A 55,374-nucleotide genomic window follows, 5' to 3' on the forward strand; every position below is an offset into this window, starting at 1 on the left:
GATTCCGCAACCCCGAAAACCAGCGGCTACGCACCCGCACCGCCACCACCCGCCGACACCGCGGACACCTCAACCCCGCTTAACTTCGAAGAGCCCGTACGGCGAGGTTCCACTGGACGACCCTCGGCTCGTGGACGGTGGCGCAATGGTCACTCAACCAGGCGGTGTTTCTGGACGGCAGGCCGATCGGCTGGCAACTCCTGCGAGCCGATGACTACGCCGCCCGTCGCGAGGTCGTGACCGGCTCCTGGCTGCGGCCGGACAACCGGGGCGACGGAATCGGCACCGAGATGCGAACCGCGGTGCTGCACCTGGCTTTCCACCATCTCGAAGCCAGGTATGCGACGTCGCGGGCCACCCTCGACAACCGCGCCTCCCTCGGGGTGTCGAAAAGGCTCGGATACGAGGAGGACGGCATGGATGTGGCGTCGGCCGGGGAGGAAGCCCTCGTGCTGCGCCGGGTCCGGCTCTCGGCAGACCGATGGCGGGCGTCCGACCCCGGACGGAGCGTGACGGTCGACAACTACGAGCAATGTCGCGAGGTCTTCGGCCTGGCCGGCCCATGATCATGTGAATCGGTGGAGCAGAGATGGAAGGAGGGGGCGGACGTGCCGGACGCGACGCCCGGGTGCCCTTGTGCCCGAGTGTCGAAAAGCGAGATCATCACGCATGCTCGACCCCTCGCCCGAGGACGACGGGACCTCACCGATCGTTTCCACGCCGCGTTTCGTCGGTCGCGACCGGGAGCTGGCGGCGCTGCGCGGCGCCCTGGCCCGGCCTCCGGCGATCGTGCTGGTGGAGGGCGAGGCGGGGATCGGCAAGAGCCGGCTGCTGCGCGAATGGCTGGCCGCTCCGGAGCAGACCTCCCTGGTCTCGGTGTGCCCGCCGCTTCGTGAGTCGCTGACGCTCGGGCCGATCGTCGACGCGTTCCACGGGATCGAGCCCTCGGTCCCGCGGCTGGGGCTCACCGAGCTCGCGGGCGCGTTGCGGCCCCTGTTCCCGGAATGGTCCTCGCACCTGCCGCCCGCCCTGCCGCCCATGGACGATGCCAAGGCGGCCCGGCATCGTCTGTTCCGTGCCCTGGACGAGTTGCTGCGGGCGCTGCGGGTCGACGTTCTCGTGCTCGAGGACGCGCACTGGGCCGACGAGGTGACGCTGGAGTTCCTGCTGTTCGTCATCTCCCGGCAGCAGTCGGACGGGCCCAGCCTCGTGGTCTCGTACCGGCCGGAGGAGGTGGACGACGGATCGCTGTTGCTGCGGCTGACGTCCCGGTTGCCCGCCGGCGTGACCCAGCTGAGGATCGCCCTGGCGCCCGTACGGCCGGGCGACACGGCGGCGCTGGTGTCGTCGATGCTGGACGGCAACCCGATCTCGCAGGAGTTCACCACGTTCATGCACGAGCGGACCGGCGGCGTGCCCCTCGCGGTGGAGGAGTCGGTCCGCCTCATGTGCGACCGGGCCGACCTCGTCTTCCGCGGCGGGCAGTGGGTCCGGCTGAAGCTGCGTGAGCTCCAGGTTCCGCCGACCGTGCGCGACTCCACCCGGGAGCGGGTGAGTCGTCTGTCGCCGGCGGCGCAGCAGGCGTTGCGTGCGGCGGCCACCCTGGCCGAACGTTCCTCGGCGGCGACGATCGCGGTGGCCGCCGACCTGTCACCGGCCGCGTGCCGGGATGCCATCGCGGAGGCCGCCGCCGCCGGCGTCCTCGACGGAGACGACCGCGGCCGCTGGCGGTTCCGGCACGTGCTGGCCGCCACCGCCGTCTACGAAGCGATTCCGCTGACCGATCGCCGGCAGTTCCATCTGCTGGCCGGCCGGGCCCTGGAGCGTCTCCACCCGCCGCCCGTGGCGCGTCTCGCCCACCATTTCCGCGAGGCCGGCGAGACGCGGTCCTGGGCGCGCTACGCCGAGCAGGGCGCCGAGCTGGCCATGACCTCGGGTGACCACACCAAGGCGGTCGACCTGCTGGTGGATCTGCTGGCGCGGGCCGTGCTGCCGCCGGAGGACCGAGCCCGGGTGGCGCGCATCGCCGGGGTCGCCGCGCTGAGCCGCCGGGAACCGCTCGACGCGGTCCACCACCGGGTGGTCCGTACCCTGCGCTCGGTGCTGGAGACCCCGGGCCTGTCCGCCCGTCAGCAGGCCGAGATCCGCAACCCCCTGGGCCGGCTCCTGATCATCGGGGGCGAAGCGCAGGCCGCCCTCCACGAGCTGGAGCAGGCGGTGGCGAACCTCGACCACGACCCGGTCGAGGCGGCCCGGGCGATGACCTACCTCGGCTGGGCGTACGCGGGACCGTGGCCGGCCTCGACCCATCGGCGCTGGCTGGACCGCGCCGCCGGGCTGACCGCCCAGATCGACTCCCCGGCGGAGCGGCTGAACCTGGCCGGGAACCGCGCCGCGGCGCTGCTCATGCTGGGCGAGGAGGAGGCCTGGGACGTCATCGCCGGCCTGCCCGTCGACGGCGCGACACCGGCGGAGCGTCTCGATGTGGGCCGCATCCACGCGAATGTCGGTACCGGGGCGCTGATGTGGGGCCGGTACGCCGACGCCGAGGAGCATCTCACCGTGGCCCTGCGCCTCGCCGAGGCCGAGCAGGCGTCCCGGTTGCGGCACAACGTCCGGCTCGAACAGGCGAACCTGGCGTGGAACACCGGCCGGTGGGACGGTCTGGCGGAGACGAGCGCGGCGCTCACCGACGCCGACCGGGACCGGCCGGCGATCTATCTCGGCTGCATCCGCCTCACGGCCCGGCTGGCGGCCGCGGCCGGCCGGCGCCGGGCCGCGGAGGAGCAGTTCCGGCTGGTCCTGGAGGAGTCCGCCCGGCTGGGCGCGGCCGACGACACGATGGAGGCCGCCGCCGCGCTGGCCAGGCTGTGGCTGGCGGACGGGAACAGCCGCCGGGCGCTGCGGGTCACGAACGAGCCGATGGACACCGTACGGCGCAAGGGGATCTGGATCTGGGCGACGGACCTCGTTCCCGCCCGCGTCGAGGCGCTTCTCGCCGGCGGTGACCCGGCGGCCGCGGCGCGCCTGACCGACCAGTTCGCCCGGGGTCTGCGGGGACGTACGGCGCCCGCGCCCCGCGCCGCGCTCACCCTGTGCCGGGCCCTGCTGCTCTCCGCGGCCGGTGACCACTCCCGGGCGGCGACGGCCTACGACCGGGCAGCGCGCGCCTGGAGCGCGTTGCCGCGTCCCTACGAGGCCCTGCGCGCCCGCGAACGCCAGGCCGAGGCGCTCCTGGCCCAGGGCCGGCCCGAGCAGGGCCGAGAGCTGTTGACGGCGCAGTACGAGCAGATGTTCAGGCTGGGCGCCCGCGGCGACGCCGACCGGGTCGCCCAGCGGCTGCGCGAGCACGGCGCCGAGGTCCCGCGGTTGTGGCGCGGCGGCCGGCGCGGGTACGGGGACCAGCTCTCACCGCGCGAGCTCGACGTTGTCCAGCTGGTGGTCGCCGGCAAGACGAACCGGCAGATCAGCCGGATCCTGGCCAAGTCACCGGCCACTGTGGATCAGCAGCTGCGGGCGGCGATGCGCAAGCTGAAGGTGAGCTCCCGGACCGCGCTGGCGGTCAAGGCGGTGGAGGCCGGCGTGTTCGCCGAGGAAGATTGACGTATCCGCCTAATAGCTAAGGCCGCTCGTCCCGCCCGAGCATGACTGCGTGATTCATAGCCCATGGGCGATGTATGCCTGAGCGACCTGTCGTGCGTGACGACTCCACCATCGAGCACCCGCCACCCCTCGAGCCGTCGCGGGAGCCGCACGACAGCGCCCGCGACGCCGACGATGCCGACGGCGCCGAAGACCACACGAGCCACGACCCCTACCAACCCCTGTAGGCGGAAGGGACCCCCATGAGGTTCACAGTCCTCGCGGCCGCGCTGGCCGCAGCGGTCAGTCTGACCGTACTCCCCTCACTACCGGCGGCCGCTGCGGAACCCGAGCCCGGCCCGGCCGCCGGCAAGATCGAGACGACCCTGAAGGACCGCTTCCGTACGCAGCCGGCCACCGACTTCTGGATCAGGTTCCGGACCGGCGCCGACCTCAAGCCGGCGAAGAAGATCGCCGACTGGACCGCCCGTGGCCGGTTCGTCCACGACGCGCTGGCCGCGGCGGCGAAGGACTCCGTGGCCTCCGTCGCCCCGGAGCTCGACCGGGCCGGCGTGAAGTACGCCTCCTACCCGATCGCCAATGCCGTGCTCGTCAGGAACGGCAGCGAGAAGCTCGCCCTCGGCCTGGCGTCGCAGGCGCGGGTCGCCGAGATCCACGCGGCGCCGCAGGCCGCGCTCGTCGACCCGGTAGACGAGAAGGTCCCCGGCGACCGGTCCGCCCGGCCGGCCGCCCCCAAGGCCGCCGGTGAGGACGACGGCGTGACATGGGGCCTGGAGGCCATTCACGCCCCGCAGGCGTGGGCCATGGGCGCCACCGGCGCCGGCATCACCGTGTCCAACATCGACTCGGGCGTGCAGGCCGACCACCCCGCCCTGGTCCGTCAGTACCGCGGCACGAAGCCGGACGGCACCGTCGACCACAACTACAACTGGATGGCCACCCGGGGCCCGTGCGCGGGTGCGCCCTGCGACGACGACGGCCACGGTACGCACACCATGGGCACCATGGTCGGCGACGACGGCACCAACCACATCGGCGTCGCACCGCAGGCGCGGTGGATCGCGACGGACGGCTGCTGCCAGTCCACCGGCGTCGAGTCGCTGCTGAGCTCCGGCTGGTGGCTGCTCGCACCGACCGACGTCCAGGGGAACAACCCCGATCCGTCGAAGCGCCCGCACGTCATCAACAACTCATGGGGTCAGACCGTCGAGCACGACTTCGACGACTTCTTCCAGGCCATCGAGGAGGCGTGGAGCGCCGCGGGCATCTTCAGCGTCTGGTCGTCGGGGAACAGTTCGCCGTACGCGGACTGCGACACCGTCTCCACCCCCGGAGCCGCCGGAAGCGCCTACTCCGTCGGCGCCCTGGCGCCGGACGGCACCCTCGCGTCGTTCTCCCGTAAGGGCGAGGGCGAAGGCGGCCGGATCAAGCCCGACATCTCCGCCCCGGGCGAGGGCGTCCGCTCGTCGTACCCGAACGGCAGCTACGCCGAGATGTCCGGAACGTCGATGGCGGCACCGCACGTCGCCGGCGCCGTCGCGGCGCTCTGGAGCTACGACCCGACGTTGATCGGGCGGGTCGAGGAGACCCGGCGGCTTCTCGGCCAGTCGGCCGTCGACGTCGACGACACCGAGTGCGGCGGCACCGCCGAGCTCAACAACATGTACGGCGAGGGCCGGCTCGACCTCGTCCGCCTGCTGCAGCTCGCGCCCCGCGATGGCGGCACCCTCACCGGCGTCGTCACCCACGACGGCGCCCCGGTTCCCGCCGCGGAGGTGACGATCACCGGTCCGTTCAGCCGGTCGATCGGCACCGACTCCGACGGCCGGTTCACGACGAACCTGCCGGTCGGCGACTACCGGCTCAGCACCAGGGCCTTCGGCTACCTGACCGCGACCGCCGAGGCCACGGTCACCCTCGGCCGGGACACCTCGGTCAAGCTGCCGCTCACGGCCGCCACGAGGCACGACGTCAGCGGCCGGGTCGTCGACGACAAGAAGCAGCCGGTGCCGAACGCCGGCGTCTCCCTCAAGGGCACGCCGCTGAAGCCGGTACGCACGGGCGCCGACGGCGCGTTCACGATCCCCGCTGTCCCCGAGGGCGCGTACAGCCTGGTCGTCGAGCCCAACGCCTGCTTCGCGCCCAGCACCCTCCCGCTGACCGTCGGCGCGGGGAACGAGCCGTCCGAGATCCCGGTCGGGCTCGTCGTCGACAAGGGCGGCTACAGCTGTGCCGTCTCCGAGGGCGAGTACCTGCGCGGCACCGATCCGGTCACCTTCAGCAGCGGTGTGTGGGCCACGGTGAAGCTTCCGTTCCCGATCGCGCTCTACAACGGCAGCCACGACACCCTCGGCGTCGGCCTGCGCGGGGTCATCGCCCCGGACGGCAGCACCGGGCCCGGCTACGGCGGCGCGGGCATCTTCCCCTTCTACGTCGAGAGTCCCGTCGAGTTCGCACCCGGCGGTGGCGTGTTCACGGCGGCCACCAAGGTCAACGGCGAGGACGCGTTCGTCGTCGAATACCGCAGGGCCAAGCTCTGGGCGTATCCGGACCGGTCGGAGTACACGGAGCCGGTCACCTTCTCGGCCACGCTCACCCGCTCGGGCACCGTCATCTTCGGGTACGGCGACGGCGTCGGCACCGACGACCCGGTGACCGCCGGCGCGCTCGCCGTCACCGGCATCCAGGGCTGGGCCGGCGTCGACGGCATCCGCTTCTCGGACAAGGTTCCCGTGCTGCGCGACGGCATGATCGTCACCTACGACCTGCCCGACTTCGGGTACCTCGACGCGACCGTCACCGACCGCAACGACGGCCTGCCGGTCTCCGGCGCCAAGGTGTCGTTCAGCACCGCGGACGGGCTCGTCGAGAGCGTCACCACCGGCGGTACGGGCCTCGTGCACCGACAGCTCCCGGTCGGCGAGTACACCATGACGGTCGAGGCGCCGAACTACACGACCACGGAGTTCCCCTTCACGCTGAAGGAGCTCTACGCCAAGGCCCAGATCGACGCGCGCCTGACCACGGGCGCCGCCGGGCTGAAGGCAGACGGCCTCGAAGCGCTGCTGGGCACCGACCAGAACGGCGTGGGTTCGCTCACGCTGACCAACAACGGCTCCGCTCCCGTCACGTACACCCTGGACGAGACCGCGCGGCACCCCGAGCTCGACGCCGCCGCCGTCACCGCGCGCACCGCCAAGGGTGCGACCAGCACGATCGACCTGGCCAAGTGGAAGGCCGGCGCGAGCGGCATGAAGCCGTCGAACGCCGACGGCAAGGCCACCACGTCGAGCTCCGCCGAGGCGCGGGCGTCCGCCAAGGTCGGCGCGACCTCCGGCGGCGAGGTCATCTCCCGGATCTCCATCCCCGGCACCGTCGCGGAGAAGGAGCCTTCCGGCATCGGGTACGACGGCGACGTGTGGGTCCACGACTACAACGCGCGCACCAACACCGCCTACACGGTGGCGGGCAAGCGGACCGGCAAGGTCTTCGACGCGTCGTGGAACCCGGAGTACCGGGCGTTCGACATGGCCCTGGACACCAGGACCGGCGACATGTGCCAGATGGAGGACAGCCCGGCCAGCTACATCCACTGCTTCGACCGGGAGACCGGGAAGGAGACGCGGCAGGTCAAGGGTGACTGGTCGGTGCTTCAGCTGACCGGTCTGGCCTACAACCCGGCCCGCGACGTCTTCTACGTCGGTGGCCGCGCGAACGGCATGATCGGGACCGTCGCCGGCACGTCGCACGAGAAGCCGGGAACGCTGCTGTCCTTCTGCGCCCCGCCGCTGCCCGAGGTGGCGGGCCTGGCCTACAACCAGTCCTCGGACACGATCTGGTACACCGACCTCACCTACGACCGGCCCTCCCGGCTGTTGCAGGTCGACCCGGACGACTGCTCGCTGGTCAACGCCTGGTGGTTCCCGGGCAGGAAGGCCGGCCAGGGCGGCGGCCTCGAGACCGACGCGACCGGGGCGCTGTGGGCGGCTGACCAGATCGCCGACGACGTCGTGCTCGTGGACGTCGAGGACGACCAGATCACCGACCTGCCGTGGCTGTCGCTCTCCTCGGCCGGTGGCACCCTCGCGCCCGGTCAGTCGGTGACCGTCCAGGTCTCGATCTCCTCGAAGGGCGCCAAGCCCGGTGTCCAGGGCGCGAACATCCTGGTCCGGTCCGACTCCGGACGGCAGCCCAAGGCGTACGTGCCGGTGACGCTCACGACCACGAAGTACCAGGTCGGCGTCAACGCCGGCGGTGCGGCGTTCACCGACGGCTCGGGCTTCACCTGGGCCGCCGACCGGGCCGCCGGCACGTCGTGGGGCTACGAGGGCGAGACCCGGGTCGCCTCCACGCGGGCCCCGATCTCCGGTACGACCGACGACGCGCTCTTCCAGTCGCAGCGCACCACGGCGGACAAGCAGCTGTTCTACCGCTTCCCGGACGCGCCCGAGGGCACGTACGCGATCGACCTCGGGTTCGCCGCGATCGACAAGATCGACCGGGGGAAGCGGGTGTTCGACGTCCTCGTGGACGGCGCGCTCACGGAATACGCGTACGACCCGAGCGCGGTCGCGGGGCCGGAGACGGCCGACTGGCGTAAGGCGGTCGTGCAGCACAAGGGCGGCCCGCTGACCGTGGAGCTGCGGGGCTCGAAGGGCCTGAAGCCCCCGAGCATCGCCGCGCTGCGGGTGACGCTGGACCCGCGCTTCGACGCCGCCCCGCCGGAGGAACTGCCCCAGCAGCCGGAGCCGGGACCCGTGCCGGTGACCCCCGCCGGTCGCTCGTACGCGATGAAGGTGACCGACGGGCTCTACCGCCAGGGCACGGAGGATTCCGGCTGGCACGGCGACGACCTCTGCGGCGTGCTGTGGTTCAGCGCGGATTACCTCCAGCCGTTCTACGACACCGCCTGGGACGGCGTGTGCATCACGACGAACGGCGCGCTGGTCTTCGACCGGTCCAGTACCGTGCGGAACAACACGGCGCTGCCGTCCTCGTCGCCGATCGACGCGATCTACCCGTTCTGGGACGACCTCATCGTCGACGACAAGGCGGGCATCTACCTCGGCATCACCCAGGTGGACGGGGTGGCCGCGCGGGTCGTCGAGTGGCGCAACGCCGCCTTCTACAGCGACCGGACGGCCCGCGTCAGCTTCTCGGTCACGCTGATCGCCGACGGACGGATCCAGATCGGGTACGGCGACGGCGTCGGCGGCGACAACCCCCTCACCCGGGGATCGTCGGCGACGGTCGGGGTGGAGAGCCTGACCCGTAACCCCGCGAGCCAGTACTCCTTCAACCAGCCCGTCCTGAAGGCCGGTCTGGGACTGGAGTACACCCTCCCGGCCGCGGGCACGATCGAGGGCACGGTCACCGACTTCAACGACGGCAAGCCGATCCAGGGCGCGATCGTCACGCTCACGGGGCCGGCGGGGGAGCGGGTCATCACGACCGACGTGAAGGGCCGGTGGAAGACCCAGGCGCTGGTCGGTGAGAACACCGTGCGGGTCGCGGCGCCGAACTACGTCGCCGTCAGCCACCCGGTGACCATCACCGGCAAGGATCAGGCCGAGGTACGGGACACGGCGTTGACCACGGGCATCGCCACCGTCACCGGAGGCGACCTCGACTGGCTGCTCGACAAGGGCCGGCGGGCGTCGGCAGACGTGACCGTCACCAACAGCGGCTCCGCCCCGCTCGACGTACGGATCAGCGAGCAGAAGCGCACCGGCGACGGCGGGCACGAGGCCGCCGACCTTCCGTGGCTGACCCTCACGGGCGCCGCCGCGACCGGTACGGTCACGCTCGCGGCCGGCGCGTCCACCACGGTGACGGTGACGGCCGACAACACCGGCATCGAACCCGGCGTGCGCGTCGGGGACCTGCTCGTGGCGTCGGGCGCGGGCAAGGGCGGGGCCACGTTCACGCCGGTCCGCCTGGCGACGTCGGCCTACTGGCAGGGCGTCGACGCCGGCGGACCGGGGTACACCGACGCCGCGGGCTTCACCTGGTCGCCCGACCAGGCGCTCGGCTCGCGGTCCTGGGGCTACGTCGGCGGCACGGCGCGCACCACCGGAGCCCCCATCGCCGGTACCGAGGACGACGAGCTGTTCCGCACCCAGCGGACCGGCGACACGTTCAGCTACGTGTTCAGGAACGCCCCGGCCGGGACCTACCGGATCGGCCTGGACTTCGCGGACCTCGGGAAGCTCAACCTGCGCAAGCGCTCCTTCGACGTCCTCGTCGACGGCAAGGTCGTGCTCCACGACCACGACGTCCGGGCGAAGGTGGGCGCCCAGACCGCGGACCCGAACACGGTCACCGTCCAGCACACCGGCGGCGACCTGACGATCGAGTTCAACCGCGAGAAGCGCGAGGGCGACCCGATCGTCAACGCCCTGAAGATCCAGGAGGACCCGCGCCTCTGAGCGCGACCACCGATGGTCAGGGCCTCGCCGGCAAGCCTGCCGGGGAGGCCCTGACAACGTCGGGAGGCTCTCGACGCGGGAGGAATCGTGGGGCGGATCAGCGCCAGAACCGCGATCAAGAAGGCGGGTCGAGCCCGGCCCGCCGAGTCACGAAGGGCCCCAGCACGACCCGGCACCCCGACCGGTCCATGACCCACCTCACCGAACAGGTTTGCCGTTTGGCTCAACCGGGGCTGCCGCCCGCCGATACCTGGTTATCAGAGAAGGGCAGCGTCGACACCGTGGGGGCCGGCCATGCGGGGCATCCGAACCGGTCGTCCGACGAACGCGGACGCCTTCGCGGCGTGGCTCGCCGCGCTTCCCCGGGTCGGCACCGGCGCTGTGCTCGGCCGGGAGAGCATCGTGCAGTCTCCGTCGCATGTGCGTCCGGGTGACCTGATCATCTCCGGCGCGGAACGCTACCGGGTCGCCGGCGTGGACGCGCCCGTCCGCGACGTCGTCGAGGTGCACCTGGCCCGGGGCGAGAAACGCCGCAGCCTCTACCTGCACTCCTCCACCCCGGTCCGGGTCGTACGCGCCCGGCGGCGCAAGCAGAAGGCGCTGAACCCGGCCCCCTGAACGCCGCCGCCTGCTTTGGTGCGAGCGCTGCCGGTGACGTCGAGCAGGTACCTCCGGGGATCCGTAGTACCCCGAAAGTGCGTTCTTGCGGTGCTCGATCCACCCGTCGGACGATTGGTATGCGTGAGGAACCTACACGCCTACCGACAACCGATCGGATCACCGTGATGCCTCTTCCCGAGTACTCCTCCCTGCGCGTGGGGATCGCCGATGGCGTCGCCACAGTTGTGCTCGATCATCCGCCCGTGAACACCCTGGACGGGCAGATGATGCTCGACCTGCACGATCTGCTCGGCCGGCTGCGGACGGACGCCACCACGCGGGTGATCGTGTTCGAGAGTGCCCATGAGGAGTTCTTCCTCGCCCACGTCGACTTCGGGATCTTCGACAGCTACCCGGCCCTGGAGGCGGTCCGGAAGGACTATCCGCACGTCAACGTCCACCAGGGGATCGGGGCACTGCTGCGCGGCCAGCCACAGGTCACCATCGTCAAGCTGGCCGGCATCGCCCGGGCCGGCGGCGCGGAGTTCGTGGCCGCCGCTGACATGACCTTCGCGGGCGCGGAGCGCGGGAAGATCGCGCAGAGCGAGGTCCTGCTCGGGATCCTCCCCGGCGGCGGGGGAACGCAATTCCTGCTCGAGAGGACGGGCCGGAACCGTGCGCTCGAAGTGGTGCTGGGGGCCGACCTGCTCGATGCGGAGACCGCGGCACTCTACGGCTGGATCAACCGGGCCGTTCCCGACGGCGAACTCGACGCGTTCGTGGCCCGGCTCGCCGCGAACATCGCGGCCCTCGACCCGGGCGTGATCGAGGGCGCCAAGCGTGCGCTTCCCGCCGCGGATCTCACTCCCGGCCTGAACGTGGAGCACGACGAGTGGAACCGGCTCGTCAGCGGGGACGCGCCGGTCAAGAAGATGACCCTCGCGATGGAGCGTGACCTGCAGACCCTCGCGCCCGAGCGCGATCTCGAAGGCTTCCTGCGCCAGGTGGCGGCCGACGTCTGACACCGATGCGCTGCGCGGGTTCCCGATCGCAACCCGCGCAGCGCATCGCCCTCGATCACTCGGACAGGCCTCGCTTCGTGCGGATCGTGGACTGGTCCAGGATCTCGATGTCCCCGGCCGCGAGGCGGTCGAGAGCCAGGGACGCCAGGTACTCCGGCTCGTTGAGGTCTTCCTCCGGAAGGGGGAAATCGTGCTCGGCGGCGAACGTCAGCAGCGTCTCGGTCGCGATGAGCCCGGGGACCAGGGCGCTGACCAACGTGCCCTGGTCCGCAAGTTCGAGCCGGATTCCGTTGGTCAGGCCCCACTGCGCCGACTTGGCCGCCGCGTATGCCGTGTTGCCCGGCACCGACTCCCAGGCCGCGCCGGAAAGCACATTGAGAATCGCGCCACCCCCGTTCCGTGCGAGGACGGGGGCGAAGGCGCGAACCATGTTCAGCGTTCCGTAGTAGTTCGTATTCATCACATCGCGGATCGCGGCCAGGTCACCGGTGACCAGGTTGCCTCCGGCGCTCGACGCGGCGTTGTTGATCAAGATGTTCGCGTCGGACGCCTTCTCCGCGGCGGCGTCCGCGGACATCTCGTCGGTGGTATCGAGAGGTAGCACGGTCACGCCGGGGATGTCGACGAGCTCGGGGCGACGGGCGGCTGCGTACACCTTCGATCCGCGACGTACGAGCTCGGTCGCGAAGGCGCGACCCAGCCCCCTGTTCGCACCCGTGACGACGACGGTGGACGTGGCTATTTCCATGAAGTTTCCTCGCCGGCAGTGGGTTGTCGTAGGGGGTGTAGGTTCCTTCTGAATACCAGCCTGGTCGGACCGGGAATGCCGGTCAAGAACGCACTTTCCACGTACCAGGTATCAGAAGGGATACCCATGGCCGCCGCAGCCCCCAGGACAAGTCCCCGATTCGCCGTGGATTGCCCGACTCGGCCGATCTTGGATCAGGTCGCCGACAAGTGGACGATGATGGCGCTGACGGTGCTGCAAGAGCCCACCCGCTTCAACGAGCTCCGCCGGCAGCTGGAGGGCGTCACCCAGCGCGTCCTCACCCAGACCCTTCGGCGTATGGAGCGCAACGGCCTGGTCGTTCGCCGCGTGCTCGAAACCTCGCCGGTCGGGGTCGAGTATTCCCTCACCCCCTTGGGGGAGTCTTTCCGCGGACCGTTCACCTGCCTGTACGAATGGGCCTTGGCTCACAGTGACGAGATTCAGGAATTCCAGCGCACCTTCGACGCCAGAACCGCCAAGGCGGCCCCGGCGGACTGAACGCCACGACCGCGGAGAGGTCTGACGCGACCAACCGGCCGATACTCAGGTGGCGACGTACTGGGTGGGGGTCTGGTCGTAGCGTTTGCGGAAGGCGCGGATGAAGTGGCTGCTGTCGGCGAATTGCCATCGGGCCGCGACCTCGGACACTGTGTGGCCGGCGGTCAGGGCTCTGCGTGCCTCCTCCAGGCGGCGGCGCCGGATGTAGCCGGCCGTGGTCTCCCCGGTGGCGGCGAAAGCTCGGCTCAGCGTGCGTACGGAAACGTGCAGTTCGGCTGCCAGCAGCCCTGGCGTGAGTTCGTGGTCGGTGAGCCGCTGGTCGGCGAGCCTGCGGGCGGCCCGTGCCAGGGCGGGTGACAGGGCGGGTTCGGTGTCGTCGAAGTATTGGCGGACCACGCCCCGGGTGAGTTCGATCAGCGCGTTGCGGGCTGCCGACAGTCCGGCGGTCCTGAGGTCTCCGGCCGTGTCGTGCAGCAGGCTCGCGTGGGCCAGCAGGAGTCGCACCTCGGGTGCGGTGGCCGGCTGGGTCACCGGCGCGTGAGTGTGGAAGCCGCCGATCTCGGCGAGGGGGATCCCGATCGTTCGCGCGGCGGTCCGGGGGTCCGCGTCGAAGCCGGTCAGGCCGGCGGCACGGTGGATGGTGAGCCGGCCGGCCGGGACCGAAAGCGCCGTACGGTCGTAGCGCAACGTCCAGGTGCCGTGGCGTACCGCGTACAACCGGAGTTCGCTCTCGTCCTGCGCGGAGGTCCGTGCTCGTACCCCGGTCGGGGTCTGGAAATCGGTGACCACCACATTCCCTGCCCGGGTGTCACGGCTACGAACACGCGCGCCGACGGCGGCCTGGGACGACGCGCAGTCGTGCGCTGCCGCGTGGCGGTGGGAATCGTTCACCGGCCCATCGAACCACCTGACTCGGAAGTCCCACCGTCTGGCTTGCCTGTCCAATCCATGCGGGGCGTGCGCTCGTAACGTGGGCAGGCAGCCGGCGGGTAACGACGAGGGGTGGGGAATCGGTGGCCACGAGACACGTCACGATTGTCGGGGGTGGGCTGGGCGGTCTGGCTCTGGCCCGCATTCTGCACCTGCGCGGGATCCCGTCGGCGGTTTACGAGCTTGACGCCTCGCCGCGGGCCCGCGGCGAGGGCGGCACCCTCGGCCTGAACGCGGACTCGGGCCAGCGGGCGCTTGCCGAGGCCGGCCTGTTCGAGGAGTTTCGCGCTGTCGCGCGCGACGCCGGGGAAACGGTCCGCCTTCTCGACAGGTCCGGGACCGTGCATTTCGACCTGGCGTACGAGGGCGGTGCCGGCGTACGGCCCGAGGTGGACCGCGGCGACCTGAGGCGCCTGCTGGTCGAGTCGCTGCCCGAGGGTGTGATCCGCTGGAACACGAAGGTGACGTCGGTGAGGCGGCCGGACGGTGGGCGGACGGAGCTCACCCTGGGCAACGGTGAGGTCGTGGAGGCCGAGGTCCTGGTGGGCGCGGACGGCTCCTGGTCGAAGGTGCGCTCGCTGCTGACGGACGCGGTCCCGCTCTACTCCGGCGTGTCCTTCGTGGAGGATCTCCTGTCTGATGTCGACGCGACGCACGGCGAGGCGGCGGACCTGGTCGGGCCGGGTTCGATGTACGCCCTCGCGGAAGGCCACGGGATCATCGCCCAGCGAAACGGCGGCGGCATGATCAGAATGTATTTCGCGGTCCGGAGCGATGAGAACCGGGCCCGCGGGCTCGTGGATCCCGCCGACCCGGACGGCACTCGCCGGCGGCTGCTGGAGATCTTCCACGACTTCGCCCCCGGCCTCCGCGCGCTGATCGGTGCGGGCGAAGGCCCCCTGGTCCCGCGCCCGATCCATGCTCTCCCGGTGGGGCTGAGGTGGGCGCGGACCGACGGCGTGACCTTGCTCGGCGACGCGGCGCATGTGATGTCCCCGTTCGCGGGTCAGGGAGCGAACCTCGCGCTGCTCGACGCCGCGGAGCTCGGTGCCGCATTGGCGGACCACTCCGACGTGGAATCGGCGCTCACCGCGTACGAGAAAGCGATGTTTGCCCGTGCCGAGGCGGCCGGCCGGGCGTCGGCGGACAATCTTGTCGCCAGCTTCGCCCCCGATGCGCCGCAACACCTGGTCGATCAGGCCCGGGCCTTCATGCGGCGAAAGGCCGAAACGACGGCCCCGCCTGCGTGATCGGGCGAGGTTTCGATGCGGGCCCCGTTGCGGGCCGGCAATGGCGTTCGGACCGTGACGGCCGGTTTCGCCCTTGCGTCGTCTCCCGGGACGGTATATTCGGCCTGAATCACGATCTCTTCCGCGCGTCACCCATTCGGGATGCGGGCAGTTAATCGACGCGGTGCCATGCTGCACGGGTGGCGCCGGCCCATTTCCGGGTACTCCGAAAAGTTGATCAGCCGAAGGATGCGATTGCGTTGGCCACAGACACCATGACCGTCAGGACGCTCACCCGCCCCGGCGGCGAGGGCGGCAACTTCTGCTAGCGGGTCCCCGGATCCCGGGACCCGCGGGGTCCCGGGAGCGGCACGCGTCCGGCGTTCAGGCTGCCAACGCGGTGGCGGCCAAGCCGACCAGGAACGCCGATAGCAGCAGGGAGATGGACAACAGCACCGTCGGCGACAATGCTTCGGTGAAATGGGTCGGTCCGGCGAGGATGTCCCGGAGCATGCTGCCACCCTCACCGCCGGGCCCGTGCGAATACCTGTCGGACGCGGCCTGATCGCTTTCCGGCGACTTTCGCATAGGGATCTCCGCACCTGGTGAGCCGAGTTGTTCATGCTGATCGACCGCAATGAACCCCCACCAGCATGGGTCGCGGCCGGGACAGATCACAATGGATACCGGCCGGTAACCCCCGTCGGGCCTATTCACTCCCGCCAGTCATCCCCCCGGGTGACATGTCCAGGATAACCCTTTTGGCATAGTAGATGGCCGGGGGGCTATCACGATGACGAAACCACGGCGCACGATTCTCAGGGCATTCGTCAATTACACCGTCGGGGTCGTCGGCACGGCGGCCGGGGTCGCGCAGCTGGCCGGCTTCTCCGAGGGCCTCGGCCGGTGGATCCTCACGGCCGTCGCGGTCTCCTGCCTGCTCTTCCTGATCGTGCGCTTCACCCTGCTCTACTACGTGCGCCGCGTCGAGCAGCTGCGGGTGGAGGTCGACAAGGCCAACCAGCGCTCGGCGACCCTCGAGGTCGGTCACCAGCGCTACGTGGACGCGATCGACCGGATCATCGACCAGGAAGGCCTGATCTATCGGGAGAGCCTGGTCCTGACGGTCACGATCGGCGCCGACGACGCGGGTGACAAGATCGAGGAGTGCCGGCGGACCACGCCGAGTCCGCGGGTGACGCAACGGGCGATCCGCCCGATCGTGCCCGACGACGGCGACCGGTTCGTCAGCCTGGAAGAGATCGAGTTCGACGCGGTTCTCAGCCGCATCGCCGGCAGCATCACCCCGCTGCCTCTGACCCGCAACCATCAGCCCAGGGTCTGGCTCGTCTTCGATCCGGGCCTCACCGAGCCGTTCGACTGGGTCGTCACCTACCGGCCCGCCGGGCTCTGGGCGCCACTGCGGCGCGAAGGATTCGACCACCTCGTCTGGACGGACCGTCTCCCCGCCGACAGCAACGGTGGCTCCGTGCTCACCGACCTCAAGGTCAACTTCGTGTTTCCGTACGTCGAGGGCAAGCCGCCGCCGGTCGTCACCGAGTTGCGCAGTTTCGGCGAGTTCAAGCAGGCCCGCCGCCTCGACGGAAAGACCGGATGGGTCATCGAGTGGCAGGACCGCCGCCCGGCGGGGCGACGTTACGAATGGCGGCTCGCCCAGGCACCGCGCACCAACGGCTCCGGTGCTGCGAACGCGTCGCCTGCCGTTCCCGCGCAACGGCATCGGTTCTGGAACCTGCTCGGCAGAAGCGGCTGACGCGACGGCGATCCGTGTCTGCGTCCCGTACGGATGAGGGGGTGGACGATTGCACCGGCGTACGCGGCACCCTGCGACCGCATGCCGGACGCGGCGCCGATGGTGGCGGTCCTGCGGTATTGAACCGCGCAATCTTCCGGCCGTCGGCAAGGTACGACCCCTCAGCTGACCGGCCACAGCCCTGACCGGGGCCGCGAGGAAGAGCGATCATGGCCGGAACGCAGGTCCGGATGACGTGGCCACCGGACTGCTGTCGAGACGGCACAGCGCAGCAGAGGAGCGGCATGTCTGACGGATCCGGCGGGACCGGCACTCCCGCGTTCGTGAGCGGCTCACCGCGTGACGTCGCCGTGATCGGAGCAGGCATGGTCGGCCTGTCCACTGCCTGGTTCCTGCAGGAAGCCGGCGCCCAGGTCACGGTGTACGAACGCCGTCACGCCGGTGCCGGCGCCAGCTGGGGCAACGCGGGCTGGCTGACCCCCGGACTGGCCGCCCCGCTGCCGGAACCCGCGGTGCTGCGTTACGGTCTGCGCGCGGTCCTCAGCGCCCGATCCCCGGTGTACCTGCCGCTGCGGGCCGACCGTGACCTGTGGCGCTTTCTGCTGTCGTTCGTGTTTCACAGCACCGCCCGGCGGTGGCGGCGGGGGATGGCCGCCTACGTCCCGCTCAACGAGCGCTGCCTGGATGCCTTCGACGCCGTCGCCGCCGGCGGTGTGGGCGCCGTGACGACACCGGCGGATCCCTTCCTGGCCTGCTTCGCCCGCGAACGTGACAGCCGTGGGCTGCTGGCCGAGCTGGAACAGATGCGCGAGGCCGGTCAGGACGTCACGTTCCGCCCGGTGACCGGACAGATGCTCCGCTCGACCGAACCCGTGCTCACCGGCCGGGTCGGCGCCGCTGTCCAGATCTTCGGGCAGCGATACCTGAACCCTCCGGAATTCCTCCACTCGCTGGCGGAGGCGGTCCGGGCCCGCGGCGGCCGCATCATCGACAACAGCGACGTGACCGGCCTGGAGCCGGCAGGCGCCGACGTCCGTGTCACCGTCCCGTCCGGGCAGCAGCACCGCCATGACGCCGTGGTCATCGCCACCGGGGCGGCCTTCGGTGAGCTGGCCGCGCGCTTCGGCGTACGCCGCCCGGTGCAGGCCGGGCGTGGCTACAGCTTCAGCGTGCCCGTCGAACGGATGCCCGCCGGCCCGCTGTACTTCCCGGCGCAGCGGGTCGCCTGTACTCCCTTGGGCGACCGGCTGCGGGTGGCCGGGATGATGGAGTTCCGCCGGCCGGCCGACGACCTGGATCCGCGACGCATCACCGCGGTCGTCGACGCGGTGCGGCCGTTGCTCGACGGGGTGAACCTCGATGACCGGCGCGACGAGTGGGTCGGCTCCCGGCCGTGCACCCCTGACGGCCTGCCGTTGATCGGCGCGACCGCCGCGCCGCGAGTGTTCGTCGCCGGTGGCCATGGCATGTGGGGCATCGTCCTGGGGCCGATCACCGGCCAGTTGGTGGCCCAGGCGGTGTTGAAGGGTGAGGCGCCCGCGGAACTGGCCCCGTTCGACCCGCTGCGTTAAGGGGCGCTCAAGCCCTGCCAGGCCCTTCCCCGGAATGATCGATATAGGGTGACCCGATGCTGGTGGTGAGTTCTCGAACGCACACCGTCACTGCGGTGGCGGCGTTCGAAGCTGTCCACCTCACGATCCCGCAGCCGTCGGGTCGAGGCCCACCGGCGAGCGGGTAGTTCACACCACCCACCGATCGCCAGGGCGAAGCCGTTCGAGCTTCCGCCCTTTTTTGTTTCCCGGACCACCTTCGGCTTTCCCACTACGGAGCGGCACATGAGCGTCGACATCGAAGTACCCGATCAGGGCCGGCTCGCCGGCCTGCGCGCGTCGTTGAGCGAGGACTTCGCCACCCAGACGACCCGGCTCAAGGAACTGACGGAGATCTCGGCCGACACCGGCGACCCCGGTGAAGCCCACAACCGCGCGGCCCTGGTGGCGGCCACCCGGCACAACCTCGAGCAGATCACCGGCGCGCTGCGCCGCATCGCCGAGGGCAGCTACGGCCGCTGCGAGAAGTGCACCGGCCCGATCCCCGCCGAACGGCTCGAAGTGCTACCGCATGCCCGGTTCTGCGTCCCCTGCCAGCAGAAGCACAAGGGCTGACGGAATGCCGCGGCAGCGGCCGCGCCGGCCTCGCCGCCGGCGTGGCCGCTGATCGTGGCACGGATCAGCGCGTCACCCGGCAGCCGGATGACGGGGCTGCCGGGTGCCGGTGACGTCCACGTCGATGACGTCCAGGATGCCCAGCAGCCTCGCCAGCGCGATCGCCTCGCTCCGCGAGAGGGCCAGGCGGCAGGTGGCATCGGGATCGTCGCTGACGCCGTGAATCAGCTCGCGCCGGCCGCCGGCGTAGTGGGTGACCACGCCGACCCGATGACCGGTGACGGTGGTGAAGGCGTGGCACTCTCCGATGCCGGGCAACGGTGTGACTTCGACGTCCATGACACAGCTCCGGAAGAAGAGGGGACCGGGACAGGCCTCAGTCAGCCCGTGAGTAGCCGGCGCAGACCGATGAGCGTGGCCAGCGGCGGTTCGGCGGGCATCGCGACGGAGCGGCCGGTCAGCGCGGCCAACCTGGCGGCGGTTCCGGGGGCGGTCGCGCCACCGCCGGTGAGCAGCAGGCGCCGGTGACCGCCCCGCGGGCGGTCCAGACGGCGCACACAGTCGGCGATCGCCGGGACGCGGTCGACGGACCCGGCGTCCTCGACACGCTCCGCCGCGACGATGCTGCGGTCACAGATGCGGGCTACCTCGGTACGCCCGGATCCGATGTCCACCACGACCAGGTCGCCGCCCGGGTCAGGACGGCAGGCCAGAGCGGCCGCGAGTGGCTCCTCCACCGCGCTGACCCGTCCGCCGACGGCACGGCGGACGGCGGCGACAAGCACGTTGCGCTGGCGCAGGGTCGCGGTCGCCGGCACACCGACCAGTACGGGATAGGCGGTGTCGGAAGGCAGGGGGATATCGGCGGTCAGCAGCTTGAGCAGGTGCACGCAGGCGAAGAAGTCGCGCACCACGCCGTTGCGCACCGGCCACGTGGCGATCCCACCGCGGGCCTGCGCGGCCAGCGCGGCTCGTCCGGCCACCTGCCGGCCGGCGCCGGGGCGGCAGAGCACCGCCGGTTCAGTGATCACCGTCCCCGTCCGGGGAGACCACAGCCGGACGGTGGACGTTCCGAGGTCAAGGGCGAGGCAGGACCGTACGCCCGGACGAGCGTAGGCACCGGCGGTCAGCATGTCGGCCACCCGGGTGTGCCGGGGACCAGGTATGGAAGATCGATGAAGGGTGGCATGGTGCTCCCAGCCAAGGGGCAGCGTCGGGTCCGATGCTGCGCAACGGGCGGCTTCAGGCGGTGAGCGTCCACGCCGGCGGGGCCCGGTCCGCCGACCATGCCGGTACGCAGCCCGGGACCGCACGGCGGGTCAGCCGGAAGACGATGCACAACCCGATGTCCCGGGCGGTGGACCCGACCAGCACCAGCACGGCCCACACCAGCAACGTCGGCACCGCGGCTCGCCGGCCGACGCTGCCGAAGCCGCGCCCGTCATCCATGTCGGCCACCATGGCCCTCAACTCGCGTTGCGTGGCGGAACCACCATGACCGGGCACGGTGCGTGGTCGATCAGGCTTCGTGCCGTCGATCCCATCAGTAGCCCGCTGAAACCGCCCAAGCCGCGGGAGCCGATGACAAGGAGGCCGGCGGCGATCCGCTGACTGAAGTCCATCAGTGCGTCGACGGCGGAGTCTCCCGACACGACCTCGGTACGGTATTTCACATCGGGGTATCGGGCGCTGATGCCGTGGGTGCCTGCTGCACCATCGCCGACAGTCGCCCAGAACGGCACTGTGCTGGTCGGGATCGCGCCGGCGGAACTCCGGCGTGCCGAGTGATAGGCCAGGATCAATTCAACGTCGCGGAGCCGGGCTTGCGTGAACGCGGCTTCCGCCGCCGTGCGGGATCCGGAGGAACCATCCGTGCCGACCACGATCGGCCGGTCGTCGGACAGGTGGTCGTCACCACGCACGATGACGACCGGGGAGCGGGCGTGTCCTGCGACCTGAGTGGCGACCGATCCGGTCAGCAGCCCGGCGAATCCGCCCAGGCCGCGATGCCCGACGACGAGCAGCTGGGCGTTCCGTGAGGCGTCGACCAGGATCGAGCTCGCAGGCCCGTCGAGCAGGCGGGTGGTCACCGGCAGACCGGTGCACTCCTCCCGGACTTCGTGCGCCACCTTGGCCAGCAGGTCCAGCATCGCTGCCCGCTGTCCCTGATCGTGCAGATCGTACGGAGCATGGAAGGGCGGCAGAATCACCGGCCAGCCCAGCGCATGCGTGATCTGCAGAGCACAACCGCGCCGCTGCGCCTCACGGGCGCCGTAATGGACAGCCGAGCGGGCGGTTGCCGATCCGTCGAAGCCGACGATCACCGGTGCAATCATGGGGGTCCTCCGTAGTGGTGCACGTGCTGCGCTGTCACCGGCTGACCAGAGCGAGGGCCTTCCCTTCCTGCCGGCGAGTCCGTACCTACACGCAGCATGCCTGCCCGGGGGCGTCCACACAGGGCGTCGCACCGGACGACAAGGTGCCGTGAAGTTGCCGACCGCCAGCACGTTTCACGGCTGAGGGCGGCCGGCCCGCGTCCGTATCCGGTTGTGGGGATACGGTCCGCGGAAAGGTGGTATTTCCTGACCATGACGCGTGCGCTGATCTCGGTCGGACACGGCGCGGCAGAGCAGGCTGAGCTGACGGCCCTGCTCCGCGGTGCCGGTGTCGCTCGTGTGGTGGACATCCGGCGCTTCCCCGGGAGCCGGGCACATCCACACGTCAAACGTGAAGCGATGAGCGACTGGCTACCCGAAGCCGGCATCTCCTACCGCTGGGACGAGCGCCTGGGCGGCCGTCGGCGCATCCCTGAGGCGGCCCCGGACCTGTGGTGGCAGGTCCCGTCGTTCCGCGCCTACGCAAGCCACATGCGTACCCCGCAGTTCGCCGACGCTGTCACCGATCTCCTTGACGACCTGGATGCCGATGCGACGGCGATCATGTGCAGCGAGAGCCTGTGGTGGCGCTGCCACCGCCGGCTGATCGCCGACTTCGTGACCCGCGTGCGCAAACGTGCCGTCGTCCACCTACTGCACAACGGCAGACTGACCGAGCACGCGGTCGCCGAGGGCGCCCGTCTGTCGACAGACGGCCTCCTCTACTACGACCGGATCTGAGTTCGCTCGACGGCGACACGTCCTTCCGGTGTAGGCACCCACGCAATCTCGTGGTCAGAACCACCTACCGGGCTCGAGCGGCCCGCATCGGGAGTCCGGCGACTCGATCTGCTGGAACCGGCTGCCGAAGGACGGCCCGCGACACGCCCGGCATTGCCAGCTCGGACCCAGCCGAGGCCGTCACTCGTAGCAGCCTCGACGAGGGCTTGCAGCCGCTGAAGGTTCTCTCGCGGGCCTCCGGATCCGTGCGGTCACTGCCGGGGTACGTACATCGCGAGGCGGTCGCGTTCCTGCCGGATGTCGTCGGCGAGGTCTCGGAAGGGTGGGCCGGCGCCGGCCACGGAGGCCGACACCTCCTCGGCCTCGTCGAGCATGCGGGCGGCGAGCTGGAGGTCGCCGGTCACCGTCACCAGCCGGCTTCCGATCCGGACGGCGTGCGCGTATTCTCCCGCCTCGCTGGGCCCTTCGGTGGCGTGCTGCCGGAGGATCGCCAGCGTCTGGGCGGCGCGGGCGAGCATGTCCTGGAGGGAGCCGGCGATCTCCGCGTACCGGCCCGCCTCCCGGGCGTCTCCGTAGGCCTCGGCGATCGGTGTGTAGGTGAAGATTTCCAGCCGGGCCTTGGCGAGGTCGCCGTAGGTGCCGGTCGCGCCGCGCGCCGCGGGCGACATCCACTCCATCGCCTCCACCGCGTCGGCGAGCCGCCCTGTCAGGGACAGCACCGGGTGTACGACGCCGAGCCAGAGGGCGATCCGGGACACCACATAGTTCTGGTCCTCCGCCGGGTCCGGTCGTTCCAGCAGCGACCGGCACACCGTCCAGCAGCGCAGCGCATCCTGCTGGGCGGCCGGCAGTCCCTCGCCGGACCGGGCCGAGGCCAGCCGCCACAGGGTCCGGGCGAGCCGGAGCCGTGCCCCCGGCACCTCGGCGGCGACGAGCTCCTCCGCGGCCGTGACCGCGTCCCGGGCGGCCTTCACCGCTTCCCGCGAACCCGGCTGCCGGTATGACAGCTCGTCCGCGTGGTTCGCCATGGAGTCGACGGTCCCGATATCCATGTCGCCATCCAACCAGCAATGTGGAGGATCGCCGATCCTCCGATGCGCTGGTTCCGCCGGTCCGCTGGGACCGATTGCCGTCAGACTGCCGCTGAACCCGTCGTCGCCGCGCGGCGTCGCCGAGCTGATGGCCGATTCGACCGGGCGGTCCGGCTCCTCCTGCACCGCTGCGATCCGGTCACGCTACGGGTCGTGGGCGCGATCTCGGTGATCGAGGAGCCGTCACCGTTCCCGATGCTCGGCCGCTCGTCGGCGCCGCGCCGGACCGGCTCGCCGAGGCGATGGGGACGCTGACCCAGCGGCGCTGGAGGAGGGCAGCCCGCGGCGGGCCACGGAGCTGCTGCGGCTGGCCTGCCAGGTGAACACCGACGACCGGCGTCGAGCGAAGATTCTGGTCCTGCTGCTGCGGGCGGAGTGGCGTGTCGGCCTGGAGGGCTCCGGCCACTCGACAGAGACCTCAAGGTCAAGTCTCTTGGCTGCCGCTTCGCGGTGCGGGGGGGGTACCGGCAGGGACCCTCAGCGGGTCGGTGAGGTGCCTACGCTGGGATTATGGATATCCGGGCGGAAGTCAGCTCTTTCCTCAGGTCGCGCCGGGACAAGATCACGCCGGAGCAGGCGGGAGTGCAGTCGTACGGCGAGCGGCGGGTGCCGGGGCTGCGGCGCAACGAGGTCGCGCAGCTGGCCGGGGTGAGCGCCGACTATTACACCCGGCTCGAGCGTGGCAACCTGGGCGGCGTCTCCGAGGGCGTCCTGGACGCGCTGGCCCGGGCACTGCAACTGGACGAGATCGAACAGGCCCACCTGCGTCATCTGGCGCGGACGGCGGCCCTTCCGCGATCCCGGGTGAGCAAGCGTGCCGCGGCCCCCGCGGTACGTCCGTCGGTGGCGCGAATGATCGAGGGCATGCCCGGCATGCCGGCGTACGTGCACAACAATGGCTTTGATGTTCTGGCGGCCAACTCGCTCGGCCGCGCCCTGTTCACCGACCTGTACGCCGACCCGGCCTGCGAAGAGAACATGGCGCGGTTCGTGTTCCTGAACCCGGCGGCCCGGCACTTCTTCGCCGACTACGACCGCATCGCCCGGAGCACCGTCGGGCATTTCCGGGCCGAGGCGGCCAAGAATCCGTACGACCGCCGGATGTCGAACGTGATCGGTGAGCTGTCGACCCGTAGCGACACGTTCCGGGTGCTGTGGGGCTCGCACGACGTGTACGCCTTCCGCGGCGGCAGCAAACGCTTCCGGCACCCGGTCGTCGGGGAGCTCACCCTCGACTTCGAGGCGCTGCCCCTGCCGGACGACAGCGGCCTGCAGGTGTCGGTCTACAACGCCGAGCCGGGCAGCGCCGACGCCGATGCTCTGACGTTGCTGGCCGGCTGGGCCGTGACCATCGAAGGCACGGCGGACGGCTCCCCGGCCGGACGCTGACCGGCGTACCGCCCGCCGGCCCTGGGGGCCCTGCCGGTACCTGCCAGGTCAGGGACTCTCACCCGAGCCGGATCCCGGGCTTTCCTGGACGGGCAGGAACGACCACGACAGAGCACGAGGAAACACGATCATGAGCAAGATCCCCACCGTCACGTTGAACAACGGCGTCGAGATGCCTCTGCTCGGCTTCGGCGTCTTTCAGATTCCGCCGGCGGACACCGAGCGAGCCGTCCTCGAAGCGCTCGAGGCCGGCTACCGCTCGATCGACACCGCGGCGGCCTATCAGAACGAAGAAGCCGTGGGGCGTGCGATCACCGCCAGCGGCATTCCGCGCGACGAGCTGTTCATCACGACGAAGCTCTGGATCCAGGACGCCGGTGACAAACCCGCCCAGCGCGCATTCGAAGCGTCGCTGCGCAGGCTCGGCCTCGACCAGCTGGACCTGTGCCTGATCCACGCGCCGTACGGCGACTACTACGGCACCTGGCGCGCGCTGGAATCCGCCTGTCACGGGGGCGCGGTCCGCGCTATCGGCGTCTCCAACTTTCATCCCGACCGGCTCACCGACCTCATCGCGCACCACGAGATCGTCCCGGCCGTCGACCAGGTCGAGATGCACCCGTACTACCAGCGCACCGCCGACGAGCAGGCCATGCACAAGCGCACCGTGCAGATCGAAGCCTGGGGTCCGCTGGCGCAGGGGCAGCACGGCCTGCTCCGGGACCCGGTGCTCACCGAACTGGCCCGCGCGCACGACAGGTCCCCCGCTCAGATCGTGCTCCGCTGGCTGATGCAACGTCGGGTGCCGGCGGTCGTGAAGTCCACCCAGCCGCAGCGCATCCGCGAGAATCTCGCCGTCCTCGACTTCGAGCTCACCGACGCCGACATGGCGCGTATCGCGGCCCTCGACGGCAGGACCGGACCGGCCTACGACACCCGCGATGCCGACACCGTCGACTCCATCAACACCATGAAGGTCACCTGATCACAGGCAGCCCGTGGCCACCCCTCGACAGGGCCGGCGCCCAACAAGGAGACCGCATGCGCGTCATCGTCTTCGGCGCCACCGGCATGGTGGGCCAGGGAGTTCTGGAAGCCTGCCTGCGCGACGACACCGTCACCGAGGTCCTGGTCATCGGCCGCTCACCGACCGGCCGCACCCACCCGAAACTGCGCGAGATCCAGCGCACCGACTTCACCGACTTCACCGGACTCCGGGACCAGCTGACCGGGTACGACGCCTGCGCAACGGTGCTGCGCCCCGGGTCCTGGAGCCCGGCGACATGAACGACGTGGCCGGCGCATGAGCTGCTCCCGCCATCCGGCGGGAGAGCCGCCCGCATTCCCGCCCGGATCAGCTCCTGCCAGATCAAGCTCGACCGGTCGATGTCCTCACCGGACGATCCTTGTTCCGCCGCTGCTTTCCGAAAGCTACTCGGCCAGGACGCCACCGACCGACCGCCCGGCTACGGCTCGTACGTGGGCAGGTGCACCACGAGGCGGGCGCCGTGCTCGCCCGGGGCCGGCGACTCGGCGACGAGGCTGCCGCCGTGGGCGAGGGCGATGTCGTGGGCGATCGCGAGGCCGAGTCCGGTCCCGCTGTCGGCCTGGCCGGGCGTACGCGCGTCGGTCAGGCGGGTGAAGCGGTCGAAGACTCGGCGTCGGTCCGCCTCCGGTATGCCGGGTCCGTCGTCGGTGACCTCGATGGTCACCCAGCCGGGCTCCCCGGTCGAGCGGACCCGCACGGTGGATCGGGCGTGCCGTGCGGCGTTCGTGATGAGGTTGGCGAGCAGCCGGGACAGGGCCCCACGACTGCCGTACACCTCGGCGCCGGGTGCGGTGTCCTCGACGATGAGCTGCCGGCCCGCCGAGAGCTCCGGGCTCACATGCCGGGTCAGGTCCGCCTGTCGCATCAGGTCCGAGACAACGATTCGCTCCCGGCCCGGCGACGGTCCGGAATCCAGCCGGGCCAGCATCAGAAGGTCTTCGACGATGTTCTTCAGGTTCTCCGCGTCCCGCAGGGACTCGCGGGCGATGTCCGGCCAGTCGGTGCCGCCGGGTCGCGAGACCGCGAGTTCCAGACGCATCAGCAGCGTGGTGAGGGGTGCGCGCAGCTCGTGAGACGCGTCGGCGGTGAAGGTACGAAGACGCTCGACGGCCCGCTGGAGTTGATGCAGCGTACGGTTCATGGTGTTCGCCAGCCGGGAGACCTCGTCGCCGGTTCGTGGATCGGGGACCCGCCGATGCAGGTCGTGTGAGGTGATCTCGGCGAACTCGGCGCGGATCGCCTCGACCGGGCGCAGGGCCCGGCCCATCGCGAACCAGGTGAGACCGGCCATCGCCAGCAGGATGATCCCGATACCGGGCACCAGCAGCCACGTCATGGTGGTCAGCGCGGCCTCGGCGGAGCGCAGATCGGGCGCGGACGTCACGAAGTACGGGCCGGTGGCGGTTCGCACCACGGCCATCGACAGGACCGTCGCCTCGGACGGGGGTGGTGCGGTCGTGCTGACCATCACGCCGGGGCAGCCGATGAGCGGTCCGGTCGGCGCACCCTCCTGGGTGATCTGCGCTGCGACGATCTCTACCTGTTCGCCGGCGACCCTGCTGGCACCGTCGTACAGGCTGTGCTGCACCACGCTGACGAGGGCGGTGACGCACAGCCCCAGAACCGCGACGGTGACCGACGTGACGACGGCGGTTGCCCGGCCCCGCACAGTGCGTGGCAACCACCACCGGTGGTCAGCCACCGTCGGCCCGGAGCCGGTAGCCGGCGCCGCGGACCGTCTCGATGCCGGACCGTCCGAACGGTTTGTCGATCTTCCGGCGCAGCGCACTGACATGCACCTCCACGACATTCAGGTCAAGGTCGTACACGTCGTCCCAGACCACGCCGGCGATCTCGCTCTTGCTGACCGGCTGATCGGCCCGCTCCGCCAGGAGCGCCAGGACGGCGAACTGCCGCCCGGTCAGAGTCACCTCCTGGTACGCCCGTCGGCACCGCCGCGTCGCGAGATCGACTTCCAAGTCACCGAAGTGTCGTACGGCCCGCTGGGCCGGCCGGGTGCGCCGGACCAGGGCACGGAGCCGCGCCATCAGGACGACGAAGGAGAAGGGCTTCGTGACGTAGTCGTCACTGCCGGTCTCCAGCGCTTCCGCCTGGTCGAACTCGCCGTCCTTGGCGGTCAGCATCAGGATCGGAGTCAGGTCACCGACCGCCCTCAGGTGTCCGCACACCTGAAAGCCGTTCATGCCGGGCATCATGACGTCGAGCACGATCACGTCGTACGAGCTCGCGGACGCCGTCCAGGCCGTCGTGTGCCACGTCGACCGCGCAGCCCTCCGAGCGCAAACCCTGACAGAGCAGCCTCACCAGCCGTCTGTCGTCGTCGATCAAGAGCACGCGCATGCCGCAAGGATGTCGTGCGACCCGGCGAAACGCGAGACACCTGAAGGCGGTCTTCAGGATCTTCAGCGGGACGTCAGCGGCCGTGCTCCACGTTGGTGGCGTTCTGCTGGATCCGCTACACAGACAGGGGAAGTTCATGAGACTCTCTGCGCGCCGCCCGAGTTCGAAGGGCCGCAAGGCGCTGCTCCTGAGCAGCATCTCGATCGCCGTGCTGGGCACCGGTGGCGGGGCTTACGCGTACGCCTCGACCGGGTCCGGCCCGAGCCGGATGGACTGCTCCCAGGCGGCGTCCGGCTCGGGCGAGGAGTTCACCGTGTCCCGGGGCGAGGTGGCGCTGGTGCGCGGCGACGCAACGGTGCGGATCCCGGCCGGCCAGCCGGGGTCCGTGGGCGTGGGCGAGACGTTGGAGGTTCGCCAGGGCGAGGCCGTGCTGATGCTCAACAACGTGGCGTGGCGGATCGAGGCGGGCGGCACGCTTCAGGTACGCCAGGGCGACATCGTTGCGACCTACAAGGACGGGAAGCAGCTGACGACACTTCGGTGCCACCGGGGCTGATCGTCGTAGCGGTTCGGCTACCGGTGCGAGCCGCCATTACGGTTCGACGTTGGACAGTCCGAGGTCGTGCCCGTCCAGGCCGCCGGTGCGGTGGGTGCCCGCGTCGAAACGGCTGACGCATGCCGGGCAACTGGTCCGGCGACACGGGCGGGCGCCGGCCGGCGCCCGCCCGCGGTGCGATCGCTACTGGGTGTACTGGTAGCGCTGATCGCCGTTGCAGGGGAAGACTCGGAAGCCGAATTGGCCCGAGAATTCCAGGCACTCATGAATTTCCTTCTGGATGAACATCGCGTTCACAGGTCCCAGCCCTTGATCCAATCGACTTCCTGCAACGCGGAATTGCCGGAGCCGGATCCCTGATCGTCCTGCTGAATGGTGACGTGGCCGGCCGGCATCCGGGTGAGGGTGCCCATGGCGGGAATGGTGTACCACAACCGGCCGTCGATCCACCCTTTCAGGCTGGTGGCGGTCCACTCGAAGGCCACGTGGTGCCACTGGGTCGACCCGACGCAGCTCGCCGAGTTCTGCGGGAGAACCTCTTGGCGCCGGGGGTCACCCGGATAGTGCATGAAGCCGCCGTAGCAGTTGCCGCCCGCGGTCTGCTCCATCCAGTCGTACTCGCCGTCATTCCATTCATCGGATTCCGGCCAGATGATGAACAGGCTCTTCCAGCCCGCTCCGGACGTCCTGACGCGCGCCTCCCAGCGTCCGTGGGTCTGGTCGCGATCGTGCGACATGCCACACGTTCTCCGGTCCGGCAACGAGACCAGCTTCAACGTTCCGCCGGAAACCTGGCACTGGCTCGGCTGGCGATTGCCGTGCTGGCTTCCCGGGTCGGTGTAGAGATTCCATTGCGAACCGACCGCGGTGCCGTTGAAGTCGTCCTGCCAGACCGGCGTACCCCAGCCCTGGGTTTCCTGTGCGGTGCCGCCGGGTGGCGGAGCCGTTCCGCCGGGGGTGGCGGTGGCGGTGAATCCGCGGGTGCTCCCCGCCGGGGTGACCGTGAAGGTGTATTGCTGTCCGGTGATCAGGGAGTTGAACGTCCACGTCCGGACCGCGCCGGAAACGGTGGTGGACCACGGGCCCGAGCCACGGTTGTCGAAGCCGTCCCGCCCCACGGTCCAGGACGCGGGCTGGGGGCTCAGCGTGCTCGTCCAGTCGACCTTGACCTGGTTCTCGTTCAGCACGGTGGCCGTGACCGTCACTCCGGACGGCGGATTCGGGTCGCCGGGGGTGGCGGTGGCGGTCGATCCGTCGGTGCTCCCGGCCGGGGTGACCGTGAAGGTGTATTGCTGTCCGGTGATCAGGGAGTTGAACGTCCACGTCCGGACGGAGCCGGAAACAGACGTGGACCACGGACCTGAGCCCAGGGTGTCGAAGCCGTCCCGCCCCACGGTCCAGGAGCCGGGCGATGGGTTCAGAGTGGTCGTCCAGTCGACTCTGACCTGGTGGTCGTTCAGCACGGTGGCCGTGACTGCCACGTCGGCCACCATCTTCGGAACCGGACTGCCCGCCGCCGCGCCCGTGAGCGACGCCAACGCCAACAATGCCGCGCTGAAAATCGCCGATACAGGTCGCGATCGCATACGACTCGCGCTCATATGCGCCTCCTTCTCTTGCCGTGAATGCGATTCCTTCTCCGGGATACGACCATTTCGCATCTTCCCGGGAAGGGTCCCGGAGCACAGGCGCTACCGTGGTGCGGATTTCTCTGCATCCGCCGCACCAGGGCCTGCATCACCTGCCGAGTGCAGTTCCGCTCCAGCAAGAAGTGCGGTGCTATGAACCCCGGGACCGTGGAGGTTTCAGCCGTCGTGGTCGAGGATGCGCAGGTCCGGTGGCACGAGGGTGGTGCTCTCCATCAGTTCGCGGATGAGGTTGTGGTTGAGCGTGTTCCCGATGGGCTCACCGACCTCTTCACGGGTCAGGCCGGGGACACCGTTTCCGCGCAGCCGGTTGCGCACCTCGGCGACGACGCGTTCGACCTTCTTGTGGTTCCAGTCCTCGGCGGGCCGGATCTCGTTGAGGTGTGCCGCTACCTGACGCCAGGACAGCGGGATGGGGTGCACCTCGTGCAGGAGGTACCGCTGGGCGAGCACGACGACCACACGCTTCTCCACCGAGGTCAGGTGCCACGTGCGCGGCGGGTGGGTCGGTGCGTGGTGGTCGGCCGGTGGCCGGTTGCCGTTCCTGGGTTGCACGTGCACTTCGAGCAGGTGCAGTCGTTCGTGGGATCCGCGTACGAACAGCGGGGTGTACCCCGTCCGTAGCGGGATCGGCTCGTCCTGCCTGAACAACAGGCGGGATTCGGGAAGCCGCAGAGGAAGGCGACCCCGCGTGCTGATCCACCACCGGTCACCGCGGCAGGTGAGCGCCCCGTGCTCCCTGCTGATGCGCAGGTCGTCCTCGCCGAGGCAGACGTGCACTTCCGGCCGGCTCCGCCCGAAGAGGACGGTCCGCCCCTCCCTGGGCCCGACGGTGATGCCTCCGGTCGCCGCCAGCACGTGCAGCATGCCCGGTGCGACGCCGGCGGGGACTCCGAGGGCGAGGCTGTGGTGGTTCGCCGGGAGCTCGTTCGGTCGTTCGTCGGGCATGTTCGCCTCCTGGCACCTCAGGATGAGCAGCGCGCCCGTCAGCCTGTCCGGGATTCGCGGGAGGGTTCCCGCGTCATCGTGGTGGGAAGAAGGCGGTGGCCAGCTGAGTGGCGAGTAGGCACCGCTCATCCGGCGACAGGGCCCTGCCGACGACAGTGGCTTCCAGCACCTCGTCCTTGTCGAAGCCGTATGCGTCCACGTAGGTGAAGTTGTGCGCCTCGACCTCGCACTTGTCGTTGCCCGGCGCGTCTCCGGGATAGGAGATCACGGAGTACCGGCCGTCGATCGTCACCTTCGTCGCGCCGGACGTGACCAACGGCCTCGCCCGGGTGAAGCGCAGCTGGTAGACGATACCGTCATCAGTAGCGGTCCAGGTGCACTTCCAGCGGCCGAAGCCGACCTCCGGGTTTTCCCGGTAGATCCCGGGCCGATCGGGGAACGACGGCGAGTCCTTGGCTCTGCAGGCGTCCGTCCTGCTGAAGGAGTCCGGCCGCAAGGTCGGGTTGCCGGGCCGGCGCTCCGGAATCGGTCCCTTGGTGATCACCGCCTCCGCACTCCCGACGGCGACGTCGGCCATGGCGCACGCGTCGGCGTCGATCAGGTCAGCCCGGGTCACCGTGATCCTGATCTCGTACCGGTCGGGTAGCAGCAGTCGGCGCCCGCAGGATCCCTCACCCACCGGCTCGTCCACGAGCCGGTACCACCCCTTGTCCTCTGCCTGCACGGGCGTTTGCTCACCGGGAGCACTGTCGATCAACGCCAGGAGGTTCGCCTCCTTCCGGTCCTTCTTGACGATGACGTTGCACTGATTGAACCCGGAGTCGTCCGAGACCAGGTTGGGGTCGCCGAACGGCTCCAGAGCCGCGTCCCGGATCAGCGCGCACGGATCGGCGGTGCGCAGGTCGGCACCGAGCACCGGCCCCGCCGGTGTCCTGGTCCCATCGAAGAACCTGATGCCGCCCGCCGCCGCCGCGACCGCGGCCAGCGCTCCGGCAGTGACGAGAAGCGCGCGGCGCCTGGCCGACCGCGGATGGTGCGCGCTCCGGGTGGTCCGCACGCCGGCGATGTCTGCGAGGATCTCCTGCGCCTCAGCCGCGGTGGGACGTTGCCCCGCGTCGACCCGCAGCATCCGTTCCAGTACCGGCGTGAGCGGTCCGCTCCGGCGCGGTGCGGCGATGGCGCCGTTGGCGGCCCGTCGAAGGCGCAGCCGTATGTCGTCGGCCGTCGACCCCACCGGTGACTCGCCTTCCACCACGGCGAACAGCGTGGATGCCAGCGAGAACACGTCGGACGCCGCCGTGGGTGCGGCGCCGTTGGCCACCTCCGGCGCCACGTATCCCGGTGAGCCGGTGAGCAGACCAGGGCAGGTCACGGTCGTATCTCCCGCGCCGTCGCTGGAGATGCCGAAGTCGGCGAGCTTCACCTCGTCGTCGGAGATCATGAGGACGTTACCGGGCTTGATGTCGCGGTGCAGGATTCCCTTCGCGTGCACTGTCGCGAGCGCGTCGGCGATCTGCGCGCCCAGCTTCGCCGCCTGTCGAGGCGTGACGACGTCCAACTCGGCCATGCTGCGCGCCGGCACATACTCCATGACCAGCCAGCACTCGCCATGGTCTTCCAGCACGTCGTAGATCGTCACGACGTGCCGGTGGTTCAACCGGGCGAGCAGCTTCGCCTCACGCTCCAACTGCTGCAACCGCTGCGGGTTTCCGTCCCCGGCCAGGGCTCGCTTCAGCGCGACCTCTCTGCCCAGGCGTTCGTCGGTGGCTCGCCACACGACGCCGTCGCCCCCGGAGCCGATCCTCTCTTCCAACCGGTACCTGTCGGCGACAACCCGCCCCGTCTGCACGATTCGCTCTCCCGTGATCGCATCGATGCCGGTCGGACGAGCGCGATGAGCTCCACGGCAGTGGTGCGCCCCGGTCGGCGTGGCTCGCCAACTCTCATGTGTACCGAACGCCATGGATCTGTCAAGAAGACGCTTTCAGCGCAAAGACGATAGCCCGCCCGAATGCGACCACAAGCTCGCTACGCCGCCGTAGTCAATCGCGGGCCGGTGGCGTTGCTCCGGCGGATCGCCCGCGAAGGCCTTCACGAATTCGCCGGCCGCAACCCGCACCGGCCGGAATGTCCGGCGAGGGCGCTCGCTCAGACGGTCCGCGGGCCCCACGGCTCCCGGGCCGCCGACATGTTCAGATCGCCGGCGGGCGCGGGGCGGGAGAAGAGGTAGCCCTGTGCGTGAGTGCACCCCAGCTGGCGGACCAGGTCCAGGTCCTCGGTCGTCTCCACGCCCTCGGCGATCACTCGCAGGCCGAGGTTGAGGCCCATGGTGACGATCGTGCGCACGAGTTCGCGGCTGCGGGAGCTGGTGCTCAGGCGTGAGACGAAGGAGCGATCGATCTTGAGGGCGTCGAACGGCAGATCGTGCAGCGACTCCAGCGAGGAGTAGCCGGTGCCGAAGTCGTCGATGTGCACCTCGATGTCCATCTTGCACAGACCGGTCAGCATCTCGGTGGCTTTCCGGGCGTCGTGCATGATGACGCCTTCGGTGATCTCCAGGGCCAGGCAGGCGGGGTCGAGCTGTTCGGCGTCCAGGCAGTCGAGGACGTCCTCGATCAGCCTCCCGCCCCAGAACTGCCGGTTCGACACGTTGACGCTCACCCGCAGCCGTGGCAGGTCCGGGTCCCGGCTCCATATCGCGGCCTGCCGGCAGGCCTCGCGCAGCACCCAGCGGCCGATCACCGCGCTGAGGTCGCTCTCGTCGGCGATCGGCAGGAACACCGGCGGAAGGAGGAGCCCGCGGGTCGGATGCCGCCACCGGAGCAGCGCTTCCGCCCCGGTGAGCCGATCGGTCGCGAGGTCGATGATCGGCTGGTAGAAGAGCTCCAGTTCGTTGCGCTCCACGGCTTGGCGCAGCTCGGTGCCGGTGCGCAACCGTTCCAGCGCCGACGTGTGCATCGAGGGGGTGAACAGCGCATAGGCCCGCTTGCCGCCGGTCTTGGCGTGATACATCGCGGTGTCGGCGTCGCGCATGACCGCGTAGGTGTCGGTGTACTCGTCGGTGCCGAGGGCGATTCCGATGCTCGCGGTGACGGTGACGTCCGTGCTGTCCAGCCGGTACGGCGCGGAGACCGCGCCCTGCAGACGCTCGGCGAGAATGACCGGCGCCTCGGGGTTGGTGAAGTCCTCGACCAGCACGGCGAACTCGTCGCCACCGAGGCGGGCGGCGACCTCGTTGGTGCGTACCTCGTGGGAGAGCCGGCGCGCGATCTCCTGCAGCAGCCGGTCGCCGGCCTCGTGGCCGAGGCTGTCGTTGACCACCTTGAACCCGTCCAGATCGAGCAGCAGCACGGCGTAGCCCAGATCGGGCCGGCGGCGCCCGCGGGCCATCGCCAGCGTCAAGCGGTCGCGGAAGTGGCTGCGATTGGGCAGCCCGGTGAGATCGTCGTAGAGGGCTGCCCGGCGCAGCACCTCCTCCTGGGCGCGCAGAGCCTGCAGGACCGCATCGTGCTCCAGCGCGACGCTCAGCAGCGCCGCCCACTGGTTCATCGTCTCCCGGCCCTCGGCGAGGCCTGCCTGGACCGGTCCGACCAGGGCGAGCATGCCCCAGTCGCCCTCACCGACCTTGAGGTGGGCGACGTAGACCATCTCGTCGGCCGAGGTGTCGGCGAGCTCGATCACCTCGGCCGGCGGGAAGCTCTCGATCTCGACCAGCCCGCCACCGGCGACCGCGGCCCCGGCGGCACGGTCGTAGGTGGTGACGACATCGAGCACGTCCGTACGTCGTTCCGGCCCGTTCGGCCACAGGCCCAGGCAGCCGCTCCGGATGTCGGTGGCGCGTAACCAGTCCAGCGAGCGCGGGTCGCGTTCCTGGCTGCGCAACAGCTGCATGCTCACCGAGTACTGGGTGCCGAGAGCGGACATCGTGGACCGGCCGTGCTCGGCCTGGAACGCGGACTGGGCCTGGGCGAGCACGACGAAGACCTGATGAATGAGGGCCTCGACCCGAAACTGGGCCTCCCGGCCCGACCCGCCCGCGGCCAGCATGGCCCAGGCATGGTCCCGGATCAGCCGCATCACCGCGACGGTCACCTCGAAGTCGTCGAGGCGCTCGGCGATGGGCAGCAGCAGCCGGCGGAGCTCGGTGCCGACCGGGGTACGCGACCCCGCCACCGCGTCCGCCACCACGGCACTGAGTCTCGAGACAGCCTGCTCGAACTGCGCAGTTCCGGAGCCAGGTGGCAGTGCCGCACGAAGCTCGGCAAGCAGCCGGCCCGATTCACCCAGCGTGTCGAGGCTGCCCGAGGCCAGAGCCAGCGGACCCGGGCAGCCGCATGACTCACGCAACACCAGCGTGGTGGGGATCAGGAGCCAGCCGTCCGGGACGGGCTCGCCGTTGAGCTTCTGCAGAAGCAGCCCGGCGGCGCGGCCACCGATCTGATCGAGTGGTTGCCGGTTGGTGGTCAGGCTGGGAATCCTCGACGCGCAGCCGATCTGGTCGTCGAAACCGATCACCGCCTGGTCCGCGGGCAGTTCGCACCCCGCCTCGACGAGCGTCCGGATCAGCCCGAACGCGTTCTGGTCGTTGGCGGTCACCACCGCGGTCGAGGGCAGCCCGGCCGCCAGCATCGCGCGTGCGGCCCGCTCGCCGCCGGTCTCCTGCATGTTGCCGGTCTCGAACAGCATCGGCCGGCCACCGATCTCGGCCAGCGCGTCCTGGTAGGCCGCGTACCGCTGGCGTACGTCGATCTGGTCGAGGCAGCCGGCGAACGCGATACGCTCGTGCCCGTGGCCGATCAGATGCCGCACGGATTCGGTGAACCCGGACCTGTTGTCGGCCACGACCGCCGGGCAGATCACCCCGTCGAACTGATGGCTGATCGCGACGACCGGCCTGCCGCTGGCCTGAGCCTCGCGCAGGTACTGCGGGTTCGCCCCGTTGAGCAGCGTGACGAAGCCGTCGATGTGCTCCCAGGCGACCCGATGGCGGTACGTGACCGCGTCCGAGAAGTCGAGCTCGAACGTGCCGGCGTCGAGCGTCTGCACCGCGATGATCCGGCCACCCACGGACGCGACGGCGCCGCGGATCCCGTCGAGCAGCCCGCCGTAATACGGACCACCGAAGGACGTCGCGAGGACACCCACCACCGGCCCGTTGATCACCCGCTCCAGGATAGGGACATTTAGTGGTAATTTCAGCGAAACCGGCGTCGCCCTGGGAGAACAGGCCGACAGCCGGTTCCTTCGGTCGGCTCATCGCCGGTTCAGCTGTCCGGGGGCACTCGGTGGCGGAGCCGGGCCCCGGAGGCCGGCTTGATAGGCGATGACGACCAGTTGCGCGCGGTCGCGGGCGTCGAGCTTCGCCATGGCGTGGTTGACGTGGGTCTTGACCGTGAACGGGCTGAGGGTCAGATGGTCCGCGATCTCCGTGTTGGACATCCCGGTGGCCACCAGTGCGACGACCTCGCGTTCCCGTTCGGTGAGACCGTCGAGGAGCTGCGGGGCAGCTGCGGGATGGCGGTCGTCCGTGGCGAGGTAACGGGCGATGAGCCCTTGCGTGGCGGCGGGTGACAGCAGGGCCTCACCGCGGGCGACGGTCCGGATCGCTTCGATCAGGGCCTCCGGACGCACGTTCTTGCCGAGAAATCCGCTGGCGCCGGCGCGGAGCGCTTCGAAGACGTACTCGTCGACTTCGAAGGTGGTCAGGATCAGCACCTTCACACCGGCGAGGTCCGGATCGGCGGTGATCCGGCGAGTGGCGGCGAGGCCGTCGAGCTCGGGCATGCGGATGTCCATCAGGACGACGTCGGCGCGGGCCGCACGGGCTTTTCGTACGGCCTGGGCGCCGGTGGCCGCTTCGCCGACCACCGTCAGATCGGGGGCGTTCTCGACCATCAGTCGCAGGCCGGCGCGGACGATGTCCTGGTCGTCGGCGAGCAGCACGCGTACGGCGGTCATATCGTGGCCCCCGCGAGAGTGGGCAGTTCGGCGGTCACCCGGAAGCCGCCTTCGGGGCGAGGGCTGGCCGAGAGCCGTCCGCCCAGCGCGGCGGCCCGCTCGCGCATGCCGATGATGCCGTGTCCCACCGTTGCTCCCGTTGCCGGCTGTCCGGGGGCGGTCGCCGACGGTCCGTCGTCCTCGACCGTCAGCGCGAGAGCACCCGGCCGGAAGTCGAGCCGGACCGACGCGGATGTGCCCGCGGCGTGTTTGGCGGTGTTGGTGAGGGACTCCTGGATGAGCCGGTAGGCGGTGAGGTCCACGGCGTCGGGCAGAGGTCGCGCGGAACCGGTGACGTCGCAGTTGACCCGTAGGCCGGTGGCGGTGAAGGAGGCGATCAGCTCGTCGAGCCGGCTGAGCCGTCCGGCTGGTGCGATGGGCTCGTGATCGCCGGGCTGGCGCAACAGGCCGACGGTGAGTTTCAGCTCGGCGAGCGCGGCTTCGCTGGCGTCCTGGATGTGTTCCAGAGACTGGCGCGCCCGGGTGACATCGTGCCTGTCCAGCAGGAGCGTCATGGCGCCGGCTTGCACGCTGATGATCGCCACCTGATGGCCCACCGCGTCGTGCAGCTCGCGTGCGATGCGGAGCCGTTCCGCCTGTACGCGCTGGCGGGCCTCCTCCTCACGGCCTCGTTCCGCACGGCGGGCCCGATCCTCCAACATGGCCCGCCCCAACCGGTTGGCGCGGATGGCCTGCCCGAGCGCGGCGCTCGCCACGACCCAGGGCAGGACCTCGACGTCCTGCAGATCGACCCGCTCGTACGCGGTGGCCACCACGCTGCCGGCCGCCAGCGACACGACGCTCACCGCGATCGTCACGACAGTCACAGCGACCTTCTCGCTGCGCAGGGAGAACAGGAACATCGCCACGATCAGGGCGCTGCGGGCGGGTGAGTCGGGCACCGCGGACGGCATCGCCGCGATCACGCCTGCGGTCGCGATGGCGGGGATGAGCCAGGCCGGCCAGCGCAGGGCGGGAATGACGACGAAGCTGGCAGCGACCACGACGGCGGTGACGATGGCCGTCGGCGTGAACGCGGACCGGTCCGGCTTCAGGGCGACCATGGCGGTGAGGAGCAGCAGGACGCCGGCTCCGGTTACGCGGGTGGCTGCGGGATGGGCGGTGCTGAGCCGGCGCAGCCGGTCGGCCAGGCGTACCGGGTAGGCGATCGCACGGTGTCTGCCGGCCGCGGCAAGGCCGCCGGCCAGCTCATCAGCTCCCACACGGTGACAGTAATCAGCGCTTGGCCGCGCCGACAAACGATCTACCGCGAGCGCGGTAGGAAACGCCGCGCGGGCACCCGCGAGCGGAGTAGGAGCGGCCCGGAGCCGCCGCGACCGCGGCGGATGGAATCGCCGCGGTGGGCCGAAGACGGGGAGGGCCGCGCCGGCGAACCATCCAGGGGTCGCATGTCGACGTGCGGCGCCGTATCCGCCAGTCGTCCGCCGTCGAAGGCGGACGAGCGATCCCTCACTTCCTGGAAAAGGAGAAACGTCTCATGGCCTCGTTCCTCTACCGGTTGGGCCGGTCGGCCTTCCGCCATCGGCGGTGGGTGGTCGTCGCCTGGCTGGCGGTCCTGGCCGCGGCGCTGATCGGCGCCTCCGCACTGTCCGGGCCGACGCGGGATTCGTTCAGCATTCCGGGCACTCAGTCGCAGCAGGCGATCGACCTGCTCGCCCAGCGGTTCCCGCAGGCGTCGGCCGGCGGCGCCACCGCCCGGGTGGTGTTCGCCGCGCCCGGCGGGAAGACGTTGCGCGACCCGGCCTACCGGACGGTGATCCGAACCGCTGTCGACGATCTGGAACGGGCGCCGCAGGTTGCCTCGGTCGACGGCCCGTTCACCTCGGGCGCGATCAACGAGGCCGGCACGATCGGTTTCGCCGAGGTGAGCTACCGGGTGCCCGGGGAAGACGTCTCCGATGCCGCGCACGCCGCCCTCACGAGGGTGGTCGACCGGGCTCGGGACGGCGGGCTGACCGTCGAGGTGGGCGGGGACGCGACGGCCTCCGAGGACGAGCAAGGCTTCGGCGAGATCATCGGGGTGGTGGTCGCGGCGGTGGTGCTGGTCGTGACGTTCGGGTCGTTGATCGCCGCCGGGCTTCCGCTGCTGACGGCGGTCCTCGGCATCGCCATCGGTCTCGGTGTGATCAGCGCGGCGTCCGGGTTGGTCGACCTGTCCTCCGAGACCCCGACCCTCGCGCTGATGCTCGGCCTCGCCGTGGCGATCGACTACGCGCTGTTCATCGTCTCGCGATACCGGCACGAGCTGGCCGCCGGCCGGGAGCCGCAGGAGGCCGCCGGCCGGGCGGTCGGCACCGCCGGCTCCGCGGTCGTGTTCGCCGGTCTCACCGTGATCATCGCCCTCGCCGCGCTCTCGGTCGTCGGCATCCCCTTCCTGACGCAGATGGGCCTCGCGGCCGCATTCACCGTCGCAGTTTCCGTGGTGATCGCGTTGACCCTGCTGCCGGCGCTGCTGGGCTTTGCCGGCCGGCGCCTCCGCGGCGGGCGGAGGGCCGGGCTGCACACCCGGGACCCGCAGGGCGGCAACCGTGGCCCCTCCGGCGAGCGGTGGGCACGGCTGGTCGCCCGCCGCCCGGTGGCCGTGCTGTTGATCGCCGTCGTCGGGCTCGGCACGATCGCCCTGCCCGCGCGGGACATGCGGCTGGGACTGTCCGACGACAGCACTGCCCCCTCCGACAGCACGCAGGGGAAGGCGTACGGCCTGCTGTCGGAGGGTTTCGGGCCCGGGTTCAACGGGCCGCTGATCGTCGTGGTGGATGCGCGGGCCGGCGCCGCCGAGGCTGCCGGACAGGTGGCCGCGCGGATCCGTGACCTCGACGACGTCAGCGCGGTCACCGACCCGTCGATCAATCCAGCCGGCGATACCGCCATCCTCACCGTCATACCGGACAGCGGCCCCAGCACCGAAGCAACCCGGGACCTGGTCCGTGTGATCCGCCGGCAGGACGTCCCGGTGCCCGGCGCCGCGATCGCCGTCACCGGGCTGACCGCCATCAACATCGACATCTCGGCCAAGCTCGGTGAGGCCCTGCTCCCGTACCTCGCGGTCGTGGTCGGCCTTGCTTTCGTGCTTCTCATGCTGGTGTTCCGGTCCCTGCTGGTACCGCTGAAGGCGACAGCCGGATTCCTCCTCAGCATCGCGGCCACCTTCGGGGCGGTGGTGGCTGTCTTCCAGAAGGGCTGGTTCGCCGAGGCGCTCGGCGTCGACCGGGTCGGACCGATCACCAGCTTCCTGCCGATCGTCCTGATCGGCATCGTGTTCGGCCTGGCCATGGACTACCAGGTCTTTCTGGTCACGCGCATGCGCGAGGACTATGTACGCGGCATCCCGCCCCGTGCCGCGGTGATCTCCGGCTTCGGCCACGGTGCGCGCGTTGTCACCGCCGCCGCGGTCATCATGATCAGCGTCTTCTCCGGGTTCGTCCTCGCCCCCGACGCGATCATCAAGTCGATCGGCTTCGCCCTCGGCATCGCGGTGCTCTTCGATGCGCTGATCGTTCGCATGACCATCGTGCCGGCGGCCATGACGCTGCTGGGCAGGTCCGCCTGGTGGCTGCCGCGCTGGCTCGACAGGCTCCTGCCCGATGTCGACGTGGAAGGCGAGAAGTTGCGCCACTGGCTCGACGGCGCGGGGGAGCCGGCCCGGTCCGCACCGGTACCCGTGCGGGAACCGGTCTGAGTCTCGCACCTCGGCAGCGTGCTGCCGTCCCCCTGACGGGAGGCGGCGGCATCCTGCCCTTCTCCGGAGAGGCCGGAGCGCATGTATGATAACAACCTCTTAGATAAGATGACTGTACCAATCGGGAGGAACGCCTTGCTGTCTGAGACTCACCCCAACGCGTTGTGGCTGGCCGATCTGTACCGGGGCGGTGCGGAGATCACGGCCGACCCCGGCCTCGGCGAGCAGGAGCGGCTCCGGCGCCATCAGGAGCACATCAGCGAAGTGATGAAGCGGATGTCTCCGGATTTCGTGATCCACACCGGCGGGGTGCGGCTGGCGGCGACCGGGGGGATGGATTTCCTGCGCCGCTACACGAAACGGCGGGCCGGACTCGCCGACGCCAACGTCGAACCCATCGGCTTCGACCAGATCCTTGCCGACGACCATTACGGCATCGTCCACGGCACATTCCGTACCTCGCGCGGCGATTGGACCTGGACCCGGGTCGGTATGGGCGCGTGGCGTTTCAAGGACGGCGTGGCCGTCGAGCACTGGGAGCTGTCCGACGGGCCGACGTGGGACGAGTTCTTCCTCGCCGGCGATCCGGCCGCCTTCACCGGGTCGGCGGAGGAGTTCTGGACCCACGGCGTCTGAGCGGCGCGGCGAGCCGGGGTCGATCGCGCGGTGGTCGGAGGCGTTACCCTTGCCATCACTTCTACGAGGCGGAGGAGGCCCGTGTCCGACCTGCAGCCCGCCCCGGGCGGAGGACGCAAGTTGCGCAGCGACACCCGCCGCAATCGCCGGCGGCTCCTGGAAGCCGTGGGTGAGCTCGCCCGGGAGGCGCCGGACGAGCTCACCATGCAGGCGGTCGCGTCCCGTGCGGAGATCGGTCCGGCCACGGCATACCGCTACTTCTCCTCGATGGAGGAGGTGCTCGCCGCCTACGTGTTCAGCGTCGTCGAGCAGCTCAGCGATTTCACCGCGGCGTCGACCGCGCAGGGGCGCCCGCTTTTCGACGCCGTCGTGGACAAGTGGGTGGACCTTCTGGTCGCGCACGGCCCGGCGCTTGTCCAGCTTCGCTCCCGCCGGGGTTACCTCGAGCGCCTCCATTCCGGCAACGAGATCATCGCGGCCATGCGGGAGGCCTGGGCTGAGCCCGTACGGGGGCTGCTCCGCGACATCGGGCTGCCGGAGGAAATGCTCGAGCACGCGCTGTTCCTCAACAACATGATCTTCGATCCGCGTGAGGTCCTCGACCTTCTGCACCAGGGGAACCTGACCCGCCGGGAGGTCATCATCCGGCTGACCGAGGCGTACTCCGGCGCGTTGCGCGGTTGGGCGCGGGTCGGCTGATACCCCGCCCTGCTTCACTCCCGGGCGGTCGCCGGCGTCGTGCCGGCGCCCGCCCCGGAGGGAGGTCAGGATCGCCGGCGCAGCATCGCCCGTGCGGGAAGGGTGACCGCGAGCAGGGCCAGGCCGGCGGCGGCGATCGCGAAGGACGCGTACGCCAGCGGCGGGACGTAAGGCGCCTCGCCCGTCATCCCGCGCATCATCGGGATCAGCGTGGCGGCGGCGATGGCGGAGCCGAGAATGATGCCCGTGACGGACACGAGCAGGCTCTCCCAGCGCAGCATCCTGAGAACCTGGCGCCGGGTGGAGCCGACCAGGCGGAGCGTGTCCAGTTCCCGGCGTCGGTTGAGGATCGTCGTCACCAGGGTGTTGACGGCGGCGATGGCCGCGAATCCGCCGAGCACCGCGGCCATCGTGTTGTTGGTCCAGGCACCCAGCCTCGCCTCGAGGCTGCGTTCGGTGGCATAGCCGGCGGCGTCGGTGACCGTTCCCCACGGGGTGAGCGACTCCGCCGTACCGCCCCGGACCAGCAGCATGCTGTCGAAGGCCGAGGTGACGTGCCCGGCCAGCGCCGCCCGGTCCATGGTCACGCTCGTCAGTCCGAGGCCGCGGCCGTACACCGCGATGATCTCAGGGCTGACCGGGGTGCCGTCGGGGAGGTAGAGCGCCAGCCGGTCGCCCACGCCGCGGTCGGCGGCGGTCGCCAGCGTGATGTCGATGGCGATCCGGTCGCCCCCGAGCCGGTCGAGGCTGCCTTCGCGGACGTCCAGATCCTCCACCTTCGCGAGCTGCGCTCCGGACCCGGTGATGCCCTGCACCGCCGCTCCCTGCAGCGATTTGAATTCGCCGGCGCCGATCGGCACGAGCACCTGGGTGTTCAGTACGCCGACGGCGGCTTCCACGCCGGGCGCGCGGGCGGCCTCGGCGGCCGCGTTCACCGCCAGCCCGGCCGGGTCGGTGACCACATGGTCCGCGATGACACCCGCGCGCAGCTGCTTGTCGGCGGCGTGGCTCTCGCTGGTGTTCATGAACACCAGCGTGGAGGCGAAGGCCATGGCCAGAACGATCGGGGTGATGGCCGACGCGAGGCGGCGGGCGTTGGCACGCGAGTTCGCGACCGCCAGCCCGGCGGCGGAGCCGGCGCGGCCCAGCGGCAGGCCGAAGAGGCTGACGCACAGCTGCGCCACCAGCGGTCCGAGCAGCGCCATGGCGAACATGAAGAGCATCACGACGCCGAGCGCGACGCCGGCCGCGTCGCTTCCGGTGGAGCCGGCCGAGACGCCGGTGAGGACCATGCCGCCGGCCAGGGCGGCGAGGCCGGCAAGGGTACGGAGCCTGCCGGTCCGCCACCGTTCCACCGATGCCTCGGTGAGCGCCTGTCCCGGCTTGATCCTCGCGGGCCTTCGTCCGGCCGTCCAGCCGGCGCCGAGCGCGGTGAACAGTCCCAGGACCACCGCGGCGAGCAACGGCAACGGCGAGACGTGCAGTTGCACCGCCTCCGGGATCGCGCCGCGGTCCTGCAACTGCCCGAACCACCAGTGGGCGAGCCCGAGCCCGGGTAGCAGGCCGGCGATCCCGGCGAGTGGGGCGACCAGCAGAGCCTCGGCGGCAACAGCGCGGCGTATTTGCCGTGGAGTGGCCCCGATGGCGCGCAGCAGCGCGAATTCCCTGGCCCGCTGGGACACCGACAGTGCCACCGTCGCGGCGGCGGTGAAGATCGCCACGATGGTGGCGATGCCCCCGAAGGAGCCGCCGATGCCGAAGAGCAGATCCTTGGCGTATCCGAGTCCGGGGTCCTCCACGGCGCCGCGGTCGTCGCCGGCATGCACCTTGACCCCGGAGCCGGCCAGAACCTCGGTCACCGACCCGGCGAGAGTGGCGGCATCGGTGCCCGGCGCGGCCAGCACCGCGATGGCGTCGGCTCTGCCGGGGTGTCCGGCGAGCGCGGCGGCCTGGGTGTCGGCGAACCAGGCCGGCGGGGCTCCGGCGCCGTCGACGCGGGCGATGCCGGCCAGCCGGAAGTCCGCCCGCCCGGCAGCCGTCTCGAGGCTGACCGGGTCACCGACGGCGGCCTGCGCCGCCCGGGCCGCGCTCCGGCCGAGCACGACTTCACCCTCGCGGGGCGGGGAGCCGTCGGTCAGCGTGGCGCCGGTGAACAGGTGCGAGCCCCATCCGTGTCCGATGAGCGCGCCGCCGGCCGCGCGTACGGGAAAGGTGAAGTCGGCGACGGCCACGGCCGCACCCGGCGCCGTCGCGGCCCTCGCCGCGAGCGCGGCGTCCAGTCGCGCGGTGTCCGGCAGCCGTACCGCCTCCCTCTCCAGGTCCTCACCGCTGCCGGTGACGACGTACTCGTACTGGTCGGCGGCCACGACGACCTGTGCGTTCGCATAGCGTTCCGGCGGTACCGATGCGCGCAGGCTGGTCTCGAGAAGGACGCCGCAGGCCGAGACGATCAGCGCCGACATCATCAGGGCGAGGAACGTGCCCGCGAACGACACCGGTTTGAACCGGATGGCCGCACGAGCGAGTCCGTTCGGACGCATCATGCGGCCGCGCCCGCCGTCACGTTCGAGCGGGAGGCGCCGGAGGTGAGCGCGGCCATCCGCGCCGCGATCCGTGCCGCCGGACTGCGCTCGAGGTGGTCGGCGAAGGCGCCGTTCGCGAGGAACAGCACCCGGTCCGCCCATGACGCGGCGACCGGGTCATGGGTGACCATGACGACGGTGGCGCCGGCTTCGTCCACCGCGTGCCGGAGCAGTCCGAGCACCTCGGCGGCGGTGCGGGTATCGAGGGCACCGGTGGGCTCGTCCGCGAAGATCACGTCCGGGCTGGTGATCAGGGCCCGGGCGACGGCCACCCGCTGCTGCTGTCCGCCGGACAGTTCACCGGGCCGGCGTCCCGCCTTGTCGGCGAGCCCGACCCGGCCGAGCACCTCGGCGGCCCGGCGGCGGTCCTCACGGTGCCCGGCCAGCCGCAGGGGCAGCAGCACGTTCTGTTCCACGGTCAGCGAGGGCAACAGGTTGAAGGCCTGGAACACGAAGCCGAGCCGGCTGCGGCGAAGCTCGGTCAGCTCGTTCTCGTCCATGCCGGTGATCTCCGTGCCGCCGAGGCGCACGGAACCCTCCGACGGCCGGTCCAGCCCGGCAGCACACTGCAGGAACGTGGACTTGCCGGAGCCCGACGGACCCATGACCGCCGTGAACGTTCCGCGGGGCAGCGCCAGATCGAGCCCGGCGAGCGCGTGCACCGTGCCCGCGCCGCGACCGTATCGCCGCCGGACGTCGCGCAGCTCGACCGCGAGACCGGAATCCGCGGCCGGAGCCACCGAAGGCGCGGCCGACCTTTGCCGTCTGTTGCTGCGTAGCCTCATTGCCGTCCTCTCATTGGCGTTCTCTGCTTCCGGAAGACACTGCCGGACCCGCGGTGATTCGGCGTCGTCTCTGCGAACCGATGCGTACTACTGCGACGGCGGTAGGCGGCCCGGTGCGACGTGACGCTTTCCGGGCTGCGCCGGCTCGGGCCGTTGTCGGCCGAGACCTCTTCGGCTATGGTCCCCTCATGTGAGAGGCGAATCTTAGTTGAGATGGGGATCTATCGTGTTTATCGTCGCGGCGACGGACAGCGTGGTCATCGCTCCCCGCTGGGAACGTGCAGCACCGGGGCAGATCCGCCGTATGGGGGAGGTGCCGGCCGCCAACGTCGGCGACGCGCTGCAGCGGATGACCGTCATGGACGGCGGCATCCGGCTGTTCACCGAGCGGGCCGCGCTGCTGGGGAACGCGTTGACGGTGGACGTCCGGTCGGGTGACAACCTTGCCGTCCACCGCGCCCTCGATGAGGCCCGGCCGGGTGACGTCCTGGTCGTCAACGGGCACGGGGACATGACCCGGGCGCTCATCGGCGACCTCATCGGGGAGATCATGGTGAACGCGGGGGTCGTCGGCGCGGTGATCGACGGGGCCGTCCGCGACGTCCGGGCGCTGTCCGGGATGGGCCTGGCCGTCTACGCGCGGGCGGTCACCCCCGCCGGGCCCTTCAAGGACGGACCCGGCGCCGTCGGCGTGCCGGTGGCGGTCGGCGGCGTGGTCGTGGCGGCAGGCGACGTACTCGTCGGTGATGCCGACGGCGTCGTCGTCGTCCCCCGGCACCGTGTGCGGGAAGTCGTGGACGCGATCGACGGGATCGGCGAGAAGGAAGAGGTGCTCCGGCAGCGCATCCTCGCCGCTCGCTCCGGCCGTACGCCGGCAGCCCGGTGACCGGCATGCGGGTCGCTGCCCGGATCGAGGAGCTGCGCCGCTGCTCGCGGCGCCCGGCCCTGGCGCCGGCGCCGCCGGGGTCGGTCTCGCTCGCCATGGGTGAGCCGGATCTTCCGACGCCCCCGCCGGTGATCGAGGCCGCCGCGGCGGCGTTGCGCAGGGGAGACACCCATTACGCCGATCAGCAAGGGCTGCGGAAGCTGCGCGCGGAGCTCGCGTCCAGGTTGCCGGCGCGCCCGGGGCCGACCTGGGCCGCGGAGGACGTCCTGGTCACCCACGGCGCGACCGCCGCGCTGGCGGCCGTCGTCCTGGCGATGATCGGCCCCGGCGATCGCGTGGTCATCCCGGAGCCCGCCTACTCGCTGTACGCCGACCTCGTCGTCCTGGCCGGGGGGACCGTGGATTTCGTCCCGCTGGCACCGGACCTGCACTGGGACCTGGACGCGTTGGCCGCGGCGCTGCCCGGGGCCGCGATGATGCTCTTCTCGAATCCGTCGAACCCGACCGGGATCGTGCACAGCAGGCAGGAGCTCGAAGCGCTCGGCGGACTCCTCGACGGCACCGGCACGCTGGTAGTCAGCGACGAGGCGTACCACCGGCTGGTCTATCCGGGACATGTGCTGACCTCCGCCCTGGAGATCGAGTCGCTGCGCGACCGGACGGTGTACGTGCAGACGTTCTCCAAGACCTACGCGATGACCGGCTGGCGGGTGGGGTACCTGGCCGGTCCGCGCGAGGTCGTCGACGCGGCGGCGCACGTCCACCGCACCTGCAACGGCTCGTTGAACACGGCGGTCCAGTACGCGGCACTGGCGGCCCTCGAACTCCCGGACAGCGTCGTCGAGGCGATGGCCGACACGTACCGGCGGCGCCGCGAGATCGTGGTGGCGTACCTCTCCGGCGCTCCCGGCCTGCACCTGGTTCCGCCGGAGGGGGCGTTCTACGGTTTCGTCCGCTACGACGCCGGTCCGCCGTCCGAGGTGGTCGCCCGTGAACTCGCCGAGCGGCAGGTGCTGGTCCGGGCGGGTGCGGAGTACGGGCCCTCGGGCGAGGGGCACATCCGGATCTCGCTCGCCGCCTCGACCGACGACCTGCGGACCGGACTGGAGCGGATCGTCGCTCATCTCGGCCGCGCGAGGACTGAATCCGAAGGAGATCGGAAGATGCGCAACGGCGATCGGTGTCGCCATGACTGACACCGCCGGCGAGGTCGCCGGCCGGATGGCCGGGGCGGCCCAGGAGTGGCTGGACTCCCTGGACATGGACCAGCGCCTGGTGGCTGCCGGGCCCGCACCGGGGGCCGGCCCCGAGGCCGAGGCCGAGCGCACCCGCTGGTTCTACACCCCCACCGACCACGGCGGCCTCACCTTCCACCGGCAACGCCCCGCCCAGCACCGGCTGGTGATGCGACTGCTGGCGAGCGGGCTGTCCGAGGCCGGGTACACCACCGTCGCCACCGTGCTCGGCCTGGAGAACGTGCTGGACCGCGTCGAGGGCTTCTCGGTCAACTGGGGCCGGGAACGCACCCGCGACCCCGGCATGTACTACCTGCGGGTGTTCGGCCGGCCGGGCGGCCTGCAGCCGTGGGGATGGCGGTTCGGCGGCCACCACGTGTCGCTCAACTACCTCGTGGCCGACGGTCGCGTCGCCGCGGCCACGCCGAGCTTCCTCGGCGCCGATCCGGCCGTGTCGCCGCTTCTCGGAGGGGCGGCGCTGCGTCCGCTGGGCAGCGCCGAGGACCTTGCCCGCGAGCTGGTCCGCTCGCTGTCCCCAGGGCTCGCTGCCCGTGCGGTGCTGTTGCCGCAGGCCCCCAACGACATCGTGGCCGGCAACAGCGCCTCGATCGACGACCGGGCCCTGAAACGCCGGGAACTCTGGCGTCCCGGCCAGCACTCCCCGGACCGTCCCGACGAACCGGCCACCGGGCTCGGCGGTACGGACCGTCAGGTGCTGTCCCTCACCCCGCCGCCCAAGGGGGTGCCGGGCGCCGAACTGGACGCCGCGCAACGCGAACTGCTGCGTGCGCTGCTCGGCACGTACCTGGGACGTGTCCCGGACGGTGTCTCCCCGCTGCCCCGCTACGACGACCCGGCCGCGCTGGACGCCGTGCACCTCGCCTGGGCCGGCTCCACCGCCGCGGGCGAACCGCACTACTACCGCCTGCACGGACCCCGGCTGCTCGTCGAGTGGACCAACGTCCACCGTGGCGCCAACCACGCTCACGCCGCGTGGCGCGACCCGCAGACCGACTTCGGCGGCGACGTGCTGGCTGCCCACCACGCCGCCCACCACACGCGATGAGGAGACGGACATGAGAGCCAGGGCCGGGCAACCTCCCCACACGACACGACCCACGCTGCGCGGATCGTTCGGCATGTGCGCCTCGACGCACTGGCTGGCCTCCGCGACGGCCCAGTCCGTCCTGGAGCGTGGCGGTAACGCGTTCGATGCGGCGACGGCCGGCGCGTTCGTGCTGCATGTGGCCGAGCCTCACCTCAACGGGCCGGGCGGGGATCTCGTCGCCGTGCTCGCGACCGCGGCCGGAACGTCTCCGCTTGTGCTGGCGGGCCAGGGCCACGCCCCGCGCGGGGCCACGATCGCACACTTCCGGGCCGAAGGGCTGGACCACGTCCCCGGCGCGGGCGCGCTGGCCGCCGCCGTCCCGGGAGCCGTCGACTCCTGGCTCTGGCTGCTCGCCGAGTTCGGCACCTGGGAGCTGACCGACGTCCTGGCCTACGCGATCCACTATGCGGAGCGGGGTGTTCCGGTCGTTCCCCAGTTGGCGCGCGTCCTGGCCACGGTCGAGGACCTCTTCCGCGAGCACTGGCCGACGTCGTACGCGCTGTGGATGCCCGGAGGACGAGCCCCGCGACCGCACGCGACCCTCATCAACCCGGTCTACGCCCGGACGCTGCGCCGGCTGAGCACCTCGGGCGCCGGCGAGACCAGGATCGCCCGCATCGAATCCGCGCGGCGCGCCTGGCGAACCGGTTTCGTGGCGACGGCCGTGGCGCGGTTCGCGGCGACGCCGCACCGGCACTCCTCGGGCACCGACCACGCCGGCGTGATCACCGCCGCCGACTTCACCGACTTCTCGCCGTCCGTCGAGCCCGCGATCACCGCGCAGTTCCGGGGAACCACGGTGGCGAAGGCCGGCCTGTGGTCCCAGGGTCCCGTACTGCTTCAGGCGCTCACCATGCTCGACCCCTTCGACGACGCACAGATCGATCCGTCGACCGCTGCCGGCATCCACACGATCAGTGAGGCGCTGAAGCTGGCCATGGCCGACCGGGAGGCGTTCTACGGGCATCGGGATCCGGTGGAAGCGCAGGATGTGGTGCGCCGGCTGCTGTCTCCCCGATACAGCGAGGAACGTGCCGGACTGATCGGCCCGGTCGCCTCCACCGCGTTCCGGCCGGGGGACATCGGCGTCACGCCGTATTCTCCGCCGCTGGTCACCGGGCAGCCCGCCGACCGGGCCGAGGGTGTGGGTGAGCCCACCGTGCAGCAGACAGGAGACACCCGCGGCGACACCTGCCACATCGACGTCGTCGACCGCTGGGGAAACATCATCTCCGCCACGCCCTCCGGAGGCTGGCTCCAGTCCTCGCCCGCCGTACCGGAGCTCGGTTTCGCACTGGGCACCCGCCTGCAGATGACCTGGCTGGACCCGGCCGCCCCGTCGTGTCTGGCCCCGGGCCGGCGGCCACGGACGACCCTGTCCCCGACCCTGCTGCTGCGCCACGGCAGACCGGTGGCGGCGCTGGGCACCCCGGGCGGCGACCAACAGGATCAATGGCAACTGATCTATCTGGTACGGACCCTCGCCCTCGGTTTCGAGCCGCAGGAGGCGATCGACGCACCCACGTTCCACACCACCGCGGTGCCGAGCTCGTTCTGGCCCCGTACCTGGACGCCCGGGGGACTGGTGATCGAGGGGCGGACGGACGGGGCGGTCATCGACGAGTTGCGGCGACGCGGTCATGACGTGACGGTCTCCGGACCCTGGAGCCAGGGCCGGTTGTCGACAGTCACCCGTGACCCGGACACCGGCGCTCTCCAGGCGGCTGCGAATCCGCGAGGCGCCCAGGGTTACGCGGCGGGACGATGAGCGGCGTCACGCCCGGCGGCCGGCTGGTGCGGCGGTTCGGCACATTGCCGGCTCTGATGCTGGCGCTCACCTTCGCGACCGGGGTGGTCGACGCCGTCGGATACCTGCACCTGGACAGGGTCTTCGCCGGCAACATGACGGGCAACGTGGTCATCCTCGGCATGGCGACCACCGGCCGGACGGATCTGCCGGTGCTCGGCCCGCTCCTGGCCCTGATGTTCTTTCTCGTCGGCGCGGCCGCGGGCGGGCGGATCCTGCGTGCCGCGCCGCCGGACTGGAGCCTCCGCTGCACGGGTCTGCTGGGCGGCGTCGGACTGCTCCTGGCCGTCACGGCGCTCGGCCTGGCCGTGATCGGGGTGGAGGCCTCCGCCGCCCGCGCGACGATGGCATCGACCCTCGCCCTGGCCATGGGGATTCAGGCGGCGACGGCACGCCACCTGGCGGTGAAGGACGTCTCCACCGTGGTCGTCACCTCCACGCTGACCGGCCTCGCGGCGGACTCCCGGGTGGGAGCGGCCCGCGGCCAGCCGGCACTGCGCCGGGCCGGGGCCGTCGTGCTCATCGTGGCCGGAGCGACCACCGGCGCAGCCCTGTGCCAGGTGCACGAGAGTGCCGCGGTGGTGGCCGCAGCGCTCGTCGTGCTGGCCGTAACCGGCCTGGGCCGTGCGGCCTCGGCCACGACCGGATCGGCGTCATCCCCCGCGAACGCCACCACGATCCCAGCCACCGCACCGACCCGGCCGCCGCGGGTCGCGGCGCACCAACCGCGAAAAGCCCACGAAAGAAGGTAGGGACGTCCATGACCGCACCTCCGGCTTCTGCACTTCGCATCGGAGGATCCGGCGTCGGCGCCATCAGCATCCTGGCCGGCGCCACCGGAACCCTCGAGTCGGTGGTGTCACCGACGCTCCCGCTGCTGCAACGCGAACTGTCGATCGATCCCGGCCAAGGGGCCCTCCTGAGCATCGCGATGCTCATCACCGGCGCTCTGACCGCGCCCATCGCCGGCGTGCTCGGCGACCGCCACGGCGGGAAACGGGTGCTGATCTGGCTGATGGTCGTGGTCTCGGCCGGCGGCCTGGTGTCCTCCGTCGCGCCCAACCTGCCGGTGCTGCTGGCCGGGCAGGTGCTGGAGGGCGCGATGGTGGGCGCGATGCCCCTGTCCTTCATTCTCATGCGCAAGCTGCTGCCCGCTGACAGGTCACCGGTAGCCATCGGCATGATCAGTGGGTTCTTCGTCGGCGGCGGCATGCTCGGGACGCTCATCGCCGGGCCCATCGCCGAAGGACTGTCCCGGCACTGGATGTTCGCGGTACCGACGTTCGCGATCATCGTGGCCACCTTCCTCGTGCACAAGCTGGCACCGGACGATCCACCGAGCCGCACCGACGCCAGGATCGACTGGCCCGGCGTCGCCCTCCTGAGCGGCATCGTCCTGACGTTCATGGCCGGGCTCGCGACGGCGCCCGACATGGGATCCCAGCCGCTCCTGCTCGTCGGCGTCGTGGTACTCCTGGCCGCCTTCGTGACCGGATGGATAGCCGTCGAGCGCCGCGCGGCCGCGCCGATGTTCGATCTGCGCCTCCTGGCGACACCGGCGATCTGGCGGTCCTATGTGGTCACCTTCGCCGTCTGCGTCGGCGCCGCGCTGTCCATCTTCCTGGTCCCGCAGCTGTTCGCGGTGTCCGGCGACGGATACGGCTTCGGAGCCAGCCCCACCGACATCGGGCGGTACCTGCTGCCCGCCGCCGCGATGGCGGCGATCAGCGGGCCGCTGAGCGGGTTGGGTGTGCGCCGCTTCGGTGCCAGCACCGTGGTCGCCGCCGGCATCGTCCTCATGACGGCCTCATTGATCGGCATGGCGCTCGTCCACGGCGAGATCTGGCATCTCATCGTCGGCAAGGCGCTGATCAGCCTGGCCAACGGCGCCTGCATCACGGCGCTGGTCATCCGGACCGCCACCTCCGTGGACCACGGCACCACCGGCACCGCCACGAGCCTGGTCCTGGTGATCCGGGTACTCGGCTTCGCCACGGGCGCCCAGATCGGCGGCGCCGTCCTCACCGCCGGGACCCCCGCGGGATCGGAGGTCCCGGCCGAGTCGGCCTACGTCACCGCCCTGATCATCGCGGCCGTCGTCTCGGCGCTGTCCCTGCTCGCCATCCGCACCATGAACAAGGGAGCCACGCATGAACCGTCCTGACCCGACGACCCGGATCCGCGCCACGCCGGGGTGCAGGGCGCTGATCTCCGGTGCCAGCGTCGCGGGCCCCGCCCTCGCGTTCTGGCTGAACCGGTACGGCTACCAGGTGACGGTGGTGGAGAAGGCGCGCACGATTCGTAGCGGTGGGTATCCGATCGACGTACGCGGCACCGCGCTCGAGGTCGTCCGGCGGATGGGTCTCCTTCCGAGGCTGCGGGACGCGCACATCGACCTGCGCCGGGTGACGTTCCTGGCCGAGGACGGGGGAGAGATCGCGTCGCTCGACCCGCACGCCGTCACCGGCGGCGTCGAGGGACGCGACCTCGAGGTACGGCGCGGAGACCTGACCGACGCACTGTACGCGGCAGCCCGCGACGACGTGGAGTTCCTGTTCGACGACTCCATCGACACTCTTGACCAGTCCGGCCCCGAGGTCGACGTCACGTTCCGCGGAGGCGGCAGGCGTACGTTCGACATGGTGTTCGGCGCCGACGGCGTGCACTCGCGAACCCGGGAACTCGTCCTCGGCCCCGAGGACGAGTTCCACCGCTACCTCGGGTACTGCTTTGCAGTCTTCAGCATGCGCAACACGTTCGGCCTCGCCCGGGAGACAGTGATGTGGAACAGCCCGGGTAGAGCCGCGGCTCTGTACGCTGCGGGCGACAACGACGAGGTGCACGCCTTCCTGAACTTCGCGCAGCCGGAGCCGCCGTCCGGCTTGTTCTCGAACCCGCAAGCCCAACGCGACCTCGTCGCCTCGGTCTTCACCGATGCCGGGTGGGAGGTCCCCGGATTGCTGGCCGCCATGCGCGACGCGGACGACGTCTTCTTCGACGCCGTCACCCAGATCCGCCTGCCCCGCTGGTCCAGCGGCAAGGTCGCGTTGGTGGGCGACGCCGCGTACGCACCGTCCTTCCTCACCGGGCAGGGCACCAGCCTCGCGCTGGTCGGCGCCTACATGCTCGCCGGTTCCCTGGCCGACCGGGAGCACACCGCCGGGTTCGACGCGTACGAGCGCACCACCCGCGACTTCGTGACCGCGAATCAGGATCTGGCCGGCAAGGGCGGCGCCACCCTCTTCCCGACCACGGCTCAGGAGCTGGAGCAGCGCAACAGCAGGCTGCGGAGCCTCAGCTTCCTACCTCCCTCGGGAGGGCGACCGGCCCACTCGGCCCTCGTCCTGCCCGAATTCCCGCACTGACCGGGCACAGCCGGCCCTCCCAGCCCACCCGGGGATCATGACATGCCAGGATCCGCCCGGCTCGGTATCCGCCAGGGCCTCGGTAGTCCCGCCACCGTGAGGCTCCGATGCCCGCCGGAATCTCTTCCGGCACGTTCGCCGCCCCAGCAACGCTGCCCGCGGTTCATGCTGGACGCGTACGGGGGCCGTTGCCAACGATCAACACGCGGGTGACGAAGTGAATGATCGTGGTGGGGTCACCGTGTCCGGGCGGCGGCGCAGTTGGCCGGTCCGACAGCGGCCGTGCTCAGCCGCGTTCCCACACGGCGACGGCATCCCCGTCGGGTTGCGCCACCCAGCCCAAGGCCTCGGGTCGTGCAGGGGTGCCGGTGAACGTCAGGGTGAGCGCGGCGGTGCCGGCCCCGAACCGTACCGGCTTGCTCTGCTCCGCCTCATTCTCCCAGCCCTCGGCGTCGTAGAGGATGAACATCGCCGGGTCGACGATGATCGGACGGATGGCGGCGACCTCGAGGACGGCCGTGGCGGAATGAGCCGACCAGGTGGCCGAGGTGAGCGTCACGGTGGCGACCGGAGCGGACCTGCGGGTGACGGTGACGATGCGGCCGTTCTGCGCGAACGTGAGCGACGGGTCGCTGTCCTTGATCGCCGGAGTCGCTGGCACGGCCACGCTCGCCGTCGGGGCGGAGGCGACCACGGCCGGCACGGGCTGCTGGCCCGCCGAAGCGACCCCGAGGGAGTTGAGCGACGCGGCAGCCGCCAGGCCGATGACCACGACCGCGACACCAAGGGGCTTCTTCATGGCCCCCACCCTATCGGGACCGACCGACTCCGCCGCCTCCGGTCACGAGAAACCGGCCGGGACCTCGCCGGCCGTGGGCGGGCCGCCGGCCGAACCTCGATGACGAGATCGCCGCGTGGTGCTGTCCTGCCCAGCGGCACAGGAGCGATTGGATTACCGCGGCTGTCGCTACGCGACCTCCGGTAGCGGCATCGATCGGCCGTTGACGTTCACCTGCACGTTCACCGGGAACCCCGACACTCGGCTGCGTCTGTCCTCTCCAACTCGGATAGCAAGTACCGGAACGCAGCAACACCGCGTCAGGACCCCAGGATGGGTACCTGGACCGGCGTCCGCATCCCAGGGATGCCACCGCGCTGCGGCGCATCGCGCTCGACACCTCCGTCCAGCTGGTCGTCGTCAATCCCTGTCACCGGCGCGGAGCACGCGGACACCTTCACCGCCCGCAGCAAACTCGCCGCCTCCTACCAGCAGGCGGGCGACCCCCTAACTGGGCGGGGGTTACCACCAGGGCTCCGGCAAGGTAGCTATATGGCCGTTTCAGGTTATTCCGAGTATTTGGAGTGGTCGGTAGGGGTTTCGGCTGTTGCGGCGTAGGGCTG

44 protein-coding genes and 1 pseudogene are annotated in these 55,374 nt (G+C 70.7%); 26 read left to right on the forward strand and 19 right to left on the reverse strand.

Going from position 1 to position 55,374, the window contains the following annotated elements; all coding sequences use genetic code 11:
* Nucleotides 1–125 precede the first annotated feature (125 nt).
* From CLV70_RS35205 to CLV70_RS35225, 6 genes and pseudogenes are all read left to right on the forward strand, one after another.
* Nucleotides 126–566, forward strand: a pseudogene (locus CLV70_RS35205) (GNAT family N-acetyltransferase); the annotation flags it as partial.
* A gap of 103 nt (nucleotides 567–669) precedes the next feature.
* Entirely contained in the window at nucleotides 670–3,603 is a 2,934-nt protein-coding gene (locus CLV70_RS35210) for an ATP-binding protein (protein ID WP_106130958.1), read from the forward strand.
* Nucleotides 3,604–3,695: 92 nt separating this feature from the next.
* Nucleotides 3,696–3,830 carry a hypothetical protein gene (locus CLV70_RS41895; protein WP_281260527.1) on the forward strand — a complete coding sequence of 45 codons (135 nt, stop codon included), beginning with the start codon at nucleotides 3,696–3,698 and terminating at the stop codon, nucleotides 3,828–3,830.
* Between the two features lie 15 nt (nucleotides 3,831–3,845).
* A complete protein-coding gene (locus tag CLV70_RS35215) occupies nucleotides 3,846–10,031 on the forward strand; it encodes a S8 family serine peptidase (RefSeq protein WP_106130959.1) in 6,186 nt (2,061 codons plus the stop codon).
* A gap of 294 nt (nucleotides 10,032–10,325) precedes the next feature.
* On the forward strand, nucleotides 10,326–10,649 hold the full coding sequence (locus tag CLV70_RS35220; RefSeq protein WP_106130960.1) for a hypothetical protein: 324 nt from the start codon (nucleotides 10,326–10,328) through the stop codon (nucleotides 10,647–10,649).
* Between the two features lie 167 nt (nucleotides 10,650–10,816).
* Complete coding sequence (locus CLV70_RS35225) at nucleotides 10,817–11,653, forward strand: enoyl-CoA hydratase/isomerase family protein (protein ID WP_106130961.1); 837 nt, start codon at nucleotides 10,817–10,819, stop codon at nucleotides 11,651–11,653.
* 55 nt (nucleotides 11,654–11,708) lie between these two features.
* On the opposite strand, the gene CLV70_RS35230 is transcribed toward CLV70_RS35225, so the two are convergent.
* Nucleotides 11,709–12,401, reverse strand: a complete 693-nt coding sequence (locus CLV70_RS35230) for an SDR family NAD(P)-dependent oxidoreductase (RefSeq protein ID WP_106130962.1) — start codon at nucleotides 12,399–12,401, stop codon at nucleotides 11,709–11,711.
* Between the two features lie 189 nt (nucleotides 12,402–12,590).
* Here CLV70_RS35230 and CLV70_RS35235 point away from each other — a divergent pair, with 189 nt between their 5' ends.
* Nucleotides 12,591–12,920, forward strand: coding sequence for a winged helix-turn-helix transcriptional regulator (locus CLV70_RS35235; RefSeq protein ID WP_245908688.1), 330 nt, complete (start codon nucleotides 12,591–12,593; stop codon nucleotides 12,918–12,920).
* 45 nt (nucleotides 12,921–12,965) lie between these two features.
* On the opposite strand, the gene CLV70_RS40605 is transcribed toward CLV70_RS35235, so the two are convergent.
* Nucleotides 12,966–13,712, reverse strand: coding sequence for a helix-turn-helix domain-containing protein (locus CLV70_RS40605; protein WP_211304012.1), 747 nt, complete (start codon nucleotides 13,710–13,712; stop codon nucleotides 12,966–12,968).
* Nucleotides 13,713–13,933: 221 nt separating this feature from the next.
* On the opposite strand from CLV70_RS40605, the gene CLV70_RS35245 reads away from it, so the two are divergent.
* Nucleotides 13,934–15,100, forward strand: coding sequence for an FAD-dependent oxidoreductase (locus tag CLV70_RS35245; RefSeq protein WP_106130964.1), 1,167 nt, complete (start codon nucleotides 13,934–13,936; stop codon nucleotides 15,098–15,100).
* A 363-nt stretch (nucleotides 15,101–15,463) separates the two neighbouring features.
* On the opposite strand, the gene CLV70_RS41900 is transcribed toward CLV70_RS35245, so the two are convergent.
* Nucleotides 15,464–15,592, reverse strand: a complete 129-nt coding sequence (locus CLV70_RS41900; RefSeq protein WP_281260528.1) for a hypothetical protein — start codon at nucleotides 15,590–15,592, stop codon at nucleotides 15,464–15,466.
* 280 nt (nucleotides 15,593–15,872) lie between these two features.
* Between CLV70_RS41900 and CLV70_RS35255 the strand changes: the two genes are divergently transcribed.
* The 3 genes from CLV70_RS35255 (at nucleotide 15,873) to CLV70_RS35265 (ending at nucleotide 19,018) form a co-directional block, all read left to right on the forward strand.
* Complete coding sequence (locus CLV70_RS35255; protein WP_106130966.1) at nucleotides 15,873–16,853, forward strand: hypothetical protein; 981 nt, start codon at nucleotides 15,873–15,875, stop codon at nucleotides 16,851–16,853.
* Between the two features lie 284 nt (nucleotides 16,854–17,137).
* Nucleotides 17,138–18,424: an NAD(P)/FAD-dependent oxidoreductase gene (locus CLV70_RS35260; protein ID WP_106130967.1), complete on the forward strand. Its 1,287-nt coding sequence runs from the start codon at nucleotides 17,138–17,140 to the stop codon at nucleotides 18,422–18,424.
* Between the two features lie 264 nt (nucleotides 18,425–18,688).
* The gene (locus CLV70_RS35265) at nucleotides 18,689–19,018 is read left to right on the forward strand and encodes a TraR/DksA family transcriptional regulator (protein ID WP_106130968.1); all 330 of its coding nucleotides are present in this window, start codon (nucleotides 18,689–18,691) and stop codon (nucleotides 19,016–19,018) included.
* A 72-nt stretch (nucleotides 19,019–19,090) separates the two neighbouring features.
* On the opposite strand, the gene CLV70_RS35270 is transcribed toward CLV70_RS35265, so the two are convergent.
* The 4 genes from CLV70_RS35270 to CLV70_RS35285 form a co-directional block, all read right to left on the reverse strand.
* Nucleotides 19,091–19,357 carry a cation:proton antiporter regulatory subunit gene (locus tag CLV70_RS35270; protein ID WP_106130969.1) on the reverse strand — a complete coding sequence of 89 codons (267 nt, stop codon included), beginning with the start codon at nucleotides 19,355–19,357 and terminating at the stop codon, nucleotides 19,091–19,093.
* A 41-nt stretch (nucleotides 19,358–19,398) separates the two neighbouring features.
* Nucleotides 19,399–20,151 carry a rod shape-determining protein gene (locus tag CLV70_RS35275; protein WP_146164284.1) on the reverse strand — a complete coding sequence of 251 codons (753 nt, stop codon included), beginning with the start codon at nucleotides 20,149–20,151 and terminating at the stop codon, nucleotides 19,399–19,401.
* A gap of 109 nt (nucleotides 20,152–20,260) precedes the next feature.
* The gene (locus tag CLV70_RS35280) at nucleotides 20,261–20,467 is read right to left on the reverse strand and encodes a hypothetical protein (protein ID WP_245908690.1); all 207 of its coding nucleotides are present in this window, start codon (nucleotides 20,465–20,467) and stop codon (nucleotides 20,261–20,263) included.
* A gap of 17 nt (nucleotides 20,468–20,484) precedes the next feature.
* Nucleotides 20,485–21,354 carry a universal stress protein gene (locus CLV70_RS35285; protein ID WP_106130972.1) on the reverse strand — a complete coding sequence of 290 codons (870 nt, stop codon included), beginning with the start codon at nucleotides 21,352–21,354 and terminating at the stop codon, nucleotides 20,485–20,487.
* Nucleotides 21,355–21,606: 252 nt separating this feature from the next.
* Here CLV70_RS35285 and CLV70_RS35290 point away from each other — a divergent pair, with 252 nt between their 5' ends.
* The gene (locus CLV70_RS35290) at nucleotides 21,607–22,134 is read left to right on the forward strand and encodes a DUF488 domain-containing protein (protein WP_106130996.1); all 528 of its coding nucleotides are present in this window, start codon (nucleotides 21,607–21,609) and stop codon (nucleotides 22,132–22,134) included.
* Between the two features lie 251 nt (nucleotides 22,135–22,385).
* On the opposite strand, the gene CLV70_RS35295 is transcribed toward CLV70_RS35290, so the two are convergent.
* Nucleotides 22,386–23,186, reverse strand: coding sequence for a hypothetical protein (locus tag CLV70_RS35295; RefSeq protein WP_106130973.1), 801 nt, complete (start codon nucleotides 23,184–23,186; stop codon nucleotides 22,386–22,388).
* A gap of 549 nt (nucleotides 23,187–23,735) precedes the next feature.
* Between CLV70_RS35295 and CLV70_RS35300 the strand changes: the two genes are divergently transcribed.
* The 3 genes from CLV70_RS35300 to CLV70_RS35310 all read left to right on the forward strand — a co-directional run bounded on the left by CLV70_RS35300 (nucleotide 23,736) and on the right by CLV70_RS35310 (nucleotide 25,901).
* Entirely contained in the window at nucleotides 23,736–24,614 is an 879-nt protein-coding gene (locus CLV70_RS35300) for a helix-turn-helix transcriptional regulator (RefSeq protein WP_106130974.1), read from the forward strand.
* Nucleotides 24,615–24,744: 130 nt separating this feature from the next.
* Entirely contained in the window at nucleotides 24,745–25,599 is an 855-nt protein-coding gene (locus CLV70_RS35305) for an aldo/keto reductase (RefSeq protein ID WP_211304013.1), read from the forward strand.
* Nucleotides 25,600–25,655: 56 nt separating this feature from the next.
* Nucleotides 25,656–25,901: an NAD-dependent epimerase/dehydratase family protein gene (locus CLV70_RS35310; protein WP_211304014.1), complete on the forward strand. Its 246-nt coding sequence runs from the start codon at nucleotides 25,656–25,658 to the stop codon at nucleotides 25,899–25,901.
* 179 nt (nucleotides 25,902–26,080) lie between these two features.
* Here the strand turns inward: CLV70_RS35310 and CLV70_RS35315 are convergent, their stop codons facing one another.
* Nucleotides 26,081–27,343 carry a sensor histidine kinase gene (locus tag CLV70_RS35315; protein ID WP_158277908.1) on the reverse strand — a complete coding sequence of 421 codons (1,263 nt, stop codon included), beginning with the start codon at nucleotides 27,341–27,343 and terminating at the stop codon, nucleotides 26,081–26,083.
* A 13-nt stretch (nucleotides 27,344–27,356) separates the two neighbouring features.
* Nucleotides 27,357–27,890, reverse strand: a complete 534-nt coding sequence (locus CLV70_RS35320) for a response regulator transcription factor (RefSeq protein ID WP_342750443.1) — start codon at nucleotides 27,888–27,890, stop codon at nucleotides 27,357–27,359.
* Between the two features lie 269 nt (nucleotides 27,891–28,159).
* Between CLV70_RS35320 and CLV70_RS35325 the strand changes: the two genes are divergently transcribed.
* Nucleotides 28,160–28,579 carry a hypothetical protein gene (locus CLV70_RS35325; protein ID WP_146164285.1) on the forward strand — a complete coding sequence of 140 codons (420 nt, stop codon included), beginning with the start codon at nucleotides 28,160–28,162 and terminating at the stop codon, nucleotides 28,577–28,579.
* A 293-nt stretch (nucleotides 28,580–28,872) separates the two neighbouring features.
* On the opposite strand, the gene CLV70_RS35330 is transcribed toward CLV70_RS35325, so the two are convergent.
* The 6 genes from CLV70_RS35330 to CLV70_RS35355 form a co-directional block, all read right to left on the reverse strand.
* On the reverse strand, nucleotides 28,873–30,240 hold the full coding sequence (locus CLV70_RS35330) for a family 16 glycosylhydrolase (RefSeq protein ID WP_146164286.1): 1,368 nt from the start codon (nucleotides 30,238–30,240) through the stop codon (nucleotides 28,873–28,875).
* Between the two features lie 144 nt (nucleotides 30,241–30,384).
* A complete protein-coding gene (locus tag CLV70_RS35335; protein ID WP_106130978.1) occupies nucleotides 30,385–31,173 on the reverse strand; it encodes an FHA domain-containing protein in 789 nt (262 codons plus the stop codon).
* A gap of 73 nt (nucleotides 31,174–31,246) precedes the next feature.
* On the reverse strand, nucleotides 31,247–33,022 hold the full coding sequence (locus CLV70_RS35340; protein ID WP_158277909.1) for a serine/threonine-protein kinase: 1,776 nt from the start codon (nucleotides 33,020–33,022) through the stop codon (nucleotides 31,247–31,249).
* Nucleotides 33,023–33,321: 299 nt separating this feature from the next.
* Nucleotides 33,322–36,336: an EAL domain-containing protein gene (locus CLV70_RS35345; protein ID WP_106130980.1), complete on the reverse strand. Its 3,015-nt coding sequence runs from the start codon at nucleotides 36,334–36,336 to the stop codon at nucleotides 33,322–33,324.
* Nucleotides 36,337–36,426: 90 nt separating this feature from the next.
* The gene (locus CLV70_RS35350; RefSeq protein ID WP_106130981.1) at nucleotides 36,427–37,131 is read right to left on the reverse strand and encodes a response regulator; all 705 of its coding nucleotides are present in this window, start codon (nucleotides 37,129–37,131) and stop codon (nucleotides 36,427–36,429) included.
* Nucleotides 37,128–38,393: a sensor histidine kinase gene (locus CLV70_RS35355; protein WP_106130982.1), complete on the reverse strand. Its 1,266-nt coding sequence runs from the start codon at nucleotides 38,391–38,393 to the stop codon at nucleotides 37,128–37,130. The genes CLV70_RS35350 and CLV70_RS35355 overlap by 4 nt, the downstream gene beginning before the upstream one ends.
* A gap of 275 nt (nucleotides 38,394–38,668) precedes the next feature.
* On the opposite strand from CLV70_RS35355, the gene CLV70_RS35360 reads away from it, so the two are divergent.
* The 3 genes from CLV70_RS35360 (at nucleotide 38,669) to CLV70_RS35370 (ending at nucleotide 42,205) form a co-directional block, all read left to right on the forward strand.
* Complete coding sequence (locus tag CLV70_RS35360) at nucleotides 38,669–40,870, forward strand: MMPL family transporter (protein WP_106130983.1); 2,202 nt, start codon at nucleotides 38,669–38,671, stop codon at nucleotides 40,868–40,870.
* 81 nt (nucleotides 40,871–40,951) lie between these two features.
* Nucleotides 40,952–41,506: a hypothetical protein gene (locus CLV70_RS35365; protein ID WP_146164287.1), complete on the forward strand. Its 555-nt coding sequence runs from the start codon at nucleotides 40,952–40,954 to the stop codon at nucleotides 41,504–41,506.
* Nucleotides 41,507–41,587: 81 nt separating this feature from the next.
* On the forward strand, nucleotides 41,588–42,205 hold the full coding sequence (locus tag CLV70_RS35370; protein ID WP_106130985.1) for a TetR/AcrR family transcriptional regulator: 618 nt from the start codon (nucleotides 41,588–41,590) through the stop codon (nucleotides 42,203–42,205).
* A gap of 65 nt (nucleotides 42,206–42,270) precedes the next feature.
* On the opposite strand, the gene CLV70_RS35375 is transcribed toward CLV70_RS35370, so the two are convergent.
* Nucleotides 42,271–44,700 carry an FtsX-like permease family protein gene (locus CLV70_RS35375; RefSeq protein ID WP_211304015.1) on the reverse strand — a complete coding sequence of 810 codons (2,430 nt, stop codon included), beginning with the start codon at nucleotides 44,698–44,700 and terminating at the stop codon, nucleotides 42,271–42,273.
* Between the two features lie 44 nt (nucleotides 44,701–44,744).
* Nucleotides 44,745–45,572, reverse strand: coding sequence for an ABC transporter ATP-binding protein (locus tag CLV70_RS35380; protein WP_106130987.1), 828 nt, complete (start codon nucleotides 45,570–45,572; stop codon nucleotides 44,745–44,747).
* 226 nt (nucleotides 45,573–45,798) lie between these two features.
* On the opposite strand from CLV70_RS35380, the gene CLV70_RS35385 reads away from it, so the two are divergent.
* From CLV70_RS35385 to CLV70_RS35415, 7 genes are read left to right on the forward strand one after another with little or no spacing between them, the layout of a single operon-like run.
* The gene (locus CLV70_RS35385; protein WP_106130988.1) at nucleotides 45,799–46,458 is read left to right on the forward strand and encodes an RraA family protein; all 660 of its coding nucleotides are present in this window, start codon (nucleotides 45,799–45,801) and stop codon (nucleotides 46,456–46,458) included.
* Between the two features lie 5 nt (nucleotides 46,459–46,463).
* Nucleotides 46,464–47,654 carry a pyridoxal phosphate-dependent aminotransferase gene (locus CLV70_RS35390; RefSeq protein WP_106130998.1) on the forward strand — a complete coding sequence of 397 codons (1,191 nt, stop codon included), beginning with the start codon at nucleotides 46,464–46,466 and terminating at the stop codon, nucleotides 47,652–47,654.
* The gene (locus CLV70_RS35395; RefSeq protein ID WP_106130989.1) at nucleotides 47,647–48,759 is read left to right on the forward strand and encodes a DUF3500 domain-containing protein; all 1,113 of its coding nucleotides are present in this window, start codon (nucleotides 47,647–47,649) and stop codon (nucleotides 48,757–48,759) included. The genes CLV70_RS35390 and CLV70_RS35395 overlap by 8 nt, the downstream gene beginning before the upstream one ends.
* A gap of 10 nt (nucleotides 48,760–48,769) precedes the next feature.
* The gene (locus tag CLV70_RS35400) at nucleotides 48,770–50,569 is read left to right on the forward strand and encodes a gamma-glutamyltransferase family protein (protein WP_106130990.1); all 1,800 of its coding nucleotides are present in this window, start codon (nucleotides 48,770–48,772) and stop codon (nucleotides 50,567–50,569) included.
* Nucleotides 50,566–51,360, forward strand: a complete 795-nt coding sequence (locus CLV70_RS35405; protein WP_106130991.1) for a YoaK family protein — start codon at nucleotides 50,566–50,568, stop codon at nucleotides 51,358–51,360. The genes CLV70_RS35400 and CLV70_RS35405 overlap by 4 nt, the downstream gene beginning before the upstream one ends.
* 8 nt (nucleotides 51,361–51,368) lie before the next feature.
* Entirely contained in the window at nucleotides 51,369–52,772 is a 1,404-nt protein-coding gene (locus CLV70_RS35410) for an MFS transporter (RefSeq protein ID WP_106130992.1), read from the forward strand.
* The gene (locus tag CLV70_RS35415; RefSeq protein WP_106130993.1) at nucleotides 52,759–53,973 is read left to right on the forward strand and encodes an FAD-dependent monooxygenase; all 1,215 of its coding nucleotides are present in this window, start codon (nucleotides 52,759–52,761) and stop codon (nucleotides 53,971–53,973) included. Before CLV70_RS35410 ends, CLV70_RS35415 begins: the two co-directional genes overlap by 14 nt.
* 286 nt (nucleotides 53,974–54,259) lie before the next feature.
* Here CLV70_RS35415 and CLV70_RS35420 read toward each other — a convergent pair whose 3' ends face one another.
* Nucleotides 54,260–54,772 (reverse strand): hypothetical protein, encoded by a 513-nt coding sequence (locus CLV70_RS35420; RefSeq protein ID WP_106130994.1) that lies wholly within the window; start codon nucleotides 54,770–54,772, stop codon nucleotides 54,260–54,262.
* Nucleotides 54,773–55,374: the final 602 nt, after the last annotated feature.

Source organism: Pseudosporangium ferrugineum (assembly GCF_003002065.1).
Classification (GTDB): Bacteria; Actinomycetota; Actinomycetes; order Mycobacteriales; family Micromonosporaceae; genus Actinoplanes; species Actinoplanes ferrugineus_A.

What these genes read in the sequence shown, in the direction of transcription:
- CLV70_RS35210 (WP_106130958.1), top strand. Translation starts at nt 670, where the DNA reads ATGCTCGACCCCTCGCCCGAGGACGACGGGACCTCACCGATCGTTTCC.
- CLV70_RS35215 (WP_106130959.1), top strand. Translation starts at nt 3,846, where the DNA reads ATGAGGTTCACAGTCCTCGCGGCCGCGCTGGCCGCAGCGGTCAGTCTG.
- CLV70_RS35220 (WP_106130960.1), top strand. Translation starts at nt 10,326, where the DNA reads ATGCGGGGCATCCGAACCGGTCGTCCGACGAACGCGGACGCCTTCGCG.
- CLV70_RS35225 (WP_106130961.1), top strand. Translation starts at nt 10,817, where the DNA reads ATGCCTCTTCCCGAGTACTCCTCCCTGCGCGTGGGGATCGCCGATGGC.
- CLV70_RS35230 (WP_106130962.1), bottom strand. Translation starts at nt 12,401, where the DNA reads ATGGAAATAGCCACGTCCACCGTCGTCGTCACGGGTGCGAACAGGGGG.
- CLV70_RS41900 (WP_281260528.1), bottom strand. Translation starts at nt 15,592, where the DNA reads ATGCTCCGGGACATCCTCGCCGGACCGACCCATTTCACCGAAGCATTG.
- CLV70_RS35255 (WP_106130966.1), top strand. Translation starts at nt 15,873, where the DNA reads ATGACGAAACCACGGCGCACGATTCTCAGGGCATTCGTCAATTACACC.
- CLV70_RS35260 (WP_106130967.1), top strand. Translation starts at nt 17,138, where the DNA reads ATGTCTGACGGATCCGGCGGGACCGGCACTCCCGCGTTCGTGAGCGGC.
- CLV70_RS35265 (WP_106130968.1), top strand. Translation starts at nt 18,689, where the DNA reads ATGAGCGTCGACATCGAAGTACCCGATCAGGGCCGGCTCGCCGGCCTG.
- CLV70_RS35270 (WP_106130969.1), bottom strand. Translation starts at nt 19,357, where the DNA reads ATGGACGTCGAAGTCACACCGTTGCCCGGCATCGGAGAGTGCCACGCC.
- CLV70_RS35275 (WP_146164284.1), bottom strand. Translation starts at nt 20,151, where the DNA reads ATGCTGACCGCCGGTGCCTACGCTCGTCCGGGCGTACGGTCCTGCCTC.
- CLV70_RS35280 (WP_245908690.1), bottom strand. Translation starts at nt 20,467, where the DNA reads ATGGATGACGGGCGCGGCTTCGGCAGCGTCGGCCGGCGAGCCGCGGTG.
- CLV70_RS35285 (WP_106130972.1), bottom strand. Translation starts at nt 21,354, where the DNA reads ATGATTGCACCGGTGATCGTCGGCTTCGACGGATCGGCAACCGCCCGC.
- CLV70_RS35290 (WP_106130996.1), top strand. Translation starts at nt 21,607, where the DNA reads ATGACGCGTGCGCTGATCTCGGTCGGACACGGCGCGGCAGAGCAGGCT.
- CLV70_RS35295 (WP_106130973.1), bottom strand. Translation starts at nt 23,186, where the DNA reads ATGGATATCGGGACCGTCGACTCCATGGCGAACCACGCGGACGAGCTG.
- CLV70_RS35300 (WP_106130974.1), top strand. Translation starts at nt 23,736, where the DNA reads ATGGATATCCGGGCGGAAGTCAGCTCTTTCCTCAGGTCGCGCCGGGAC.
- CLV70_RS35305 (WP_211304013.1), top strand. Translation starts at nt 24,745, where the DNA reads ATGAGCAAGATCCCCACCGTCACGTTGAACAACGGCGTCGAGATGCCT.
- CLV70_RS35310 (WP_211304014.1), top strand. Translation starts at nt 25,656, where the DNA reads ATGCGCGTCATCGTCTTCGGCGCCACCGGCATGGTGGGCCAGGGAGTT.
- CLV70_RS35325 (WP_146164285.1), top strand. Translation starts at nt 28,160, where the DNA reads ATGAGACTCTCTGCGCGCCGCCCGAGTTCGAAGGGCCGCAAGGCGCTG.
- CLV70_RS35330 (WP_146164286.1), bottom strand. Translation starts at nt 30,240, where the DNA reads ATGCGAAATGGTCGTATCCCGGAGAAGGAATCGCATTCACGGCAAGAG.
- CLV70_RS35335 (WP_106130978.1), bottom strand. Translation starts at nt 31,173, where the DNA reads ATGCCCGACGAACGACCGAACGAGCTCCCGGCGAACCACCACAGCCTC.
- CLV70_RS35350 (WP_106130981.1), bottom strand. Translation starts at nt 37,131, where the DNA reads ATGACCGCCGTACGCGTGCTGCTCGCCGACGACCAGGACATCGTCCGC.
- CLV70_RS35360 (WP_106130983.1), top strand. Translation starts at nt 38,669, where the DNA reads ATGGCCTCGTTCCTCTACCGGTTGGGCCGGTCGGCCTTCCGCCATCGG.
- CLV70_RS35365 (WP_146164287.1), top strand. Translation starts at nt 40,952, where the DNA reads ATGTATGATAACAACCTCTTAGATAAGATGACTGTACCAATCGGGAGG.
- CLV70_RS35380 (WP_106130987.1), bottom strand. Translation starts at nt 45,572, where the DNA reads ATGAGGCTACGCAGCAACAGACGGCAAAGGTCGGCCGCGCCTTCGGTG.
- CLV70_RS35390 (WP_106130998.1), top strand. Translation starts at nt 46,464, where the DNA reads ATGCGGGTCGCTGCCCGGATCGAGGAGCTGCGCCGCTGCTCGCGGCGC.
- CLV70_RS35395 (WP_106130989.1), top strand. Translation starts at nt 47,647, where the DNA reads ATGACTGACACCGCCGGCGAGGTCGCCGGCCGGATGGCCGGGGCGGCC.
- CLV70_RS35400 (WP_106130990.1), top strand. Translation starts at nt 48,770, where the DNA reads ATGAGAGCCAGGGCCGGGCAACCTCCCCACACGACACGACCCACGCTG.
- CLV70_RS35405 (WP_106130991.1), top strand. Translation starts at nt 50,566, where the DNA reads ATGAGCGGCGTCACGCCCGGCGGCCGGCTGGTGCGGCGGTTCGGCACA.
- CLV70_RS35410 (WP_106130992.1), top strand. Translation starts at nt 51,369, where the DNA reads ATGACCGCACCTCCGGCTTCTGCACTTCGCATCGGAGGATCCGGCGTC.
- CLV70_RS35415 (WP_106130993.1), top strand. Translation starts at nt 52,759, where the DNA reads ATGAACCGTCCTGACCCGACGACCCGGATCCGCGCCACGCCGGGGTGC.
- CLV70_RS35420 (WP_106130994.1), bottom strand. Translation starts at nt 54,772, where the DNA reads ATGAAGAAGCCCCTTGGTGTCGCGGTCGTGGTCATCGGCCTGGCGGCT.